The sequence below is a fragment of the Pseudomonas sp. GL-RE-29 genome, from assembly GCF_019947275.1.
GTDB lineage: Bacteria > Pseudomonadota > Gammaproteobacteria > Pseudomonadales > Pseudomonadaceae > Aquipseudomonas > Aquipseudomonas fluorescens_A.
In genome coordinates this window covers 1-57,671 of the sequence record NZ_JAGYGD010000034.1, presented here as the reverse complement: position 1 = coordinate 57,671, position 57,671 = coordinate 1, and the positions used below count along the sequence as shown (strand labels likewise).

Sequence of the window (57,671 nt, the reverse complement as noted above, 5' to 3'; positions counted from 1 at the left end):
TCAACAGGATCTGACCGTAAGTACCGGTGGCGCTGCCGATCAGGGTATAGGTGACGGCGCCGCTGGCACCGAAGACTGACCCGACCAGTGTGCCGCTGGCGGTTTCGCCGGTATGACCCGGCTCGCTGCCGGTGACGCTGCCGGCGGCCAGATCCTGGCCGTCCTTGCTCAGGTCGAGCGCTTTTTCGTAGACGGTCACGTCGGTGTCGCTGACCGCGCGGATGCAGTTGTTGTTCACGTCGATGGTGATGGTGGTGGTGCTTTCATCACCGTCGGCGTCGCGCAGGGTATAGGTGAATACGTCGCTCGCACCGGGGCCGCTCACGCCGTTCGGGTAGCTGTGGTACTCGGCGTTGCCGTGAGAATCAAGCGTCAGGTAACCGTAGGTGCCATTGATCGGGTTGTTGAGACCGCCAAGTGCCGGGGTCGAGGTATCGGAGCCGGCGCGCACGCCGACCACACCGCCGCCCGCCGCCGGGCCATCGGCGCCGCCGACGTCGTTCCACAACACGTTGCCGGTGACCACGCCACCCTCAGTGACCGGAATCGCGTCAGCGTGAGCTGTGGGCACGTCGTCGACAATGTTGATCACGATGGTACTGGTGACGCTGTTGCCCAGCGCGTCGGTGGCCTGGTAGGTGAAAGACTCGCTCAGGGTATTGGCGCCATCGTTCGCATGCGGCGTGGTGTTGACCGGGTTGGTCAGGGTGTAGGTGTAGGTGCCGTTGGGGTTGAGCAGGATCTGTCCGTAGTTGCCGAACGTGCCGCCGACCAGGGTGTAGGTGACGTTACCGCTGCCACCGAAGACCGAACCCACCAGCGTGCCGCTGGCGGTTTCGCCGGTATGCCCTGGTTCGCTACCGAGGGCGTAGCCAGCCGACAGATCCTGGCCGTCCTTGACGATGTCGAGGGCTTTTTCATAGACCGTCACGTCGCTGTCGCTGAACGCGCGGATGCAGCTGTTGTTCACGTCGATGGTGAGGGTGCTGGTGCTTTCGTCACCGTCGGCATCGCGCAAGGTGTAGGTGAACACGTCGCTCGCACCGGGGCCGCTAACGCCGTTCGGGTAGCTGTGGTACTCGGCGTTGCCTTGGGCATCCAGCGTCAGGTAACCGTAGGTGCCGTTGATTTGGCTGTTGAGGCCGCCAATGACCGGGGTCGAAGTGTCGGAGCCGACACGCACGCCGACCACGCCACCGCCCGCCGCCGGGCCATCGGCGCCGCCGACGTCGTTCCACAGCACGTTGCCGGTGACTACGCCGCCCTCTGCGACAGAGACTGCGTCGGGGTTGGCGGTCGGCAGGTCGTCAACGATGTTGACGTTGATCTGCCCGGTCGCGGTGCTGCCGTCGGTGTCGGTGGCAACGACGTTGAAGTTCTCGCTGACGCTGTTGGCGCCGTCGGCGTTGGGGTGCTCGCGGTCGGCGTAGTTCAAGGTGTAGCTGTAGCTCACCACGCCGGTGGCGGCGTTGTAATCGGTGATGGTGAAAGTGGCACCGTAATAGGTGTCAGTCGATTGCGGGAACCCCGCCGCCACGCCACCGCTGACCACGGTGATACCGCCCACGGTCAGGGTTTGCAGGCCATCCAGCGCGGTCACGGTGAAGGTGCCGCTCTGAGTCAGCGCCGGTGCATCCGGGTCGCTGCCGTAGGTGAGATTTTTTTCGTAGACCGTCAGCTCGCCGCCTGGCACTTCGAGGCCGTTGAGCGTCACGCCGTCATCGTTGTTGTGGATGTTCAGCACCAGGTTGGCGGTGCTGGTGTCGCCGTCGGCATCGGTCAGGGTGTAGGTGAAGGTTTCCGTGCCGTTGCCATTGCCGTGCAGGGCTTTGAAATCAGCATCACTGGTATTGAGGGTGTAGGTGTAGGTGCCGTTGGCGTTCAGCACCAGGTTGCCGTAGGTGCCGACAAAAGTCCCGGGAGTGATCGGGCCGCTGTTGGGACCGCTCGCTACGACATCGGCGCCTTGCACGTCATTGCTCAGCACGTTGCCGGTGAGGCTCAGCTGGGTTTCCGCCGCGGTCAATTCGTTGCTGTCGTGTACGGCTTTCGGCACGTCATCGACGATGTTGACCACGATGGTGCTGGTGACGCTGTTGCCCAGCGCATCGGTGGCCTGATAGGTGAAGGTTTCGCTCAGGGTGTTGGCGCCGTCGTCCGCGTGCGGCGTGGTGCTGGCCGGCGAAGTCAGGGTGTAGGTGTAGGTGCCGTTGGAGTTGAGCTGGAGCTGGCCGAAATTGCCGGTGGCGCTACCGACCAGGGTGTAGGTGACGGCGCCGTTGGCACCGAAGACCGAACCGACCAAGGTGCCGCTGGCGGTTTCGCCGGTATGGCCTGGGTCGCTGCCGGTGACGGTGCCGGGAGCCAGGTCCTGACCACCTTGGTTCAGGTCGAGGGCTTTTTCGTAAACAGTCACGTCGGTGTCGCTGACCGCGCGGATGCAACTGTTGTTCACGTCGATGGTGAGCGTGCTGGTGCTTTCGTCACCGTCGGCATCGCGCAAGGTGTAGGTGAACACGTCGGTGGCACCGGGGCCGCTCACCGCGTTCGGGTAACTGTGGTACTCAGCGTTGCCTTGGGCGTCCAGCGTCAGGTAGCCGTAGGTGCCGTTGATCTGATTATTGAGGTTGCCATAAGCCGGGTTCGACGTGTCGGAGCCGGCGCGCACGCCGACCACGCCACCGCCCGCCGCCGGGCCATCGGCGCCGCCGACGTCATTCCACAGCACGTTGCCGGTGACCACGCCACCTTCTGCGACCGAGACCGCGTCGGGGTTGGCGGTCGGCAGGTCGTCGACGATGTTGACGTTGATCTGCCCGCTCGCTGTGCTGCCGTCGGCGTCGGTGGCGACGACGTCAAAGTTCTCGCTGACGCTGTTGGCGCCGTCGGCGTTGGGGTGGTCACGGTCGGTGAAGTTCAGGGTGTAGCTGTAGCTCACCACGCCGGTGGTCGAATCAAAACCGGTGATGGTGAAGGTCGCGCCGGTGCCGGTAGTAGTGTGTTGCGGGAACCCCGCCGCCACGCCACCGCTGACCACCGCGATACCGCCCACGGTCAGGGTTTGCAGGCCATCCGGCGCATTGACGGTGAAGGTGCCGTTCTGGGTCAGCGCCGGAGCATCCGGGTCGCTGCCATAGGTGAGGTTTTTCTCGTAGACCGTCAGCTCGCCGCCGGACACCTCGAGGCCGTTGAGCGTCACGCCGTCATCGTTGTTGTGGATGTTCAGCACCAGGTTGGCGGTGCTGGTATCGCCGTCGGCATCGGTCAGGGTGTAGGTGAAGGTTTCGGTGCCGTTGCCATTGCCGTGCAGGGCCTTGAAGTCGGCGTCGCTGGTGTTGAGGGTGTAGGTGTAAGTGCCGTTGGCATTCAACACCAAGGTGCCGTAAGTACCGGTGAAGGTGCCGGGGGTGATCGGGCCGCTGTTCGGGCCGATGGCCACACGGTCGGCGCCTTGCACGTCGTTGGTCAGCACGTTGCCGTTCAGCGTCGCCAGGGTTTCCGACGCCGTCGAGGCGTTGTTGTCGTCGATCGCTTGAGGCACGTCGTCGGTGATGTTGACGTCCAGGCTGCCATTGGCGGTGGTGCCGTTGTCGTCAACCACGGTGACGGCGAACTGTTCAGGGAGCGTGTTGGTCCCGTCGGCGCCCGGATGAGTTTCGGGGTCTGCCAGGGTGTAGCTGTAACTGACCACGCCAGTCGTGGCGTCGTAGCCGGTGATGGTCAGCGTGCTGCCCAGCGGAGTCGTAACCGATTGCGGGAAGCCTGCGCTCACACCGCCAGTGACCACGGCGATACCGCCGACGGTCAGGGTCTGCACACCGTCGAGGGCGGTGATGGTGAAAGTGCCGCTCTGGGTCAGGGCCGGGGCATCCGGGGTGCTGCCGTCGCCGAGATTTTTCTCATAAATTGTGAGTTCGCCACCCTCGATGTTCAGCCCATCGATCGTGACCGGGTCGTCGTTGTTGTGGATCTGCAAAACCAGGTTCGCGGTGCTGGTGTCGCCGTCGGCATCGGTCAGGGTGTAGGTGAAGGTTTCCGTGCCATCGCCACCGCCGTGCAGGGCCTTGAAATCGGCATCGCTAGTGTTCAGGGTGTAGGTGTAAGTGCCATTGGCGTTCAGCACCAGAGTGCCGTAAGTACCGGTGAAGGTGCCGGGGGTGATCGGGCCGCTGTTCGGGCCAGTCGCCACACGGTCGGCGCCTTGCACGTCGTTGGTCAGCACGTTGCCGTTCAGCGTCGGCAGGGTTTCCGACGCCGTCGAGGCGTTGTTGTCGTCGATCGCTTGAGGCACGTCGTCGGTGATGTTGACGTCCAGGCTGCCATTGGCGGTGGTGCCGTTGTCGTCAACCACGGTGACGGCGAATTGTTCAGGGAGCGTGTTGGTCCCGTCGGCGCCCGGATGAGTTTCGGGGTCTGCCAGGGTGTAGCTGTAACTGACCACGCCAGTCGTGGCGTCGTAGCCGGTGATGGTCAGCGTGCTGCCCAGCGGGGTGGTAACCGATTGCGGGAAGCCTGCACTCACACCGCCAGTGACCACGGCGATACCGCCGACGGTCAGGGTTTGCACACCGTCGAGGGCGGTGATGGTGAAGGTACCGTTCTGGGTCAGGGCCGGGGCATCCGGGGTGCTGCCGTCGCCGAGGTTTTTCTCATAAATAGTGAGTTCGCCACCCTCGATGTTCAGCCCATCGATCGTGACCGGGTCGTCGTTGTTGTGGATCTGCAAAACCAGGTTCGCGGTGCTGGTATCGCCGTCGGCATCGGTCAGGGTGTAGGTGAAGGTTTCGGTGCCATCGCCACCGCCGTGCAGGGCCTTGAAGTCGGCGTCGCTGGTGTTGAGGGTGTAGGTGTAAGTGCCGTTGGCATTCAACACCAAGGTGCCGTAAGTACCGGTGAAGGTGCCGGGGGTGATCGGGCCGCTGTTCGGGCCGATGGCCACACGGTCGGCGCCTTGCACGTCGTTGGTCAGCACGTTGCCGTTCAGCGTCGCCAGGGTTTCCGACGCCGTCGAGGCGTTGTTGTCGTCGATCGCTTGAGGCACGTCGTCGGTGATGTTGACGTCCAGGCTGCCATTGGCGGTGGTGCCGTTGTCGTCAACCACGGTGACGGCGAACTGTTCAGGGAGCGTGTTGGTCCCGTCGGCGCCCGGATGAGTTTCGGGGTCTGCCAGGGTGTAGCTGTAACTGACCACGCCAGTCGTGGCGTCGTAGCCGGTGATGGTCAGCGTGCTGCCCAGCGGAGTCGTAACCGATTGCGGGAAGCCTGCGCTCACACCGCCAGTGACCACGGCGATACCGCCGACGGTCAGGGTCTGCACACCGTCGAGGGCGGTGATGGTGAAAGTGCCGCTCTGGGTCAGGGCCGGGGCATCCGGGGTGCTGCCGTCGCCGAGATTTTTCTCATAAATTGTGAGTTCGCCACCCTCGATGTTCAGCCCATCGATCGTGACCGGGTCGTCGTTGTTGTGGATCTGCAAAACCAGGTTCGCGGTGCTGGTGTCGCCGTCGGCATCGGTCAGGGTGTAGGTGAAGGTTTCCGTGCCATCGCCACCGCCGTGCAGGGCCTTGAAATCGGCATCGCTAGTGTTCAGGGTGTAGGTGTAAGTGCCATTGGCGTTCAGCACCAGAGTGCCGTAAGTACCGGTGAAGGTGCCGGGGGTGATCGGGCCGCTGTTCGGGCCGATGGCCACACGGTCGGCGCCTTGCACGTCGTTGGTCAGCACGTTGCCGTTCAGCGTCGGCAGGGTTTCCGACGACGTCGAGGCGTTGTTGTCGTCGATCGCTTGAGGCACGTCGTCGGTGATGTTGACGTCCAGGCTGCCATTGGCGGTGGTGCCGTTGCTGTCAATGACCACCACGGGGAATTGTTCACTGACACTGGTGCCATCACCGGCCGAATGCGTTTCGCTGCCGTTGAGCGTGTAGCTGTAACTCACCACGCCCGTGGCTGGGTTGTAACCGGTGATGGTCAGTGTGCTGCCCAGCGTAGTGGTGATCGATTGTGGGAAACCCGCGGCCACGCCACCACTGATCACGCTGATCCCGCCGATGCTCAGACTGGTCAGCCCGTCGGGTGCGTTGACGGTGAACGTACCGTTTTGGGTCAGTGCACCAGGATTGCTCGCTGAACCGTCGGCAAGGTTGGCTTCCTTGATCGTCAGTTCGCCGCCCTCGATCGACAGACCGTTGAGGGTGACCGGGTTGTTGACGGGAGGTGTAACGTCAGGAGGCGTGATGACCGGGGGCGTGACAACTGCCGCCGGGGTGCCGTCGCCGTTGTCATCGCCGTCGCGCCGTGCTTCGGGAAACTCGGGAATGCCGTTGAAACCGGCGGTTGGAAAACCGATGTTCGGATCGACCCGCCCGCCCACTTCTTCGAGCATGACAAAACTGTGGCCGCCACCGGCCGTCCCATCAGCGGGCCCGGTCGAACCCGGACCAGCCGCCGTGGCTTCAGCGGTCTGCGTCGGGTCATCGCCGGCCGCAATGGCTTTTTGCAGCTGCTCGACGTCAGTCAGTTGTTCCTGGCTTGGCGCGACTGTTTCTGCGGTGTCCACATGGGGCGATTGATTCGCCAGTAACTGCGGGGTCATTTGCAGGCTGCTGCCACGCCCCAGCGTCAGTTCCTGGCCATTTTGCAGATGCACCGCCACCGCGCCTTCGGCTCCGGTATTCAGTTGATCACCGGCAAACAACCGGTCCCCCTCGACCAGTGCGCGTCGGGTGCCATCGCTCCCCACCGCGAATACCTGACCGATGACCTTACTGACGATACCGATGAGCGTAGCCATGTGCATTTCCTCCGCTGCCAACCGCTGTCGGCACCTGTTTTGTTGCGGAGATCATGCTCATGGCTCAAGCGGGTTGCCTGGCGGATCGTCTAGGCCGGTCAGCGGGGTTATTTACATTAACCGCTTCCCTGGCGACGATCTCGCCTAGCGTATTGCTCACGGGCCTCATTTACGGTGCGAGATAAAAACCCTTTGCAATCAAAGACAACGGGTTAACGACCGAAATTACGAGCCCTGCGAGCGATGCGTAACGGTTCTGAACCATCCGGGTGACAAAAAACCGTCACCACAGACCGCTTCGCTTCCCTCCCCTCCAGCACTTCTCCGCTTTTTTTCGATGAATGAATTGGAACTTTTTCTCTGCCCCGATGAGCACCCTAAAGCTCATAATACAAGGGCTTCCGAGGAGAACAATGTGCCGGAATTAGAATACCGCATAAGTTTTTTTTGGCATAAGCTTTATGAGAAATAGTTCTTAGGTTTTCTGTAGAATGTTCTTAGCTCTGTTGTTAAAACCATGAAACGGAATACCTATAAAAGTCGTCAAATAATTGGCGACAAATAAAGCACCATTAGGAAATCAGGGAGATGCACCCATGCGCCTTTTAACCCCGCTCTGCAGCGCAATACTATTGGCCATGGCCTGCACTTCTCAGGCCCAAGCCATGTCGTTGACCGATGCGATCCAGAGCACCATCGCGACCCACCCGGAGCTGGCGTCGCGGGTGGACAGCCGTCTGTCGGCTGATGAAGACGTAAAGGTCGCCAAGGGCGGTTTTTATCCATCGGTTGACCTGAATGCCGCGTACGGGCGCGGGTACAGCGATAACACCAACACCCGTGCGTTGGGCAATCACCACACCGAAATTCTCAACTACACGCAATCGGAACTGCGTCTGCGGCAGATGCTGTTCGACGGCTTCAACACCGCCAACGAAGTCGAGCGCACCAAAGGCGTCGTCAACTCCCGCGCCTATTACGCTCAGGGCACCGCCCAGGACCTGGCCCTGCGCACCACCGAGGTTTACCTCGAAGTGCTCAAGCGTCGCGAACTGGTGACGCTGGCCAAGAACAACCTGCAAGCACACTTGCGAGTCAACGATCAGATCGGCCTGCGCACCGAGCGTGGGATCGGCAGCAACGCCGACGCCGACCAGTCCACCGCTCGTCGGGCACTGGCGGAAAACAACCTCGACACCGCTGAAGTCGATCTGGCCGACGCCGAGTCGAACTTCGCCGCTGTCGTCGGGCGCCTGCCTGATGAACTCGAAGCCCCACCGTCGATCCGTGGCGAACTGCCGGCCTCGCTGACAGAAGCCCAGCAAAGCATGGTCGACAACAACCCGTACCTGAAATCCGCCCAGGCCGACGTGCAATCGGCCGAGAGCCAGTACGAAGTCGCCAAATCGCCGTTCTACCCGCGCTTCGACGCCGAAGCCGCGGTGGGCGCGAACAACAACATTGCCGGCGAAGAAGGCCATGACAACGAGTGGCGCGTCGGCGTGGTGATGAACTACAACCTGTTCCGCGGCGGCAGCGACAAGGCGCGCCTGCAGTCCGATGCGCACAAGATCAATCAGGCAATGGACATCCGCAACAACGCCCTGCGTCAGCTCAACGAAAACATTCACCTGGCCTGGAACGCCATGGTCAACGCCAAGAAACAAACCCCCACCGCCCGTGAATACGCGGACACCAGCAAACGCGTACGCATCGCCTATCAGGATCAGTTCGGCCTCGGCCAACGCACCCTGCTCGACCTGCTGGACAGTGAAAACGAGCTCTACAACGCCAACCGCCGCTACACCGAAGTCCGATACACCGAGGAATATTCGATGTACCGTGTGCTGGCGAACATGGGCCAGTTGTTGAGCAAACAACGCGTGGTACTTCCCGCTGATGCCGTCGCCCAGACCGAAGTGAAAAACGAAGCCCGTTTGCCTGAACTGAAGTAGTGCCTGGAGCGTTCAATGTGACAAGCATGGAAACCGCCAACAGCGGTGTCGATCCACGCCTGAGCTTCGATGACCCGTTACTGGATGGTCTGTTGATTCTCTGCAAACTCCACGGCGCGTCCGTCAGTCGCGCCAGCCTGAGTGCCGGGCTACCGATGGCAAACCAACGCCTGAGCCTGGACCTGCTGCCCCGCGCAGCGGCCCGGGCCGGTTTGCAGGCGCGTTTGCTGCGCCGCGATCTCAAAGATATTTCTACGCTCAACCTGCCCGTGTTGTTGTTGCTCGACAACGGTCGCACCGCTGTTCTGCGCCGCTACGGTGACGACGGCCGGGTGCTGATCCTGCCGAGCGAAGCCGATGGCGGCGAACAATGGATCAGCCCGGAAGAGCTGGCCGAGCACTACACGGGCCAGGCGCTGTTCGCCCGGCCGCGGCATGAACTCGAAGACCTACGCTCGCCGCTGGTGCCGCGCGTCCAGGCGTGGTTTCGCGACACCCTGAAGCTGTCGAAGTGGCTGTACAGCGATGCGATTCTGGCGAGTTTCCTGATCAACCTGCTGGGTTTGATGGTGCCGCTGTTCGTGATGCAGACCTACGACCGCGTGGTGCCGAACCAGGCCACGTCGACCCTGTGGGTGTTGTCCATCGGACTGCTGATCGGCACCGGTTTCGAACTGGTGTTGCGAGTGGTGCGCGCGCACTTGCTGGACACGGCCGGGAAGAAAACCGACGTGATCCTGTCGGCAACTTTGTTCGAACGCATCACCGGCATGGCGATGAAAGCACGCCCGGCCACCATCGGCGGATTTGCCCAAAGCATTCACGACTTCCAGGGCCTGCGGGAATTCCTCACCGCCGTGACCCTCACCAGCCTGATCGACCTGCCCTTCGCGCTGCTGATGCTGGTGGTCATTGGTCTGCTTGGCGGCTGGCTGGTGGTGATTCCGGTGCTGGCGTTCCCGATCACGATCATCTTCGCCATGGTGATTCAGGCGCGCCTGCGCGACACCGTACAGAAGAGCCTCAGCCTCGGCGCCGAACGCCAGGCGCTGCTGATCGAAACCCTCGGAGGCCTGGAAACCCTCAAGGCTTGCAGCGCCGAAAGCGAGCGTCAGCACAAATGGGAAAGCACTCACGGCGCCCTCACCCGCCTCGACAGCCATGCCCGCAACCTCTCGGCAATGGCCACTAACGGCACGCTGTTCATCCAGCAGTTTTCCGGCATGGCGACCATCGTCGCCGGGGTGTACAGCATCATCGCCGGCAACCTCAGCGTTGGCGCCCTGGTGGCGACCTACATGCTCGGCAGCCGCGTGCTTGCGCCACTGGGACAGATTGCTGGATTGATCACCCGCTACCAGCAAGCACAACTGACCATGAAAAGCACCGATGCGTTGATGTCGCTGCCGCAAGAGCGCGATGCCAAACAACGGCCGCTGGAACGCACGCAGTTGCAAGGCGCGCTGGACGTTGTCGGCGTGACCTTCCATTACAACGGCCAAAGCACCCCGGCACTGGCCAATGTCAGTTTCACTGTGAAACCCGGCGAGCGGATCGGCATCATCGGTCGCAGCGGTTCCGGCAAAAGCACCCTGGGACGGCTGGTGATGGGTTTCTACGAACCGGAGGAAGGCCAGTTGTTGCTCGACGGCCTGGACCTGCGGCAACTGGACGTAGCCGACCTGCGCCATCAAATCGGCTACGTCGCCCATGACCTGCCGCTGCTGGCCGGCAGCCTGCGCGACAACCTGACCCTTGGCGCGCGCTACATCAGCGACGCACGCATGCTCGAAGTGGCGGAACTCACCGGCGTCACCGAACTGGCCCGACAACACCCGCAAGGCTTCGACCGGCCCGTGGGCGAGCGCGGGCAATTGCTGTCCGGCGGCCAACGCCAGGCTGTATTGCTGGCCCGCGCCTTGTTGCTCGACCCGCCGATCATGCTGCTCGACGAACCCACCAGCGCCATGGACAACAGCAGTGAAGACGTCCTGCGGCAAAAACTCCACGGCTGGGTCCAGGGCAAAACCGTGCTGCTGGTCACCCACCGTACGTCGATGCTGAGCCTGGTGGATCGGTTGGTGGTGCTGGACAACGGGAGGATCGTCGCCGACGGGCCGAAAGAAGCAGTCATCGATGCATTGCGCAAGGGCCGTGTCGGCTCTGCGGCTGTCTAGGAGTAGCCCACTCGATGCCAGTACACAACCTGTGGCGAGGGAGCTTGCTCCCGCTGGGTTGCGCAGCAGCCCCGAAACCAACCACCTCGATGTGCCGGCAGAACTGCATCGGTAGATTTTGCGACGGCTTCGCCGCCGAGCGGGAGCGAGCTCCCTCGCCACAGATTTGTTTTCGGCATTATTTCTCTTAACTGACGGGTATCGCCCATGTCTGCTCCAACGCCGGACTCCGCGTCCCGTGGCTACTTCAACAGCTTCGGTAAAAGCGCCGAAGTCGAATTCATGCCGGAAACCGCCGGCGCTTCATTGCAGGACTCGCCACGCCTGTCGCGCGTTACCGTGTGGCTGGCGGCAGCGCTGCTGATCAGCGCATTGGTCTGGGCCAAGTTCGCCGTGCTGCAGGAAGTCACCATGGGCGAAGGCAAGGCGATTCCGTCGAGCAAGGTTCAGGTCATCCAGAACCTTGAAGGTGGCATTGTCACCGAGATCTTCGTACGCGAAGGGCAAATGGTGAACAAGGGCGACACCTTGTTGCGTCTGGATGACACACGCTACCTGTCGAACAAGGGTGAAAGCGAGGCTGATCGATACGCGCTGACCGCGCAGGTCGAGCGCTTGTCCGCCGAGGCCGAGGGCCGGCCGTTCAAGCTGTCGGACGAGGTCATTGCCAAGGCACCGCAAGTGGCCGAAGACGAGCGTTCGCTGTACGAACAACGGCAACGTCGACTGGCCAGCGAGCAACGCACGCTGAGCGAACAACTTCGGCAAAAAACCCAGGAACTGGCGGAATTCCGCTCGAAACAGGGGCAATACAGTTCGAGCCTGGCGCTGGTCAACCAGGAGATGGGCATGTCCGAGCCGCTGGTCAAGACCGGTGCCGTGTCGCCGGTTGAGATCCTTCGGCTCAAGCGCAGCGCGGTGGAAATTCGTGGCTCGCTGAACGCCACCACTTTGGCTATTCCCCGGGCGGAATCGGCGATTGCCGAGATCCGGAGCAAGATCGACGAATCGGAACAATCCTTCCGCTCGGAGGCGGCCAAAGAGCTGAACGAGAAGCGCACCGACCTGTCGAAAATCACCGCATCAAGCATCGCTATCGACGACCGCGTGACCCGTACCACGGTGGTATCGCCCGTTCACGGGATCATCAAGGTGCTGAAGGTCAACACCATTGGTGGCGTGGTCCAGCCGGGCAGCGACATGGTGGAAATCGTGCCGCTTGAAGACAACCTGCTGATCGAAGCCAAGGTCCGGCCACAAGACGTGGCGTTCCTGCTTCCCGGCCAGAAAGCCATGGTCAAGTTCAGTGCCTACGACTACACGATCTACGGCGGCCTGAGCGCCAAACTGGAGCTGATCGGCGCCGACACGATCACCGATGACAAGGGCAACAGCTTCTACCTGATTCAGGTGCGCACCGATAAAAACCATTTGGGTGGGGATGTGAAACCGCTGCTGATCATTCCGGGGATGGTGGCGACGGTGGATATCATTACCGGTGAAAAGAGCGTGTTGGATTACTTGCTCAAGCCGGTGCTGAAAGCTCGGACTGAGGCGATGCGCGAAAGGTAGGCCTGACTCTTTCCTTTGTGGCGAGGGAGCTTGCTCCCGCTGGGCTGCGAAGCAGCCCCTAAACATACACCCCGGTGGGTCAGGGACATTGAGTTGACCGGTTTTGGGAGCGCTTCGCACTCCAGCGGGAGCAAGCTCCCTCGCCACAAGTGATCATCCACCGTGGTTTTTCAGGTAAGTTTCCTCCCCCATCGCCGCAATCTGCCCCTCGATCAACGCTTCAAACGGTTTCAGCAACGGTGCAAACGTTGCCGGCGCTTCAAGCGCTTCCAACGCCTGCACAATCGCCTCCACCGTCGACAACGCCCCGGGCGCTGGTGCCTTGCGCAATCGATAACGGGACACGCCGCCTTCGGCCAGCGTCACCCTCGGCAATGCCGCCAGCAACGGATTGAGGTGCAGCATCTTGCGCGCCTTGCGCCAGGTGCCATCCGGGACGACCAGCAACAGCGGTTCATCGCTATCGGCATAGGCTTGCATCGGTTGCGCGTCGTCACCGGGAAACAACAACCGCGCGCGAAACCCTGGCCGATCCAACAGCGCCGGCAAATCCTCGAACACCTCACCGACAATCAGCTCAGCGTTGTTTAGCCCCAATGCGGCCAGTCGCGCAGTGTTCAGCGCATGACTCACTTCACTCGGATGCTGCAACAGCAACACCCGCGTGCGGCTGTCGAGGCTGGGGATCAGCGCACACAAGCAATGGCTTTGCGGGCGCAGGCAACGTGGACATTGAATTCTGGACATCGTCTTTAGGCCTGATTCAGTTGTGCTTTGAGCAGATCGCGGAAGGTCTGGATCAACGGTTCGCGGCTGCGGCCACGGCGCACGATCATCGAGAATGGCGCCTGATAGCCGAAAGTCGCCGGTAGCAGCACACGCAAGTCGCCCTTGTCGGCCCAGGCCTGGGCGTAATGCTCCGGCAGGTAACCGATGTAGGCGCCGGACAGCACCAGAATCAGCTGTGCCTCCATACTCTCCACGGTAGCGGCGCTGTGCTTGAAGCCGTGCCGCGCCAGTTCGGCCTGGCTCCAGTAGCCGCGCCCCACCATGCGTTGCTGGGTAATGACCTGCTCGGGAATGCGCCGTTCGTTGAACAATGGATGCCGCGTGCTGCAATACAACCAGTGTTGTTCGCGGTAGAGCGGCATGTACACGAGACCACTCATGCGCGTGGAAAACGCGCCGATGGCCAGGTCGAGACGGTTGTCCTGCACGCCCAGTTGCAGCTCGTACGGGCTCATGACCGACAAATGCAAATGCACCGCCGGGTGTTCCTGGCTGTAGGCACCGATGGCTTCGGCGAACGGCAAAGCCTTGTCGCTGACGGTGGAATCGATCACCCCAAGATTCAACGTGCCGCGCAACTCGCCCTTGAGTGCGGCGGCGTATTGTTCGAAACCTTCCAGCTCACCCAACAAACGCAGGGTTTCCTGATGGAACAACTCGCCTTTGCTGGTCAGGCTGAAACCGCCCCGACCACGATGACACAGCACCAGGCCTAGCGCCGCTTCGAGCTGGCTCATATAAGTGCTGATGGCCGACGTCGAGAGATTGAGCTCTTGCTGGGCATTGGCGAATCCCTGATGGCGCACCACGCTGACGAAGATGCGCAATAGTTTCAGGTCGGGTAAAGCGTTGGCCATGGGGGCTCCGAATACAAGCTAATACATGCTGCTCTGTGGCGAGGGAGCTTGCTCCCGCTCGGCTGCGCAGCAGTCGTCAACCCGTCTCATGTGGTCTGCCTGATGTAACCGGATTGAATGGTTTTGGGGCCGCTTCGCAGCCCAGTGGGAGCAAGCTCCCTCGCCAGGGGTTCTGTGCAGAGACAGAAGTTTATCTGCCCATCCGACATTAGTTTAGAAAAATCTGAACTAAGTATTTGCCCGTAGCGATTCTTCCCGGTCACTACATTTCGCAGAATCGGCCCTCAGTGGTGCCCGTCTCTTCCGTGAACGGCGTAACCAAAATAAATAAAACAACGACGATGAGGCCCTACCCGTGGACAAGATTCTTCACCAACCACTGGGCGGCAACGAAATGCCGCGCTTCGGCGGCATCGCCACCATGCTCCGACTCCCCCACGTACCTACCGCTGCCGGCCTCGACGCTGCTTTCGTCGGCGTGCCTTTGGACATCGGTACTTCGCTGCGCCCCGGCACCCGCTTCGGACCGCGTGACATCCGCGCCGAATCGGTGATGATCCGCCCGTACAACATGGCCACCGGCGCAGCACCGTTCGACTCGCTGTCGGTTGCCGACATCGGCGACGTGGCGATCAACACCTTCAACCTGCTGGATGCCGTGCGGATCATCGAAGAATCCTACGACAACATCCTCGAACACGATGTGATCCCGCTGACCCTGGGTGGCGACCACACCATCACCCTGCCGATCCTGCGTGCCATCCATAAAAAGCACGGCAAGGTCGGCCTGGTGCACATCGACGCCCACGCCGATGTGAACGATCACATGTTCGGCGAGAAAATCGCCCACGGCACCACTTTCCGTCGCGCCGTCGAAGAAGGCCTGATTGACCCGGACCGCGTTGTGCAAATCGGTCTGCGCGCCCAGGGCTACACCGCTGACGACTTCAACTGGAGCCGCAACCAGGGTTTCCGTGTGGTCCAGGCCGAAGAGTGCTGGCACAAATCCCTGACGCCGCTGATGGCCGAAGTTCGCGAGAAAGTCGGCGGTGGTCCGGTGTACCTGAGCTTCGACATCGACGGCATCGACCCGGCTTGGGCTCCAGGCACCGGCACCCCGGAAATCGGTGGTCTGACGACCATTCAGGCAATCGAGATCGTTCGTGGCTGCCAAGGCCTCGACCTGATCGGTTGCGATCTGGTAGAAGTCTCGCCCGCTTACGACACCACCGGCAACACCTCGCTGCTGGCCGCCAACCTGCTGTACGAAATGCTCTGCGTACTGCCTGGCGTGGTCCATCGCTGAGGATCGGTCATGAACGAACGTGATCAGGTTTTGAAAGCGGCTGCCGACCTGGTATCCGCCTTCGCCCGTAACGATCGCGAAGCCTACTTCGGCGCGTTCAGCGCCGATGCCAGCTTCGTCTTCCACACCCTCGAACAGCCGCTGCTGTCGCGCGATGCCTATCAGGCGTTGTGGGACAACTGGCGCGACGAGGATGGCTTCGAGGTGCTTGCGTGCACGTCGAGCAACGCTTTCGTCAGCCTGCAGGGTGACGTGGCGATTTTCATTCATGACGTGGCCACCGAGCTGCGCATGCAAGGGGAGCAACACTTCAGCCAGGAGCGCGAGACGATTGTTTTCAAGAAACAAGCGTCTGGCCAAGAACAACAAGGCCTATGGCTGGCCTGCCACGAACATTTATCCGCAATGCCGGAAGGGCTGCCACCCCCTTAGCCAAACAGGTGACGCTCACACACGATGAGCGCGCCTTTATGATCGGAGCAGATCATGAATAACAACAACAACGAAAAAAGCCTTAGCAGCATCGAAACAAACGGGGTCGAACAGATCCCGGACAATGAGCGCACCGCCCGGCCCAGCGACCTGTTTCGCTTGATCTTCGGCGGCGCCAATACCTTTGCCACCGCTGTGCTCGGCAGCTTCCCGGTACTGTTCGGCCTGTCCTTTCAGGCAGGCGTCTGGGCGATCGTGCTGGGCGTGGTGCTCGGTGCGCTGATCCTCGCGCCGATGGGCCTGTTCGGCCCGATCAACGGCACCAACAATGCCGTGTCTTCCGGCGCACACTTCGGCGTGCACGGGCGGATCGTCGGTTCCTTCCTGTCGTTGTTGACCGCTATCGCGTTCTTCTCGCTCTCCGTCTGGAGTTCGGGCGACGCACTGGTGGGCGGCGCCAAACGCCTGATCGACCTGCCGGAAACCGACCTGACCCTGGGCCTGGCCTACGGTCTGTTCGCGCTGTTGGTTCTGACGGTGTGCATCTACGGCTTCCGTTTCATGTTGTGGGTCAACCGTATCGCCGTGTGGGCGGCCAGCCTGTTGTTCCTGCTGGGCATCTTTGCTTTCGCCCCGGCCTTCGACAGCCAGTACGCCGGCACCGTGGTGATGGGTCAGGCCGGCTTCTGGGCGGCGTTCATCGGCGCAGCATTGGTAGCCATGAGCAACCCGATTTCCTTCGGCGCGTTCCTTGGTGACTGGTCGCGCTACATCCCGCGTGAAACGCCGAAGGGCCGGATCATGGTCTCGGTGATCGCCGCGCAACTGGCGACGCTGATTCCGTTCCTGTTCGGCCTCGCCACCGCGACCATCGTGGCGATCAAGGCTCCGGATTACATCGCGGCCAACAACTATGTCGGCGGCTTGCTGGCGGTTTCGCCCACCTGGTTCTTCCTGCCGGTATGCCTGATTGCGGTGATCGGCGGCATGTCCACCGGCACCACCTCGCTGTATGGCACCGGGCTGGACATGTCCAGCGTGTTTCCTCGGGTGCTGTCGCGGGTCAAGGCCACGCTGCTGATCGGTGTGATGTCGATTGCCTTCATCTTCATCGGTCGCTTCGCGGCGAACCTGGTGCAGAGCGTGTCGACCTTCGCCGTGCTGATCATCACCTGCACTACGCCATGGATGGTGATCATGATCATCGGCCTGCTGGTGCGTCGCGGCTTCTACTGCCCGGATGACCTGCAAGTGTTCACCCGTGGCGAGAAAGGTGGCCGCTACTGGTTCACCCACGGCTGGAACTGGCGTGGCATGGGCGCCTGGATCCCGAGCGCGGCTGTCGGCCTGTGCTTCGTCAACTTGCCGGGGCAGTTCGTTGGCCCACTGGGCAACCTGGCCGATGGCATCGACATCAGTTTGCCGGTCACCCTGAGCCTGGCCTCGGTGGTGTACCTGGTGTTGCTCAAGTTGTTCCCGGAAGCGAACGCGGTGTTCGGCCCGAAAGATTCACGCAGCAAGAGCACGGACCCGCTCGTTAAACCGGCGATGCAACAGGTCGCCTGATAAACAAAGTGCTGAGGTAATCACTGTGGCGAGGGAGCTTGCTCCCGCTCGACTGCGCAGCAGTCGCACAACAGGCAATTGAGTTTCTCCTGAAGAAATCCGGTTGCAGGATCTGGGTCTGCTTCGCAGCCTAGCGGGACGGTGCGGCGATCCGACAAGCTCCCTCGCCACAAAAGCCTCCTCACAGCAATGCAATTCAGCCTCACATAAAAAAGACAATCGGAGACACGCCATCATGGCTTTGGATTTATTCGTCGTACTCATCTACGCCGCCGCGATGCTGATACTCGGCTACTACGGCATGCGCAAGGCCAAGACCAACGAAGACTTTTTGGTCGCCGGTCGTAACCTCGGTCCGAGCCTGTACATGGGCACCATGGCCGCCACCGTCCTCGGCGGCGCGTCCACCGTGGGCACTGTGCGTCTGGGTTACGTGCATGGCATCTCCGGTTTCTGGCTGTGCGCAGCCCTCGGTTGCGGCATCGTGGCACTGAACCTGTTCCTCGCCAAACCGCTGCTCAAATTGAAGATCTACACCGTTACCCAGGTGCTGGAAAAACGCTACAACCCGATGGCCCGCTCCGCGAGCGCGGTGATCATGCTGGCCTATGCGCTGATGATCGGTGTGACCTCTATCCTGGCGATCGGCACCGTGCTGCAAGTGCTGTTCGGCATGCCGTTCTGGATTTCGGTAGTGCTCGGCGGTGGCGTGGTCGTGGTCTATTCGGCGATCGGCGGCATGTGGTCGCTGACCCTGACCGACATCGTCCAGTTCGTGATCAAGACCGTCGGCCTGATGTTCATCCTGTTGCCGATCTGCCTGTACCGCGTCGGCGGTTGGGATGAGTTGGTGTTGAAACTGCCGGCGGCGAGCTTCAGCTTCACCACCATCGGTTGGGACACCATCATCACCTACTTCATGATCTACTTCTTCGGCATCCTGATTGGCCAGGACATCTGGCAACGAGTGTTTACCGTCAAGACTGCCAAAGTGGCTCAGGTCGCTGGCACCGCCGCGGGCATCTACTGCATCCTCTACGGCCTGGCCTGCGCACTGATCGGCATGGCTGCCCACGTGCTGATCCCGGACCTGGACAACGTCAACAACGCTTTCGCCGCCATCGTCAAACTGTCCCTGCCGGACGGTATCCGTGGCCTGGTGATCGCTGCCGCTCTGGCCGCCATGATGTCCACCGCCAGCGCCGGCCTGCTCGCCGCTGCCACCACCCTGACCGAAGACCTGCTGCCGAAACTGCGTGGCGGTAAACAGTCGAGCCTGGGGCTGAACCGCCTGGTCACCATGCTGACCGGAATCGTGGTACTGGGTATCGCCCTGGTGGTGAACGACGTCATCAGCGCCCTGACCCTGGCTTATAACCTGCTGGTCGGCGGCATGTTGATCCCACTGATCGGCGCGATCTTCTGGAAACGCGCCACCACCGCCGGCGCCATCGCCAGCATGGGCCTGGGCTTCGCCACCGCCCTGCTGTTCATGTTCAAGGACGGTCTGGACGCCAACACCCCGATCTACTACAGCCTCGGCGTAGGCCTGGTGAGCTTCGTGTTGGTCAGCCTGATGTCCCGTCGCCCGGCAACGCTGGCCAGCGCCGCCTAAGCTGAACATAACGACTTGATGCTTTCTTCGACGGGTGTGGCGTCGGTTGCCACACCCGTTTTTTTTCGTCTGGAGAAAACTGCGTATGAAGATCGTCAGCCGCGATCAGTGGTTCGAGGTCAAGCACCTCAGCGACGGCATTCGCCTGATTCACGAGCCGTACATCCGTCCTTTTTATCGCTGCAACCTTTGGCACATTCAGGGGCGCGACAAGGATCTGCTGCTGGACAGCGGCTCGGGGCTGGTCAGTCTGCGCGAGCAACTCCCCTGGATCACCGAGCGGCCATTGGTGGCGGTGGCCAGCCACTGCCATTTCGACCATATTGCCGGGCATCATGAGTTTGCCGAGCGCCTGGTGCATCCGGCCGAAGCGCAGATACTTGCCGCCCCGGACGGCGAGAACGATTTGAGTCGGGCGTTTGTCGGTGACGATATGTTCGAAGCGCACCCCGACTGTCCGTTGTGCTACGCCGAATACCGGGTCAAAGCCGCCCCTGCCACCGGTTTTATCGAAGAAGGCGACGTGCTGGATCTGGGCGATCGGGTGCTGCAAGTGCTGCATACACCGGGCCATTCGCCGGGCTGCATCAGCCTGTTCGAGGCGGCGACCGAGACGCTTTTCAGCGGTGACATCATCTATGACGGGCCGTTGATCGAAGACGCCTACCACTCCAACCTCGACGACTACGCACACAGCCTGCGACGCTTGCGCAACTTGCCGATCCGCACGGTGCATGGCGGGCATTTCGGCAGCTTTTCCGGGGAGCATTTGCGCATCATGATTGACGAGTGGCAGCGCTCTCACGGCTGAAGCCTGCTGTACTCATCCCAGGGCCAACAACAATAATGCCCTCTCGAAGAACGATCATGAAAAAAGCTGCCGCTCGTGCCGCCGTGCATCGCTTCATCAGCCGCCTGCTGGAGGGTCAGGATGACTTCGACGACAACGCCAGCCTGGCGCAGTTGGGATTGGATAAAGCGGATATCGAGGATCTGATCTTCCATCTGGAAGATGAGTTCGGCTTGACGGCATTCACCGCCGAGGAAGACCGAATGCTCAAGACAGCCAGGACGGCGAGTGACTTGAGCCGGTTTTTGCTGGAAATTAGTCGGCACTGAAATTGATCGCAATCACCCACTTTGTGGCGAGGGAGCTTGCTCCCGCTCGACTGCGAAGCAGTCGCAAAAACTGCAATCGAATTACGTCTGACACACACTCAATCGTGGCTGTTTGGGGCCGCTTCGCGGCTCAGCGGGAGCAAGCTCCCTCGCCACAGCAAGCTCCCTAGCCACAGCAAGTCCGCTTGCCAACTCCCTACATCAGCCGTTATCGGCGACGCTGCTGGCGTCGGCGTTGTTCGTCGTCAGTGCGAATTGGCACGGGTTGCAGAGGCGGTTCGATCAAACCGAGTGCGACACCCAGGTCGTGCAGCCAGTTTTGAATTTTCTCTTTCATGGTGCCCCCTTCAGGGTAGTGCCGAGCGGCCGGAATTCTGTAGCCCCTTCGCACTGATAATAGTCTGAAGTCATGCGCAATGCTCGTCCAAAGTGGCAATGATCTGTTACTGAATCGATCACAATTGACCGGCATCAAATCATGCAATCGCTCAAGCCAGCGTCTGCTCCGACGGATAGCCCGTTTGGCCGGGTCCTGTCACTGTTGACCAAGGGCCCTGCGCAACCGCCGCCGCACCCACTGCTCCGCGCTGACAAACGTTATGCCCAACAGCACCAGCACCGCACCAATGACAAAATTGAGGCTTAGCTCTTCACCCAGCAAGACCACGCCAAATGTCACGCCAAACAACGGCGTCATGAATGAAAAAACCGCCAGATTCGCCGCCAGATAACGGCGCAACAACCAGAACCACACCAGATAACTGAAGAACGACACCACCACGCCTTGAAACAGCACACTGGCCACCGCCACAGTCGTCAGGCTGACGTGGGTGATCTGACCACTCAGCAACGCGATCAGCAGCAGGCCGACGAAGCCGACGATCAATTGATAGAACAAGGTCAGGGTCACCGGCGCTTCCGACAGTCGCGAGGCACGCACCACCACCGTGGTCGCGCCCCAGCACGCGCCGGCCAGCACGCCCAGTGCATCGCCGATCAACATGCGGTGGTCGAGGTTGTCCCAGGACATTCCACCGGCAAACGCGATGGCGATACCGACAAAGGCGAGGAAAATCCCCAGCCATTGCAGCGGCCGCAAACGCTCGCTCGGCAACAACCAATGCACGCCCAGGGCGGTGAAAATCGGCGCGGTATAGAGAAACACCGACATATGCGCCGCGGTGGTCAGTTGCAGGCCTTCGGAAATGAAGAAGAATTCCAGTCCAAACAAGGCGCCGGCCAATAAACCGCCGCGCCAGGTATGACCGACCTGTTCCCAACCGCCCTTCCAGCAGATTAACAATCCTACAAGCAACGCGGACATGCCTGACCGTGCAGCGGCCTGCATGACCGGCGCAATATCAGGCGCCGCCCATTTGATCATCACCTGCTGGACGCCCCAGATGAGGCATAAGCCCAGCATGACTTGCAGGGCAAATCCGTCGGCGCTGCGCCGGGTGGCGTTCACCGTAAAACCTCGACAACATGGAACATGGCAGTGACTCGACAGTAAAAAACAAAGCCCCGGCCAGTTTGTTGAACAAACCGCGCCGGGGCGAAAATTATGCTGTCGATTATTAACCAGATGGACAGAAATTGCCGTCTGTCCGAGACATTTACGTCTCCAGGCGCGTCATTCTTAAGGAGCTGCCGAAAGCTGCGATCTTTGCTTTTAAAAGATTGCGGCCTGCGGCAGCTCCTACAAGGTCGGTCAGCTCAACTCAATGCGATCGGCATGAATGACGATCTGACCGTTCTTGTACAGCGCACCAATGGCCTTTTTGAAGTTGCCTTTGCTGACACCGAACATGCTGCTGATCAACGTCGGATCGCTCTTGTCACTGACCGGCAGGCTGCCATTGTTCTCGCGCAACTTGGCGAGGATCTTCGAATTCAGGCTGCTGGCTGCTTCTACGCCCACCGGTTGCAGGCTCAAACTGATCTTGCCGTCGGCGCGAACTTCCTTGATGAAGCCCTTCTCTTCTTTCCCGGCGCGCATGAACTTGAAAATTTCGTTCTTGTGAATCAGGCCCCAGTGCTTGTTGTTGATGATCGCCTTGAAACCCATGTCAGTGGCTTCGGCAACCAGCAAGTCAACTTCCTGGCCTGGCGTGTAACTCGCCGGGGTCTTGTCCAGATAACGATCCAGACGCGCCGTCGCGGTGATGCGGCGGGTGTGCTTGTCGAGATAGACATGCACCACGGCGTATTCGCCGGCCGTCATCTGACGTTTTTCTTCGGAATAGGGCAGCAACAAGTCCTTCGGCAATCCCCAGTCCAGGAACACGCCGATACTGTTGACTTCAACAACTTTCAAACTGGCGAATTCACCCACTTGAACTTTCGGTTTCTCTGTCGTGGCAATGAGTTTGTCATCGCTATCCAGATAAACAAAAACATTGAGCCAGTCTTCATCTTCGCTTGGAATATCTTTTGGAATATAACGATTAGGCAGAAGTATTTCGCCATCCGCGCCACCGTCCAGATATAAACCGAAGTTAGTGTGTTTAACCACTTGCAAACTGTTGTAACGCCCGACTAAAGCCATGTCCAATACCCTCATTGCGTGGGCGGCATTCTACCCGGTTTTACCGGCCGCGTTCGGCGCTCGGCTCGGTGGCTGCAGAAATTCCTTTGAAGACCTTAATTTTCCTGGTTTTTGCCCTTCATGCCTGGCCGCTCGTCAGGTCGACCTGGCACGCCGCATCGCAGCCAGGCGAGCGTAAAGCGTTACTTTCCACACCGATGTTCTTATCTAAAACAGCGGGTTAGGGGCTTATTTCAAATAATAACCTGCTATTAATTGCGCCGCCTCTTGCTGCCCTTCATGGGATATTTGCCAAGCAAATATCTGGTTAATCCTGTACGATGCCTGGCCAAGTTAATTTTCTACAGGTTAATGGCCGCCATGCGCGTAAAAGCATCCAACAGCAAAGCAAAGCCAGCTCCAGCCGTCGAAACCAGCGAATCGATCAACAGCCAGATCGCTGCGTTCCTTAAATCCGGCGGTGAAATCCAGCAAATTGCCAAAGGCGTCAGCGGCCAGACGTTCGGCCCGTCCAAGCAGATTACGCTCGGCAAAAAGTAAGACCCTCCGCGTCATCTGGTCCACAAGCGCTTTGAGCATCGAAGCGCTTGGACTGGAACCTCCGAACACCCTCCTCGCCAATCAATCAATCTTGTACAAATCGACGAACGGCCCTCGCTGCCGATCATTCGCCGGTATCCTTGCACGCGTCTAGATCAAGCATTCCAGGTCATTCAGCCTGCCCTCGCTGTCAAGGAGTGACGCATGCTCAAGCCTTCCGTTTTATTACTCGTATTCAGCAGCCTCCTGGCGTGTTCGCTGGCGCAGGCTCAAATCTTCCAGCGCGAACTGGGTGATTTCGATCTCAAACTCGGCACCAGCCCCAGTCGCAGCATGGCCCAAGGCTTGGTCAAGCCATCGGCGGTTGGCTCGTTTCATGGTGGCCTGGACCTGACTCACGACAGCGGCTTCTATTTTGGCCAATGGTCGCCGAGCATGGGTATTACGCCGGGGAAGAATCTCGAGATCGATTCCTACGTGGGTTTTAAACAACCCTTCGACCAAACCCTTGGCTACGAAGTGGGCATGATTCATTACAGCTATCCCGAAGTCGACACCCTCGACAGCCAGGAGTTGTTCGGTGGTCTAACCTTGCTGGGCAGCCGTTTCGGCGCAGCCTTGAGCCACGATCCGGACAAACAGAACAGCACGCTGTTCGCCGACCTGGGTGGCAATCAGCCGTTCGGCATCGGGATCAGCATGAAATACACCACGCACCAACTGAACACGCCGGTCGCGGTGGACGGCGGCTATGTAGGCAGTTTTACCGATTGGTCGGTGAAATTGTCCCGACCGTTCATGGGCGTCGATCTCGATCTGATCTACAGCGATTCCAGCCTCAGCGGCAGCTATTGCTCGGCCTATTCCGGTCACAACAGCCAGTGTGACGGGCTCGTCACCCTCAAGGCCGAACGCGCGTTCTATTGATCGGCTGAACTGCCGGGTTCATCCTGCGATCAGATAGTCATCAGCTCCCGAAGCCAGGCTTTCGCAAGGACTCGCCCATGTCTCGCTGGTTAAAACACATCGCCTTTGTACTCGCCGTTTCTCTTGCCCTCAGTGCGTGCAGCCGCATGGGGCTGGCTTACCGCAACCTCGACGTGATCATTCCCTGGACGCTCAGCGATTACCTGGACATGAACGGTGAGCAAAAAAGTTGGCTCGACGAACGGCTGAAGGAACACCTGACGTGGCATTGCACGACACAAATGCCGGGGTATCTCGACTGGCTGGATCGCTTGCAGACAATGGTCGCGACCAACCAAGTGACCGACGCTGCGCTGCAGGCTCGTACGGCGGAAGCCGAAAAAGCGATTGCCGAGACCGCCCGGGAAATCACGCCGTCAGCCGTCGAATTGCTGCAAGGCCTGGATGACAAACAGGTCGCCGAAATGAACGAGGCGTTCGTCAAGGACCAGCGCAAGCGACAGGAACAATACCTGAAACCGTCGCTGGACCAGCAGATCAAGCAACGCGCCGAGCGCATGGAGAAACGCCTGAATGAATGGCTTGGGCCACTCAGCGCCTCACAGCAACAACGAGTGATGGCATGGTCGACTGCCTTGGGCGACCAGAATACGCAGTGGATCGCTAACCGCGTGCACTGGCAGAAACAGTTCAGTGCCGCCGTGGCACAGCGCCAGTCGCCACAATTCCCCCAACGAATCGAGACGCTTCTGGTCAATCGCGAGAGCTTATGGACACCGGAATACCGCCAGGCTTTCGCCAAGACGGAAGCTCAGGCGCGGGCATTGTTTGTGGACTTGATGGCGGAAAGTACGCCGGTTCAGCGTGAACGGTTGCTGAAGAAGATTGAGGGCGTCAGGAAGGATTTCAGTGATTTGAAGTGTCTGAAAGCGGCGAAGCAGGGTTAAAAGATCAAAAGATCGCAGCCTTCGGCAGCATCCAGTAGGAGCTGCCGAAGGCTGCGATCTTTTGATTCAGGCGATCTGCGCCTTCGAAGCCACTTCATCGAACGTCAGTTCATCCAGTGCGTCTTCCTGTTCATCCAGCACCTGCCGCGGGTGGTCATTGCCCGGAATGCTACTGTCGATCAGGCTCAACAAACTTGAACCACGCGGCGTCAAAATATAATTCGAACCGGTGCCACCCTGCTCCTCGGGTCGAGGTTCGATATATCCGCGCTCCAGCAATAACTTTTCATACTCGCCGGCCACCGCTTTCAAGTGGTCGAGGTTTTCCGTCTGCTCACCTTCCGATGCTTTCTCAGCAGCGTACTGCTCGGCGTAGGGCCGCGGCGTGAAGCTGGGCTCACCGTTCTGCACTTCGTGCAGCAAGCGTTCAATCAAATCCCAGTTATAAGTCGTCATCCTGATTCAACCTCCGGTACCCATGAGTGAGAGGGCCTTCATAGGTTGTGACCGACGCGGTCGATAGCCGTTCAGCAGAGATTTTTACTGCGACCGACCGGCGGTCTGTCGAATTGCTGGCACGTCAAACGACTAGGCTGTGTAAGCCACCTCCCAGCATCCCGCAGGAGAAATCTCAATGAACATTCAGAATCATTCCGTCGTGTCGCGAGAAGAATGGCTCGCCGCCCGCAAGCAACACCTTGCCCACGAAAAAGCCTTCACCAAGGAGCGGGACAAACTCAGCGCCGAACGCCGCGCCTTGCCTTGGGTGAAGATAGACAAGGACTATCACTTTCAGGGCCCCAATGGAGAACTGAAACTGGCAGACCTGTTTGGCGGCCGCAGTCAGTTGGTCATTTATCACTTCATGTTTGCCGACGGTTGGGACGAAGGCTGTCCAGGGTGCTCATTCCTATCCGATCACATTGATGGCGCCAATCAGCACCTGGCCCACCATGACGTGGCCGTGGTGGCGGTTTCCCACGCGCCGTTTGCCGAATTCCAGGCGTTCAAGCGCCGTATGGGCTGGAAATTCGACTGGGTGTCGTCAGAAGGCTGCGATTTCAACTATGACTTCGGTGTATCGGCCCGAGCCGAAGACGTCGCCGCCGGCAAGGCCACCTACAACTACGAAAAAACGGATGGTTCGGAAGAAGAACTCCCCGGTCTGAGCGTGTTTTATCGCAACGAGGCTGGGGAGATTTTCCACACTTACTCGACTTATGCCCGCGGGCTGGATCTGTTGGTAGGGACTTATAACTACCTCGACCTGATGCCTAAGGGCCGCAACGAAGACGAAATCATGGACTGGGTGCGGCATCATGATCGCTATGAGGGTAAGGCGCCGGCTAGCTGCTGCCATGGGGGGTGAGTCTTCTGGAACGAGTCGCGAACATCGCCAGCAAGCCGGCTCCTACAGGGGTTTGTGGTGGTTGGTGAGTGAACTTTTTCCATCCAAGTGCCCTCAACCGGTTAACTCGCCTTAACCGGAACAGAGGCTCGACTTATGAAAACCCTGCTCAAACTCACCCTCGCCGCCACCCTCGCCTGCGCGCTGCCTGTCTGGGCTTGCACGCCGGAAGAGGCCACCCTCAAGCGTGAGCAGTTAGCCAAGGAAGTCACCCGACTCACCGAACAGAATCCGGCCAAGGCCAAGGAAATCAATGACGAGCTACAGAAAATGGATCTGGGGACCGCGGCCAAGGATTTGCCGGATAAGTGCCAGTTGATTGATCAGCGGTTGAAGGAGTTGGGGACAGCGGAGAAAAAAGCCGAGAGCTAGAAGCAAGATCAAAAGATCGCAGCCTTCGGCAGCTCCTACAGGTTGTTACGTGTGGGCGTCCGAAGGTTGCGATCTTTTGATGGAAAAAAACCCGGACAATGTCCGGGTTTTTCTTGAAAGCGACGCTGCTTTACTCGGCAGCTGGCGCTTCCGGCTTGCGGCGTTTGAGCGGGGCCATGCCGTCCTTGCTCACCAGCGAATCGCTTTTCGGGCGATTGGCGCTCTTGCGCTTGGTCGGAGTCTTGGCGGCGACTTTTTTCTTGTCGCCCTTGGCGTCGGTCTTTTTCTTCTTCACGCCGACGGCTTTGCCCGAGGCCTTGACCTTTTTCGGTCCGCCGTAGGTGCCTTTGACTTCCTTGATGGTACGGCGCTCGAAGCTCTGCTTGAGGTAGCGCTCGATGCTCGACATCAGGTTCCAGTCGCCGTGGCAGATCAGCGAGATCGCCAGGCCATCGTTGCCGGCGCGGCCGGTACGACCGATGCGGTGCACGTATTCGTCGCCGCTGCGTGGCATGTCGAAGTTGATCACCAGGTCCAGGCCGTCCACGTCCAGGCCGCGAGCGGCGACGTCGGTGGCAACCAGAATTTTCACACCGCCCTGTTTCAGACGGTCGATCGCCAGTTTGCGATCCTTCTGGTCTTTCTCGCCGTGCAGCACGAACGCTTTGTATTCCTGCGCCACCAGACGACCGTAGATGCGGTCGGCCATGGCCCGGGTGTTGGTGAACACGATGGCCTTCTGATAGGTCTCGTTGGCCAGCAGCCAGTTAACGATTTGCTCTTTGTGCTGGTTGTGGTCAGCGGTGATGATTTGCTGACGGGTGGTTTCGTTCAGCTGGCTGACCGCGTTCAGCTGCAAGTGCTCCGGGTTGTTCAGGACCTTGGCGATCATCTCGCGCAGGCCGGAACCACCGGTGGTGGCGGAGAACAGCATGGTCTGCTGACGGTTGGTGCACTCGTCGACCAGACGCTGTACGTCGTCGGCAAAACCCATATCGAGCATGCGGTCAGCTTCGTCGAGCACCAGCACTTCGACTTCTTTCAAGTCGAGGTTGCCCGCGTTCAGTTGCTCGATCATCCGGCCCGGTGTACCGATCAGGATGTCCGGCACCTTGCGCAGCATGGCGGCCTGGACCTTGAAGTCTTCGCCGCCGGTGATCAGGCCGGACTTGATGAAGGTGAACTGCGAGAAGCGTTCAACTTCTTTCAAGGTCTGCTGGGCCAACTCGCGGGTCGGCAGCAAGATCAGGGTCTTGATGCTGACGCGGATCTTGGCCGGGCCGATCAGGCGGTTGAGGATCGGCAGAACGAATGCAGCGGTTTTGCCGCTGCCGGTTTGCGCTGTCACCCGCAGGTCACGCCCTTGGAGCGCCAGCGGAATGGCCGCTGCTTGCACAGGCGTTGGCTCGACAAATTTAAGCTCGGCCACGGCTTTGAGCAGGCGTTCGTGCAAGGCGAATTCGGAAAACACGGGTGCTACCTCGAAGAAATGCAAAAAAACAGCTGCATAGGGTACCGGTTTCGAGCGCGTAGGCCGAGTTTCTTTATGCAATCGACCGTAAACAGTGGCTTTTTTGTTGCCTGATTTGTCCCCGAACGTAATACAAAGCGTCTTAAATGCTCTAATCGCCCCTCGCGTCTTACAGAAGAATCGGTTTTGCCCATGGATATCAAACAGCTCTGGCTCAATGCCCAAGACCTTTGGGGTGCCCTTGATCAGCACCCGCTCGTGCATGCCAGCCTGGCACTGTTGGTTTTGTTGTTCATTGCACTGGCCCTCGGACGAGTGGCGCGCTACTTGATCCTGCACGCCAGCAGAATGCTCGGTCGCCAGCCCGCGCTGCACTGGGTCAACGATTTGCGCCAGAACAAGGTGTTTCAACGTCTGGCGCAAATGACACCGTCACTGGTGATCCAGTTTGGCCTGCACCTGGTGCCGGAGCTGAGTAAAACCGCGATGGTGTTCCTCGGCAATGTCGCGCTGGCGTTCACCATCCTGTTCCTGCTGCTGTCCGTCACCGCCCTGCTCAATGCCCTCCTGGACATCTACGCCCGCACCGAACACGCACGCACCCGCTCGATCAAAGGCTACGTGCAACTGGCGAAAATGGTGTTGTACGTGTTTGGCGCGATCATCATCGTCGCCACGCTGATCGACCGTTCGCCGCTGTTGCTGCTCTCGGGTCTGGGTGCGATGTCGGCGGTGATTCTGTTGGTCTACAAGGACACCTTGCTGTCGTTCGTCGCCAGCGTGCAATTGACCAGCAACGACATGCTGCGGGTCGGCGACTGGATCGAGATGCCGCAAGTCGGCGCCGATGGCGATGTGGTGGACATCACGCTGCACACGGTCAAGGTGCAGAATTTCGACAAGACCATTGTGTCGATCCCGACCTGGCGCCTGATGTCCGAGTCCTTCAAGAACTGGCGCGGCATGCAGCAGTCCGGTGGACGGCGGATCAAGCGCAGCCTGTTCATCGATGCCAGCGGGGTGCGGTTCGTCCGCGACGATGAGGAGTCGAGACTGTCGCAGGTTCATCTGCTGACCGATTACATCAGTCGCAAACAAGCCGAACTCAAGGCCTGGAACGAAGCCCAGGGCAATGTCGCGGCGATGTCGGCCAATCGCCGGCGCATGACCAATATCGGGACTTTCCGTGCCTACGCACTGGCTTACCTGAAGAGCCACCCGGAGATCCAGCCGAACATGACGTGCATGGTCCGGCAGATGCAGACCACCGCTCAGGGCATTCCGCTGGAAATCTACTGCTTCACCCGCACCACCGCGTGGGCCGATTACGAGCGGATTCAGGGAGACATTTTCGATTTTCTGCTGGCGGTCCTGCCGGAGTTTGGTTTGAGCCTGTATCAGCAGCCGAGCGGGACGGATCTACGTGCCGGGCTGTTGCCGGCAGTGCTGGGTGCGAGCCACATTCCCGAAGCTGAAAAACGCAGGGTGTAACACCCAAAAACCTGTGGGGTTTGTGTGGCGAGGGAGCTTGCTCCCGCTGGACAGCGAAGCTGTCCCAATGATTGCAGTCCGGTTCCTTCAGGCAACCACAGTCGGCTGGTACTACGACTGCTGCGCAGCCGAGCGGGAGCAAGCTCCCTCGCCACAAGAGCTTGCTCCCACAAGGATTACGTCGTTTCAGAATTTGCGGGTTACTTGACCTGCCGCTGCGGTGCCTTGTGCACCATGGTGTAAGCGTAATCCACGCCCATGCCGTACGCGCCGCTGTGCTCCAGCACCAGTTCCATCACCGCTTCGTAAGTATCCTTGTGCGCCCAGTCACGCTGGTATTCGAGCAACACTTGCTGCCAGGTCACCGGCACCGCGCCGGCCTGAATCATCCGTTGCACCGACATGTCGTGGGCTTCCTTGGTAGTGCCGCCGGAAGCGTCGGTGACGATGTACACCTCGTACCCTTCAGCCAGCGCTTCCAGTGCCGGGAACGTCAGGCAGACCTCGGTCCACAGCGCGGCAATGATCAGCTTCTTGCGACCGGTGGCTTTCACCGCGTCTACCAATGCCTTGTCTTCCCAGGAGTTCATCGAGGTGCGCTCGATCGGCTTTTGATCCGGGTGCACTGCCAGCAATTCCGGCCAGATGTAACCGCTGAAGCTTTCGGTTTCGACCGAGGTGTAGATGGTCGGTACGTTGAAGATCTTCGCCGCCTTGGCCAAGCCAACGGTGTTGTTCTTCAGGGTCTGACGATCGATGGACTGAACGCCGAATGCCATTTGCGGCTGGTGGTCGATCAGGATCAGGGCGGAATTGGTTGGGTTGAGCAGTTCACGAATAGACATGGCGCGTTCCTTTTGATGTCGATACTTCGAATGGGTAAAGGGTTAGTCGACGTTGCCATCAGCGGCGTTGTTGTCGGCTTGGATGTCACTTTAGGGGCTAGCGATAAAGGGGACAATTACCTAAAATCGAGAATCATTGATTCTAAAAAAGGGACAATATGGATCGCATCGAATGCATGCGCGCCTTCGTCGTCACGGTGGGCGAGAACGGTTTCGCCGCAGCCGCCCGGGCCATGGACGTGCCGCGCTCGAAAGTCAGTAAACAGATTCAGGCACTGGAAGAAGCCATCGGTGTGCAATTGCTGCAACGCACCACCCGCAGCCTGCACCTGACCGAGGCCGGAGCCGAGTATTTCGATGCAGCACGGGAGGTGTTGGCGGCACTGGACGAGGCCGAGCAACGCGCCCGTGACGGCATCGGCGAGTTACGCGGTGTGCTGCGGGTCAATGCGCCGATGTCGTTTGGTCTTCGGCGATTGGGGCCGTTGATTCCGCTGTTTCATGAACAGCACCCGAACATCGAGCTGCAACTGGTGCTCAGCGACCAACAGGTCGATCCCGTGAGGGGTGGGTTTGATGTGACCATCCGCATCGCCAGCATGCCCGATTCGACGATGATCGCCCGGCAACTGGCGCCCGCACCGCGCATCATGGTGGCGTCCCCGGCTTATCTCGAGCGCGCGGGTACTCCGCAGACTCCGCAAGACCTGCGCGCCCATCAATGCCTGAACTACGGGTATCTGCAGAGCGGCGTCAGCCTGCAACTGTGCAATGGCAAGGAAACCCAGCGGGTGAATGTCACCGGCCCACTGCACGCCAACAACGGCGACCTGCTCGCCCAGGCCGCCGAAGCCGGCATGGGCATCGCCCTGCTGCCCGACTTCATCGTCGAGGATGCGCTGGCGGCCGGGCGACTGGTGCCGGTGCTGTGCGAATGGCAGGCTCCGGCGATCACCATCAATGCGGTGTATTCGTCGGCGCGGCGGGTGCCGCAGAAGACCCGGGCGTTTATCGAGTTTCTGCTGGGACAACTGGCGCCAAAGTGATTTTTTGAAATCACATGATTTCCTGTGGGAGCGAGCCTGCTCGCGATGAGGGCGTGTCAGTCGATGTAGATGTCGCCTGACATTCAGTCATCGCGAGCAGGCTCGCTCCTGCAAGGGTTAGTGAACGGCCAAAGGCTTGCGTATACCCAACCGGCTGATCCACACCGCCATCAGAATCACGCTGCCGCCGAGCATCAAACGTCCCAGTTCCTCATGCTGATTCCAGATCAGCAGGTTGATCAGCAATCCTACCGGCACATGCAGGTTGTTCATCACCGCCAGCGTCCCGCCGTTGACCAGGCACGCGCCTTTGTTCCACCAGTACAGACCGAGCGCGGTCGAGACCAGGCCGAGGAACAGCAGCACGCCCCATTGCAGCGGTGCTTCGGGCAGGAAGTTCGATTTGCCGAACAACAGGAACGCCGGCAGCGCCACCGCCAATGCGCCCAGGTAGAAATACCCGAAGCGTCGGTAATGCGGCAGATCGCTCGGATGACGAGCCACCAGGTGTTTGTAGAGCACCTGCCCGGCGGCGTACGTGAAGTTGGCCAGTTGCAGCAGCAGGAAACCCATGAAGAAGTCCGGGTTGATCCGGTCAAAACGAATCACCGCGGCCCCCGCTACCGCCACCAATGCCGCGATCAATGCCCAGGGATTGAAGCGGCGGTTCAGCGCGTCTTCGATCAAGGTCACGTGCAGCGGCGTAAGGATGGTGAACAGGAGGACTTCCGGTACCGTCAACACGCGGAAGCTCAGGTACAGGCAGACGTAGGTCACGCCGAACTGCAACGCCCCGATCAGCAACATGCCGCGCATGAACGCAGGTTCCACCGAGCGCCAGCGGGTCAGCGGAATGAACACCAGACCGGCCAGCAACACGCGCACCAGCACAGCGAAGTAACTGTCGACATGACCGGCCAGGTATTCACCGATCAGACTGAAGGAAAACGCCTGAATCAGCGTGACAAAAAGTAGATAGCCCATGCTCGCCTCGTTTTGAATGGCGGCGAAGATAGCGGGTTTTGCCGGTGATCGCACCTTGTAGGAGCCGGCTTGCTGGCGATGGCGTTGTCTCATTCAACAATGATGTTTGCTGATGAACCGCTATCGCCAGCAAGCCGGCTCCTACAGAGGTATGCGCGAACCAACCAAAACGCAGGCAAAAAAAAGCCCGATCTCGCTAAAGCGTTCAATCGGGCGGCAGCACTCAGGAGCAACAAGTGCAAAGGGAGGTCGATGCGCGTACAGGCTTTAAGGGTTGCGCCAGGTCACTAGACCATCGAGCGATTATCTGGCGATTAACGGGTCAGGCCACTTGGGCCAGCTTGGCGTTCGCCTGGTTCAGGCCTTTCTCCTGGAAGTCGCCACCCAGGTTCATGCCTTCGGCGTGAATGAACGTCACGTCGTGGATGCCAATGAAACCCATGACCTGACGCAGGTAGGGTTCCTGGTGATCCGCAGTGCTACCGGCGTAGATTCCGCCGCGAGCCGTCAACACGTAAGCACGCTTGCCGCTGAGCAAACCTTGCGGACCGGTTTCGGTGTACTTGAAGGTCACGCCGGCACGCAGCACGTGGTCGAGCCAGGCTTTGAGGGTGCTCGGGATGGCGAAGTTGTACATCGGTGCAGCCATGACCAACACGTCGGCGGCGAGCAATTCGTCAGTCAGTTGGTTAGAGCGCTCCAGGGAAATCTGTTCGATGTCGCTGCGCTGTTCAGCAGGCTTCATCCAGCCACCCAGCAGGTTGATGTCCAGATGCGGCACCGGGTTGACGGCCAGGTCACGAACGGTGATCTGGTCGTTCGGGTGTGCAGCTTGCCATTGGCTGATGAAGGTCTGGGTCAGTTGACGGGAAACCGAGTCTTGCTGACGGGCACTGCTTTCGATGATCAGAACGCGGGACATGGGATGTAGCCTCCATCTGAGAATGCTGTAAGTCGATGGAGTGAAGGTTAAACAGAGCTGTATCGATGAAAAAGCGCAAATAACTGCTATAACCGATCAATTAATTCGTTTATAAGCGGAGCATGGCCGTCAGGTTTGCTCCGTTTGATTTTATTTCGGGGTGCAGCTCAGCTCGATACGCAGCTTGATGATGTTGCGGCTGAATTTGGCGGTGGCGTTTTTGTATTTGCCGGCCGGTACATCGATCTTTCGGGTTCGTGGTGCTTCGGGGCCATTGCTGAAAACCGCCTTGCAGCTCGCATCGACATCGCCATAGTTGGCCACTCGAATGGAGCCGATATCGTTATCGGTGTCGAAGGTTTCGTAATCGATCTTCAGGCCGTTGAGGTCTTTTTTTACATCGATCGGGTACGCCATCGCCGTCAGAGGCAGCAGCGCCAGTAACACAAAATAGAATTTTTTCATTCAGCAGTCTCCAAAAAGGACTGCGCAGCTTAGGACAAGAGGAGCTCAACATGAAAGCGCCCCGCGTGACCCTTGATCAATGGCGAACGTTGCAGGCCGTGGTCGATCACGGTGGTTTCGCCCAGGCCGCCGAAGCGCTGCACCGCTCGCAATCGTCCGTCAGCTACACCGTGGCGCGCATGCAGGACCAACTCGGCGTGCCATTGCTGCGCATCGATGGCCGCAAAGCGGTGCTCACTGAAGCCGGTGGCGTGCTGTTGCGCCGTTCCCGGCAACTGGTGAAACAGGCCAGTCAGCTGGAAGACCTGGCCCACCACATGGAACAAGGTTGGGAAGCCGAAGTGCGATTGGTGGTCGATGCCGCTTACCCGAGCGCCCGCCTCGTCCGCGCCTTGACCGCGTTCATGCCACAAAGCCGTGGCTGCCGGGTGCGGTTGCGCGAAGAGGTGTTGTCGGGGGTAGAGGAAGTGCTGCTCGAAGGCGTGGCCGACCTGGCGATTACCGGATTCAGCATTCCCGGTTACCTGGGCGCAGAACTGAGCGACGTTGAATTCGTTGCGGTCGCCCACCCCGATCATCCGTTGCATCGACTGAACCGCGAGCTTAACTTTCAGGATCTGGAAAGCCAGATGCAAGTGGTGATCCGCGACTCTGGTCGCCAGCAACCACGGGACGTCGGCTGGCTCGGCGCCGAACAACGCTGGACCGTCGGTAGCCTGGCCACCGCCGCGACTTTCGTCAGCAGCGGCCTGGGGTTTGCCTGGCTGCCAAGGCACATGATCGAGCGAGAACTCAAGGAAGGCACGCTCAAGCTGCTACCGTTGGACCAGGGCGGCAGTCGTAATCCGAGCTTTTACCTGTATTCGAACAAGGACAAACCGCTCGGCCCGGCAACGCAGATTCTGATCGAGCTACTGCGCACGTTCGACACCGCTCCACTGGACGCACCGTTCGCCGCCCCTGAACAAGCCTGACATGGAGGTAACGCATGGCCTATTTCGAACACGATGGTTGCAACCTGCACTATGAGGAATACGGCCACGGCACGCCGTTGCTGCTGGTCCACGGACTAGGGTCCAGCACCCTGGACTGGGAAAAACAGATCCCCGCACTCGCCGCCCGCTACCGGGTGATCGTCCCGGACGTGCGCGGCCATGGTCGCTCCGACAAACCCCGCGAGCGCTACAGCATCGCGGGATTCAGCGCCGACCTGGTGGCGCTGATCGAGCATTTGAACCTCGGCCCGACACATTATGTCGGGCTTTCCATGGGCGGCATGATCGGTTTTCAACTGGCTGTAGATCAGCCGCATTTGCTTAAAAGCCTGTGCATCGTCAACAGCGCGCCCGAGGTCAAACTGCGCAGCCGCGACGACTATTGGCAGTGGTTCAAACGCTGGAGCCTGATGCGAGTCTTGAGTCTACGGACCATCGGCAAGGCCTTGGGCGGCAAGTTGTTCCCCAAGCCCGAGCAGGCAGATTTGCGACAAAAGATGGCCGAACGCTGGGCAAAAAACGACAAACATGCTTATCTCGCCAGCTTCGATGCCATTGTGGGTTGGGGTGTTCAGGAACGACTGTCGAAGGTGTCCTGTCCAACCCTCATCGTCAGCGCCGACCGTGACTACACGCCGGTCGCGCTGAAGGAGAACTACGTAAAACTGCTGCCCGACGCGCGGCTGGTAGTGATCGCCGATTCGCGTCACGCCACCCCGCTGGATCAGCCCGAACACTTCAACCAGACGCTGCTCGAATTTCTCACCGCAGTCGACACCACCACACTCAGGATCACTGACCCATGCTGAAAAAAATCGCCCTCGCTGCTGGCTCCGTTCTGTTTGCCGCCAACCTGATGGCGGCAACGCCTGCCAAGGCGCCGCATGTTCTGCTGGAAACCACCAACGGCCAGATCGAAATCGAGCTGGACCCGGTCAAGGCGCCGATCAGTACCAAGAACTTCCTTGAGTACGTCGACAGCGGCTTCTACAACAACACGATTTTCCACCGCGTGATTCCGGGCTTCATGGTCCAGGGCGGCGGTTTCACCCAACAAATGTCGCAGAAAGAAACCAAGTCGCCGATCAAGAACGAACACAAGAATGGCTTGGTCAACGTTCGTGGCACCCTGTCCATGGCCCGTACCTCTGACCCTGACTCGGCCACCAGCCAGTTTTTCATCAACGTCAAGGACAACGATTTCCTCGACAGCGGTGACGGTTATGCGGTGTTCGGCAAAGTGGTCAAAGGCATGGACGTAGTCGACATCATCGTCAATTCGCCAACCACCGTGCGCAGCGGCATGAAAGACGTGCCGGCCGACCCGGTGTTCATCAAGTCGGCCAAGCGCATCGACTGAGACTAAGCTGGACAAGGACGTCCGAGCGGTTGCCGGTACTGCCGGCGACGCTCAAACCGTTAAAAGGAGAGCCCGTACGCGGGCAAAAAACCGATGCTTTATCGCCGTTTTGAAAAACTGATCGACATATTTCGCGACGCCCCGACAGCCGCTCCGCCGGATCGGGTTCTGCCCTTCTATACCTATTACCTCAAGCAGGTCTGGCCGAGCTTTGCGGCCCTGCTGATTGTCGGCCTGTTCGGCGCCTTGATCGAAGTGGCGTTGTTCAGTTACCTGAGCCGCATCATCGACTTGGCCCAAGGCACGCCCAATGCCGATTTCTTCAAGGAACACGGCCTCGAACTGACCTGGATGGTGGTGGTTGCGCTGGTCCTGCGTCCGGTGTTCGTTGGCTTGCATGACCTGCTGGTACACCAGACCCTGAGCCCGAGCATGACCAGCCTGATCCGCTGGCAAAACCACAGTTACGTGCTCAAGCAGAGCCTTAATTTTTTCCAGAACGACTTTGCCGGGCGCATCGCCCAACGCATCATGCAAACCGGCAACTCGTTGCGCGATTCAGCGGTGCAAGCGGTCGACGCTTTGTGGCACGTGCTGATCTACGCCATCAGTGCGCTGGTGCTGTTCGCCGAAGCCGACTGGCGCCTGATGATTCCGTTGCTGACCTGGATAGTGGCATTCATCAGCGCCCTGTATTTCTTCGTGCCAAGGGTCAAGGAGCGTTCGGTCGTGTCTTCCGATGCGCGCTCGAAACTTATGGGACGGATCGTCGATGGCTACACCAACATCACCACCCTGAAACTGTTCGCCCATACCAATTTCGAGCAGCAATACGCCCGCGAAGCGATCAAGGAACAGACCGAAAAAGCCCAACTGGCCGGCCGCGTGGTCACCAGCATGGACGTGGTCATCACCAGCATGAACGGTTTGCTGATTGTCGGCACCACAGGCCTGGCCTTGTGGCTGTGGACGCAGTCGCTGATCTCCGTGGGCGCCATCGCCCTGGCCACCGGGCTGGTGATCCGCATCGTCAACATGTCCGGCTGGATCATGTGGGTGGTCACCGGCATCTTCGAAAACATCGGCATGGTTCAGGACGGTTTGCAGAGCATTTCGCAGCCAGTCAGCGTAACCGACCGCGACCAGGCCAAACCATTGGCCGTTGCCCGTGGCGAGGTGCGTTTCGACAACGTGGACTTCCACTACGGCAAGCAGAGCGGGATCATCGGCGGCCTCAACCTGACCATCAAACCCGGTGAAAAAATCGGCCTGATCGGTCCGTCCGGTGCCGGCAAGTCGACTCTGGTCAATCTGCTGTTGCGCCTCTACGACGTGGAGGGCGGGAAGATTCTCATCGATGGCCAGAACATCGCCGACGTCAGTCAGGAAAGCCTGCGCGAACGCATCGGCATGATCACCCAGGACACGTCCCTGCTGCACCGTTCGATCCGCGACAATCTGCTTTACGGTAAACCCGATGCCACCGATGCCGAGCTCTGGGAGGCTGTTCACAAGGCGAAGGCCGACGGTTTCATTCCCTCGTTGTCGGACGCCGAAGGCCGCATTGGTTTCGATGCCCACGTCGGTGAACGCGGCGTGAAGCTCTCCGGCGGTCAACGCCAGCGCATCGCCATCGCCCGCGTGCTGCTCAAGGACGCGCCGATCCTGATCATGGACGAGGCCACGTCGGCACTGGATTCGGAGGTCGAAGCGGCCATCCAGGAAAGCCTCGAAACCCTGATGCAGGGCAAAACCGTGATCGCCATCGCCCACCGGCTCTCGACCATCGCCCGGATGGACCGCTTGGTGGTGCTGGAGAACGGCAAGATCGCCGAGACCGGCAGCCACGCAGAATTGTTGGCCCACGGCGGTTTGTACGCGCGGTTATGGGCGCACCAGACGGGTGGGTTTGTCGGAATCGATTAAGCCTTCAACCCGGTAAAAAACCGCCACGCCCACTACCACGGGCGCTGGCGGTTTTTTTATGTCCACTGGAACTTTAGAAAAACAGTGCTGTACTCACCCAAGGTTCTGGAGGTGGTTCTGCAGTCCATCTGCTGGATGCACAAGGCAGCAAAATCTCGAAAGGACACTCTCTCATGTCTCTGTTCAAACGTTCGGCTACTGAGTTGGTAGGCACCTTCTGGCTGGTGTTGGGTGGTTGCGGCAGTGCGGTGCTGGCCGCTGCGTTTCCGGATGTCGGAATCGGTTTGCTGGGGGTATCCCTGGCGTTTGGCTTGACGGTGCTGACCATGGCGTTCGCCATTGGCCACATATCCGGTTGTCACCTCAATCCGGCGGTATCGCTGGGGCTGGTGGTCGGCGGACGGTTTCCGGCCAGCGAACTGCCGGCCTACATCATCGCCCAGGTCATTGGCGGGGTGATTGCAGCCGGTCTGCTGTACTTCATTGCCAGTGGCAAACCTGGTTTTGAACTGGCGTCGGGCCTGGCGTCCAACGGCTACGGCGAACACTCGCCTGGCGGCTATTCGATGGCGGCGGGGTTTGTTTGTGAGCTGGTGATGACCGCCATGTTCATCCTGATCATCCTCGGCGCCACCGACAAACGTGCACCAGCAGGGCTTGCGCCAATCGCCATCGGCCTGGCATTGACCCTGATCCACCTGATCTCGATTCCGGTCACCAATACCTCGGTCAACCCGGCACGCAGCACCGGCCCGGCGCTGATCGTGGGTGGTTGGGCGATCCAGCAATTGTGGATGTTCTGGGTCGCGCCGCTAATCGGCGCGGTAGTCGGAGGTGTGCTGTATCGCTGGCTGGGCAAAGAAGAGATCTGACCCCCTGAGGATTAGCCTTGCCGATAAGGCAAGGCAGTCTTCGCCTCGTCTGCGTAGGCCAATACGCCGATCCGCTCTTGTTGCAAAAAATCCTTCACGGCCGCTTTCAAACCCGGATGGCGCAAGTAGTGCCAGGAATGCGTGATGACTGGCTCGAACCCGCGAATCAGCTTGTGCTCACCCTGGGCGCCAGCATCAAAACGCTGAAAGCCATTGGCAATGGCGTAGTCCATGCCTTGATAGAAACACGTCTCGAAGTGCAGGCGATCGAACTCCGCCAGACAACCCCAGTAACGCCCGTAAAAACTGTCGCCCCCAACCAGGCTGAACGCCATTGCCACCGGTCGTGAACCTTGCTTGGCCAGCACCACGCGAATGGACTGCGGCATGCGCTCGGCCAACAGGCTGAAAAATGCTCGCGTCAGATAGGGTCGTTGCCGACGCACCGCGTAGGTGTTGGCGTAGCAGGCGTAGACAAAATCCCACAGCGACTCGGTTAATTCCCGGCCTTCAAGCCATTCAAAATCGATCCCCTGCCCCGCCACCTGTTCGCGCTCCTTGCGCATCTGCTTGCGTTTGCGCGAGCTCAGGGCATCGAGAAAGTCTTGAAAGTCACGATAGCCGCGGTTCTGCCAGTGGTACTGACAGCCGATGCGTTGCAACCAGCCGGGCTGCTCGGCCAACGCGGCGTCGGTGAATGGATCAGTGAAATTGATGTGGGCGCTGGAGAGTTGTTCGATCTCGAGATAGCCCGGCAGGCTGTTCAACAACTCGAATCCGTCCTCCACGTTCGCCGCCAACAAACGCGGTCCGCTGACCGGGCTGAACGGTACCGCGGTCAATAACTTGGGGTAGTAATCAATGCCGGCTCGTTCGCAGGCGTCAGCCCAGGCGTGATCGAACACGTACTCGCCGTAGGAATGCCATTTGCGGTAACTGGGCAATGCGGCGATCAGCCGGTCGCCTTCAACGTGCAGCAAATGCTCGGGTTGCCAGCCGGAATGGGGGCCGACGCTGCCGCTGTCTTCCAGCGCCCCCAGAAACCCGTGACTCAGAAATGGCTGAGTCTCGGGCACCAGGGCGTCCCACGCTTGCGGGGAGATTTCCGACAGACTTTGCAGACGTTGCAACGGCATCACCATCCTCACTCATTCATGGCGTGAAAGCCCCGCGAGTATCGCCTATCGCCATGCATTGCACATGAAAAATCCGATGACAGCGCTCTAGATCAACCGTTCGCGACGAATATGTATCGTCATCGACATGCCATCACATTGCCACTGCACTGTAATAAACCATCGCGATACTGGCGCCTGTTTTTAGAGCGCCGGGCTATAAGGCCGGCCACTGTTTTCCGTCCTTTCAACGGTCGGTTGTGTCCTGGATGGCTCAGTCATCCACTCTCATCTTCGGAGATTGATATGCGTCTTGCTTCCACGAAAACTGCGGCAGCCCTTTGCGGTGGCTTGCTGCTGGCCATGAGTGTTCCTGCCAGCGCCGCAGTCGACGCCAAACTGCTCGACATGCTTAAAGCTAACGGCTCGATTACCAATGGGCAGTACGCCGAACTGCAAGCCGAGCTGGCTAGGGATCAGAAAGACCAGCAAATCGCCCGTCAGGCTCAACAAGAGACCAACGAGCAGATCGCAGCCACTGCGAAGAAAACCAATGAACTGAGCACCTTCGACCAGAAACTGGCGTGGGCTGCCAAGACCCAATTCAAGGGTGATGTGCGTTTCCGTCAGGAAACCGTTCACAACGATGGCGTTTCCAACAATAAAGACCAGGATCGTCAGCGCATTCGTGCCCGCCTGGGTGCCTACAGCGAAATCAACCCGCAAGTCGACACCGGCATCCGTATCGCCACCGGCAACAACGACGACCCTCGCTCCACCAACCAGAGTCTGGACAACTACTTCGACAAGAAGCAGATCTGGCTGGACCAGGGTTACGTCGACTACCACCCCGATGCCATCAAGAACCTGCACATCGTTGGCGGCAAGATGCCACAGCAATGGGTAAGCATGGGCGACGTCATCTGGGATAGCGACATCAGCCCGGAAGGTCTGTCGCTGTCTTACAAATACCCACTGGGTGCCAGCACCGAACTGTTCGGTAGCGCCGGCCACTACACCCTCAAGGACAACGTCGACGGCGACGGTGTGCAGTTCAAGCACGATCTGCGCCTGTACGCTGGCCAGTTGGGCGCGCGCTTCGCCCTCACCGACAACCTGAAACTGACCCTGGGTGGCAGCGTCTACGGCTACGACAATGATGACGACATCACCCCGGTTGCCGGCGTTATCCCAGGACAGCTGGCGATCAACGGCAACAGCCCGGGCGAACAGTTCAAGCTGTACGAAGGCTTTGGTCAACTCGACATCGGCGGCCTGCCAATGCCGCTCTCGCTGTACGGTCAGTACGTCAACAACCAGGATGCCAGTAACGATCAGGACACTGCCTGGCTGGCCGGCGTGAAGACCAAGTTCTATGGCATCGCCGTGGACTACAACTACCGCGATGTGCAGCGTAACTCCGTAGTGGGCGCCTTCACCGACTCCGACTTCGCCAACGGTTTCACCGGCTCACGCGGCAGCAAGTTGAAAGTGAGTTACGAGCTGGACAAGAACTTCGCCCTTGGCGCGACGTACTTCATGGCCAACTCGGACTACACCAACGCCACCCTCAAGGATTCGGACATCAACACCCTGCAACTGGATGCTGAAGCGAAGTTCTGATTCCCGCTACACGACTCGGGCAAGGAAGCCCGAGCCGCCTTTACAGCCTGGCGTTGGTCTGACGGTCCCCATCATCCGTCCGCCAGATCGACGCGAGTCTGTGCTCCCCTCGCCCGAGTAACCTCTCCTGAAATCAGCGGCGATCTTATGCGCGCGCGTGGCTCTTGCTCCAGTCGGTCAGCAAGCTGTAGGCCACCGCCAGTAACGTCGGACCGATGAACAGGCCGATGAAGCCGAACGCGATCAATCCGCCAAACACACCCAGCAACACGATCACCAGCGGCAGGTTGCCGCCGCGACTGATCAGGTACGGCTTGAGCACGTTGTCCACGCCACTGATGATGAAGGTGCCCCAGATCCCGAGGAATACCGCCATTCCGTAATCACCTTTCCATATCAGCCACGCGGTGGCCGGAATCCATACCAGCGGCGGGCCCATGGGGATCAGGCTGAGCAGGAAGGTCACGATGCCGAGTACCAAGGCCCCCGGTACCCCGGCAATCAGGAATCCGATCAGTGCCAGCACCGCTTGGGCTGCCGCCGTGCCGATCACCCCGTTCACCACCCGCTGCACCGTGCCCGCCACCAGTTCGATGTAATACCCGGCCCGCTTGCCGATCAGGCGCTCCAGCAAGCCATGGACAAATGCCGCCAGGCGAGGCCCGTCGCGGTAGAAAAAGAACACGAAGACAATGCTCAGGGTCAGTTCGAGAATGCCGCCGCCGATCTGCGCACTGCGCGCCAGCAACCAGTTACCCACCTGCCCCAGGTAAGGTTTGAGCGACACCATCATCGCCGCGCCCTGCTGGTCGATGCTGTCCCAGATGCCCACCAGACGCCCGCCCACGAAGGGAATATTGCCCAGCCAGGTCGGCGCTTCCGGCAAGCCATCGACCTGCACATCCTTGATGAATGCCACGGCATCCCGCACATGGTCCGCCAGGTTGAATCCCAGCCACACTAACGGCACCGCCACCAGCAACATCCAGCCCACGGTCAGCAACGCTGCCGCCAGCGACTCGCGGCCATTGAGCCAACGGGTCAGCAGACGCATCAACGGCCAACTGGCAAACGCCAGTACCGCCCCCCAGAACAATGCAGACCAGAACGGCGCCATCACCCAGAAGCTCGCGCCAAACAGCACCAGGAGCAGGACCTGCACCAACAGCCGATCGTTATTGATCATCCCAGTCTCAAAAATAGTCAGTTCGCAAAAGAATAGGCGAACGCGCAGAACGCGTTCACCTGATACAGCTTATCGCAGCAGCTGGAAATGCAGGCCAGAGCCTTCGGCGCTGCCGGCTTCCATGCGCGCGGCGCGCACGCCCTGCCCGATCAAAGCCTGGCGCCAGGCTTCGGCATTGGCTCCGGAAATACTGACCCGCAAGGTTGCGTCCAGGTTCAGGCCACGGGAGATCAAGCGCAGCCAGGTGTCATCCGGTGCATCGGTCAGTTTGGGGAAATCGAGTTCGCCGGTGCTTTTGAGCTCGCGCAGCAAGGTTGCGGAGGTCGGCAACAAATCGCCCAGCGGTGCGCTGGCTTCGAACTGTTCGACGTGCAGATAGGCTTTGCGATTGCCGCGCGTGATGCTGTACAGCGCTACCAACGTGTTGTCGCGGGGTGCAGCGAGGCGCAATAGCAAATACGCCTGCTCATTGTCGGAGCCATACAACTTGGCGTTACCGAACACCTCGTTGGCCCACAGGCTGCTTTCACCGCAATCACGGGCCTGGCACCAGAACAGCAGCTGCGCGTCCTGCTTCTGCAGGGCTTCGCGGGCGGCGGTGAATGCATCGGTTGCAGAATGCTCCGGGGGCAATTCGTAGGTCACCGAGGTGGCGTTGCCGCGGGCGCTGACCTGACCGTCGAAGCGCAACTGGCCGCTGATCTTGCGGATCGAACCGAGCGGGTAGATCCGCTCAAGCTCAACCGGCGGGCGATAGTCGACGATCTGCGCATCGGCCATGCGCGGCACGATCGGCAAGTCCTGACTGCCCGGAACATCGGCGGCAAATAAAAGAGGACTGAAAGTACACAGCGCCAGCAGAGTGAGGGAACGCATCGATACACTCATCGGATCAGCATGGCCTGGGCACCCTTGAGGACATCGGTGCGTTTGAAAACCAGCAACCCGGGGTAGATTTTGAGGAAGTCCGCGGACCTGTGTTCCTTTCGGTCGTAACTTGCAGCGGTGTAGAGATCTATCATGGTTGTCTCCCATTTCAACCCGCCCAGCCTCGACAGTTGCCCGGCGCAAGTCAAGGAACGGCGAAGAACCGATTGAAACAGTCTGCGACAAGATCGGCACCGGCCTCGTCATTCAGGTGTAAATGATGGCCACCCGGCAGCTGTTCACGGCTAAAGGGTAGACGCTCCAGCAGCTCGGGATGCTTGGCAAGCATGCCGTCGGCAGCCACCACCAGTTTTGCAGGACAACTGATGCGCTGGACGAAGGCCATGGCCTGTTCGGTGGTAAGACGCAGCGGCGACGGCAGCGTGAGGCGGCTGTCGGTGCGCCAGGTGTAGCCGCCCGGCACCGGCATCAAGCCACGCTGAGCCAGCAGTTCGGCCGCTTCGCGACTGACCGCCACCAGACCTTTCATGCGCGCTTCGATGGCGCGATCGAGGGTGTGGTAGACCGGTTTGCGTTTTTCCCGCAGATCCAGCTGCGCTTGCAGGGCCATGCCCATGCGCTCGGCAGCATTTTCGCCTTTGTCTGTAGGAGGAATGACGCCGTCGATCAACGCCAGATGGGTCACCCGCTCCGGCAGCGACCCGGCGATGATCAACGAAGCAATTGCGCCCATCGAGTGCCCCAACAGGGCAAAGCGCTTCAACCCAAGCTGCTCGGCGACTTGCAGCACATCGTGGGCGTAGTCCCACATGGCGTAACCGGCACCGGCCGGGCGATGCCCGGAGTGACCGTGGCCGGCCATGTCCAGGGCGATGATGCGCAGGCCTTTGAGCTTCGGCGCGAGTCGGGCAAAGCTGTTGGCGTTGTCCAGCCAGCCATGCAGGGCGATCACCGGTAAACCGTCTTCGGGGCCGAACAGGTGCGCCGCCAACTCAATGTGCGGCAGGCTCAGGCGGACCTCTTCGACGACGTTGCTCATGCGCAATCCTGTTGGCCGCGACCGTCCCAGCGGCTGAAAAGGTTCTTCAGCAGCGTGGCGGTGTCCTGCGGACGTTCGAGGGGAAACATGTGGCCACCGGGCATGCTCAGGGACTCGCCTTGCGGCATGCGCCCGACCGAACTGGCGTGATGCCGCATCACCACCTTGCTCTTGTGCCCGCGAACCACCGCCAGTGGCACCTTCAATTGCCGCGTACGGCCCGGGCTGGTGTGCGGCACCCCACGGTAGATGCTGATTTCCGTGGCCGGATCGAAACGCAGGCGCAGCTTGTCGCCGACCTTGTGCAATCCATGTTGCAGGTAGGCATCGAAACATTCTGGATCGAAACTGCGAAACAGGGTTTTTCCGGCGAAATAGCGGCGGGCGCTGTCGAGGTCGGCGAATTCTTCCCGTCGCCCCAATGTGCGACCAGCCGGGGTCAGGCGATCAATGAAACCGAAGCGCTTGGCCGCACGGATGACCCACTGATCGGTCCGGGTCAGCACCGGCGAATCGAGCATTACCACCCCGCGATACAGCTCGGGGCATCGCAACGCCGCGTGCAGGTGCAATACGCCGCCGAACGAATGGCCGACGCCCCACACCGGTTCCGGCTGTTGTTCGAGGTGATGGATCAGCTCATCCACCAGGTTGTACCAGTTGTCGTCCGCCGGGAAACGCGGGTCATGGGCGTGCTGCTCAAGATGCGTCACCTGATACTCGGGCGCCAGCGCCGCGAACAACTTGCCGTAGGTGCCCGAAGGAAACCCGTTGGCGTGGGCGAAAAATATCTGTTGCGACATACCGGTGATCCATCAACGAAAACAAAGCCCGATTGTCCGCAAGACCGCGTTCTTGAGCAATGACCGTAACTGACAGGAATGATGACAGTCCGGCCATGTCCATGGACCACTGCACCTGTGGCGAGCGAGCTTGCTCGCGTCCGACTGCGCAGCAGTCGTCAATCCGTCGGTTCTGGTTGGGGGCCGCTTCGCGACCCAGCGGGAGCAAGCTCCCTCGCCACGGGGGAATTCATTTGCCGTTAAACTTCATTCAACGCGCTGGCGGGTTCTCACCCAGCGGCACCACTGCCATGGTCAACCGCGACACGCAACTGGCCTTGCCTTCATCGCTGGTCAAGCGAATGTCCCAGACGTGAGTCGTGCGGCCGATGTGAATCGGTCTGGCCACCGCCGTCACCCGCCCGCTGCGCAGGCCGCGCAAATGGTTGGCGTTGATTTCCAGGCCCACGCAGTAAAATTTGCTGGCGTCGATGCACAGGTAACTGGCCATGGAGCCGACGCTTTCCGCCAGCACCACCGAGGCACCGCCGTGCAGCAAACCGTACGGCTGATGGGTGCGATGGTCGATGACCATGCTCGCGGTCAGGGACTCTTCATCAAACGCTTCGAAGCGAATATCCAGCACTTCGCCGATGGTGTTTTTCTGGATCGCGTTCAACTGTTCAATGTTGGGAGTGGTGCGCCACAGACTCATCGCAAATGTTCCTTGTTGGTTTTATTCGTGACTCAATCCTGCCACAGCACCGCCTCGCTGCGCTCGCTCCATTCTTCGAAGCGGGCACCGTAGGCGGCTTCGATCACGTTGCGCTTGATCTTCAGGGTCGGCGTGAGGAAACCGTTTTCCACCGCCCAGCTGTCCTTGACCACCACCAGACGGCGCAAGCGTTCGTGTTTATCGAGGGCGCCGTTGACCTCTTCGAGCAGTTTTTCCAGGCTCGAATGCAATCCTGCACGCGCCTCCTGTTGCCCGACCGCCGAGAGTACGCACAGGCCCAGCGGCGCAAGCAAACCATCGCCGACCACGCACACCTGTTCGATGCGCGAATGCACCGCCAGGCGATTTTCGATGGGTGCCGGGGCGACGTATTTGCCCTTGCTGGTCTTGAAGATTTCCTTCAGCCGCCCGGTCAGGCGCAGGTTGCCCTCGGCGTCTTCCTCGCCCTTGTCGCCGGTGCGCAGGAAGCCGTCCTCGGTGATGGTGTCGGCGGTTTTCTGCGGTTCCTTGAAATACCCGAGCATGGTCGCGCCACTGCGCACCAACACCTCGCCCGACTCGTCAATCCGTACTTCGACCTCCGGGCAAGGCTTGCCGATCCAGCCCGGTTTGTTCTGGCCCGGCAGGCAAATGTGCGAGTAGCCGCAGCTCTCGGTCATGCCGTAGACCTCCAGCACATCCAGACCGAGCTTGCGATACCACAGCAGCAACGTCTGCGGCACCGGTGCGGCGCCGGACAGCGCCACGCGCAAAGCGTCGAGCCCCAGCCCGGCAAGGACTTTGTGCCCTACCCGCTTGCCGATGATGGGCAGCCCGAGCAGGAAGTCGAGGCGCTTTGCCGGGATCTTGCTGTAGACGCCCATCTGGAATTTGGTCCAGATCCGCGGTACGCCAAACAAAGCAGTCGGTCGCGCGCGTTTCAAGTCGGTCAAAAAAGTATCGAGGCTCTCGGCAAAGAACACGGTTTGCCCGGTGTAGATCGACGCCAGTTCGACGAACATCCGCTCGGCAACATGACACAGCGGCAGGTACGACAGCAGTCGGTCCGACTCATTGAGGCCAAACAATTGCGTGCCGCGGGTGGTGGCAAACCCCAGGTTGCCGAAGCTGTGCATCACGCCTTTGGGCATGCCGGTGGTGCCGGAGGTGTAGATGATGGTCGCCAGTTGATCGGCGCCGGGTTTCGGATCGTCCTGGATCGGCGAACTCGTTTGCAGGTCGGCCCAGCTGTAATCAAAAGTACCCGGCGGATGCAGCGGCAGGCTGATGGTCGGCAACTCCGCGCTAACCCCAAGGGACATGCTCGGCCAGTCGTCGAGTTTGCCGATGAACACCAGGGCCGCTTCCGAATGCCCAAGCACTTGGGCCACCGATTCGGCGGTGAGATTGGGATAGAGCGGCACGGAGACATGCCCGGCCATCCAGATCGCCAGATCGGCAATGATCCAGTGGGCACAGTTTTTGGAAATGAGGGCGATGTGGCTGCCTTGGGGCAATTCCCGCGCACGCAGCCAATGCGCAGCGCAGCGGGCTTGATGGCCGACGTCGGCCCAAGTCAGGGTCTCGACTTCCCCGCCGCCGATGGGCTGGACCAGAAAGCGCTGACGGGGATGACGGGCTTCCCGCTCGTAGAAGACGTCCAGCGGCAACCGAAAAGCAGCAGACATGCGACTCGCTCCTTATTTTTGTTCTGGAGCAAGCGTAGTCAACCAAGCAAGTGCTTGGTTATTTATTTGTAAGTAAAAATAAGATCAACAGATCGCAGCCTTTGGCAGCTCCTACAGGTGGATGCGAACCCTGTAGGAGCTGCCGAAGGCTGCGATCTTTGCTTTTATGGATGCTTGATGCTGTCGAGCTTCATTGACCCGACCAGCAGTTCATCACCTTTGAGCTCCGCCAGTCCGGCGGTACTGACCCGCTCCGGCGGATGGCCGGCGCCATGTTGCAGGTAGCTCAGAAGATTCCCCACCAGCGGGTTGTGACTGACCAGCAGCACATCGCTCACCGCGACCATCTGCTCGGCCACCTTGTCCGGATCGGTGTCCGGAGTGAGCCATTCGACGGTGCGGATTTCCGGCTCGAAACCCAACGCTTCGCGCACCAGCTGCGCCGTTTGCTGTGCCCGCAGGTACGGGCTGGCATAGATGGCCGTCAGCGGTTGTCCGATCAACTTTGCGGCGCTGCTCAGCACTTCTTTTCGACCGTGCTCCGTCAGCTCCCGCTCGGAATCGTGGGGACGGGAGCCGTGTGGTACGGCTTCACCATGACGCAATACCCAGAGTTTCATAGCTTGGGTTCCTCATCTCGGGCCGGATGCGGGGCTGGCGGCACGGTGTGCGGCGCTTCACCTTCCGGCGTACGCGGCGTTGGCCAATCGGCGAACGGCCAGGGTTTCTGGTCGCTGTGAAAACTGCCGAAACGACCGATCTGCGCCAGAAACTGGCTGAGACTGTCGCCGAAATTCATCAGGCTGGCGCTCGGCGCGCCATAAATCAAACGATAGATCAACTGCAACAGCACCACAGCGCCAAGGATGAACTGCGCCACTTGCCAGACCAGCACGAACACGATCATCCACAGCACCCGCAGCAGGATGGATTCGTATTTGGCTTCTACTTTTTGATCGCTCATGTCTTGCTCCGTTCCAGATAAGTAGAGGGCTCAGTTGAAACCGCTGGTGGAAATGAAATCGACATCGGTTTTCGGCTCGCCCCGCATCAGCAGGCCGATCACCTGCTCCAGCGTGCGCCCTTCGAACAGAATCGCGTGAAGCCCGGCGACCAGCGGCATATACACGCCGACTTCCTGAGACTTGGCCTTGAGCACCTTGAGGGTGTTCACGCCTTCGGCGACTTCACCCAGGCGATTGACCGCCTCGTCCAGGCTCAGGCCTTGGCCGAGGGCGAACCCGACCTGATAGTTGCGGCTTTTCGGCGAGGAGCAGGTGACGATCAAATCACCCACGCCCGCCAGGCCGAGGAACGTCATCGGGTTGGCACCCTGATTGACCGCAAAGCGGGTCATTTCCGCCAGCGCCCGAGTGATCAACATGCTCTTGGTGTTTTCGCCCATCTCCAGCGCCACGGCCATGCCGGCGATGATCGCGTAGACGTTTTTCAGCGCACCGCCCAACTCCACGCCGAAACGGTCGGCGCTGGCGTACACGCGAAAGGTGCGACCGTGCAGCACTGCCTGGACCTGCTCACAGAGCTCTTCGTCTTCACTGGCGACCACCGTCGCCGTCAGCGCATGCTCGGCGATCTCACGCGCCAGGTTTGGCCCGGACAACACGCCGATGCGCGCCTGCGGGGCGATCTCTTCGAGGATCTGGCTCATCAGTTTGAAGGTATGGGCTTCAATGCCTTTGGTCAGGCTCACCAACATTTTGCCGCTCAGAAGTTCGGCATGCGGGGCCAGCACCGAGCGCAACGCGCTGGAGGGCAGCGCGACGAAACTCAGGTCGCAGGTTTCCAGGGTCGCTTGCAGATCGGTGACCGGCGTCACATCCGGCAGAATTTTGATGCCTTTGAGGTAGCGCGGGTTCTCGCGATTGACCCGAATGGCCTCGGCCTGTTCGGGATCACGCATCCACTGCAGGACCTGATGCCCGTTTTCGGCCAGCAGGTTTGCCACGGCGGTACCAAAACTTCCGCCTCCCAGGACCGCAATCGGGCGCTGTTCAGTCATATGTAATCCGTTAATCCATAGCAATGGCGATGTCGGCATTATACGGAGCGGCCCAGTGGCGGCCAGCCCCCGCGTCAATTAGCGGCGTATTAGTAAACAAGCACCATAAAACCTGGGAAAACGCAGAGATCGTGACTGGAAAAGTCACCGCGCTCGGTTAACATGCGCGCCACCAATCGTTAACAAGGATGTGTTGTGTCTCTGGCTGCTCCGTCACCCCGATCGCCTTTGGTACTGGCGCTGGTCTTCAGTTCGCCGTTGCTGGCCGATGACTTGTTCCTCGACAGCGAACCGCTGCCGCAGGTGCTGACGGCCACGCGCCTGAAGCAGTCGCCGGCCGCCGTGCCGGGAAGCATGACGGTGATCGACAGCGCCCTGATCAACGCCAGCGGTGCGCGGGACATCAGCGAAGTGTTGCGACTGGTGCCGGGCATGATGGTTGGCAACATTACCGGCAATCAGGCGGCGGTGAACTATCACGGCACCGATGCCACACAAGCGCGGCGCATGCAGGTGTTGATCGATGGCCGCTCGGTGTACCGCGCCGGCCTGGCCACGGTGGACTGGAGCGACATTCCGGTGGCCATGGAAGACATCGAGCGCATCGAAGTTTTCCGTGGCCCGAATACCGTCAGCTACGGCGCCAATGCGCTGATGGCGGTGGTCAATGTCATCACCCGCCACCCGGCCGAAACCCACGGCACGCGGATGAAAGTCACCCGCGGCCAGCGTGGCATCAACGACTTCTACGCCAGCCAGGGTGTCGGCTGGGATGACGGCGACTTGCGCCTGTCGCTATCCGGCCAGCAAGACGACGGCTTCGACACCGACCGAACAGGCGCTGATTACCATGACAGTCGTCGCCTCAAGCGCTTCAATCTCGCCGTCAGCCAGAGCCTCGACGAACGGCAAAGCCTCGATTGGCAATTGAATGCCAAGGACGGCACCAACCAGCGGCCCTATACCTACCGGCCGGTGTTCCCGGGGATTACCCGCGCGGGCAACGACGCCGACGTCATTGCCAAGGATTACGCCGGATCATTGCGCTGGAATCTGGACATCAATCCTGACCACCGCCTTTATATCCAGGGTTCGGCCCAACACTGGGATCGCCAGCAAACATGGCGCGCCTGCGACGCCGAAGTTTCGTTCAGCCCGCAACTGACCGAACTCTGGCAAATGAACCCGAACTACACCGAACGTCTGGCCCGCAACATCACGCGTTTCACCGGTCCTGGTGCACCGGCCGGCACCCCCGCCGAGCAGTCGCTGGCCAATCAGGTGCTCGATCAATGGCGTGACGGCGCAAGTCAGACCGTGTGCGGCGACATCGACCAGAGCACCCGGGAAACGCGCTACGATCTTGAAGTGCAGGACACCCTGAGCCTGTCCGATAGCCTGCGGCTGGTCAGCGGCATGAACTATCGTTACGACCGGGCAGATTCCGAGACTTACTTCAATGGCACGCTTGATGACACCACCTGGCGGACCTTCGGCCAACTCGAGTGGCGCGCCACCGAACACTGGCTGCTGCAGGGCGGAGCCATGTATGAAGACACGCAGTTGATCGGCAGCTCGCTGACCCCGCGGGTCGCGATCAATTACCTGATCAACCCGCGCCACGGGTTGCGGGCGGTGTACTCGGAAGCCATCCGTTCGCCGGACATGTTCGAGAACAGCGTCAACTGGAGTTACCGGGTCACCAAGTTGCAGCCCGCCGCCTATGGTCAGTCCAGTGCCCGCTATTTCGTCAGGACCCGTGGCCCCGGCGATCTCGATCAAGAACACATGCGTTCCCGGGAACTGGGCTACAACGGCTACTTTGCCGAGGTGGGACTGGCGGTCGATGTGAAGCTGTTCTACGACGAAATCACCGGCATGGTCAGCGAGCCGCTACGCAACAATCAGTTCATCGCCAGTAACAGCAACACCGCACGCTTTTCCGGCGCGGAAACCCAACTTGACTGGCGAATCGGCAGTACAGACCGGTTGCGCCTGACCTATGCCTACGTCGATGCCGACGCGAGCAATCCGCAGGATGCGCAACAGACTGCGCGCAACAGCGGCTCCGCCGGTTGGATGCGCGACTGGGGTCAGGGCTGGAACAGCGCACTCTTCTATTATGGGGACGACGCGCTCAACGGTTACCGTTTCGAACGGGTCGACACTCGCATCGCCAAACGCATTCGCTTGGGCAAGGCCAACCTGGAACTGGCTGGCGTGCTCCAGCAACGCCTGGACAATCAGCCCACCACCTTCGTCGACAACAACTACGACGAGCGTCGAGTGATGTATTTCAGCGCGGAGCTGGCGTTTTAAGATGCGACACAGTCCGCCACGCAAGCCGCCAACCTTTGGCCATCTGCTGGCCATGCTGTGCCTGTTGGTCAGCGGATGGCTGGCGAGCGTGACCACCAACGCCGCGGACATTCTGCTGACCGGCGTCGAAGACAGCGCCGGCGTGCAATCTTTCACCGAGGCGCTGCGCGAGTTGCGACCCGCTGATCGCGTGCGCTTCCGGCCACTGGCCGATATGCCGCTGCCAGGCAAACTGCCCGGCGATACCCGTTTGATTTTGCTCGACCTGCCGAGCCTCGACTGGCGCCTGCAAGACGCCCAGGGCCCGGCGACGCTGGTATTGCGCATCAGCCGCCTGCAAGCACGAGAACACCTGGGCGAAGCACTGCCCCCGCACCTCAGCTTGCTCTGGAGCGATCCACCTCTGGACCGCCAATTGCGTCTGATCCGAATCCTCCTGCCCCAGGCCAGACGGATCGGCGTGCTGTACGACCGCCACAGCGAGTTCCTCTTGAAGGATTTACGCCTGGCCGCCCGGCCGCTGGGTCTTGAGTTGGTCACCGAGCGCTGGGACAACACCCACGACAGCCGTCCATTACAGACGTTGCTGAAAAACAGCGATGTGCTGCTGGGCCTCGATGACCCCGATCTGTACAACTCGAAAACCGCGAAGAATTTGCTACTGAGCAGCTATTCCCGACAACTGGCGCTGATCGGCCCCAATGCCGGGTTCGTCAGGGCTGGAAGCTTGGCCAGCACCTACAGCGATCAGAGCGATTGGCTGGCGATTCTCGACAAGCTGCTCGACCAGCCACCGGCCTCTTGGCCACGGGCGCATTACCCGCCGCTCTTCAAAGTCTCAAGCAACCCGCAAGTGGCTCGTTCATTAGGTATGGAACAGATAGACGAAGCGTCTGTCGCAACCCTGTTGGCTGAAGGAGAACGCCGCCCATGACCTTCCGTCGCCGTTGGGATATCAACACCCGGACCCAGCTCATCAGTCTGGGCCCGGCCTTGCTGTTGACGTTGTTGCTGATCAGCTTCTTCACCTTCGTGCGGATCCAGGATCTGCGCCAGGAGCTCAACCACACCGGCCAGTTGATCGCCAACCAACTGGCTCCGGCCACCGAGTACGGGGTGATTTCGGGCAATAACGAGGTGCTTGAAAGTCTGCTCAAGGCCACGCTGGCCACCCCCAACGTGCGGTTTCTGGAGATTCAGGACAGCGCCAACCGGATTCTCGTGTACGTCGAGCAACCGTCGACAAACCACAATCGTCCCCATCAGGTGGAAGTGTTCCAGGCGCCCGTGCGCTTGCAACGGATCCCGTTGCACAATGACTTTTTTCAGGACAGCAAGACCGCCACCACTGCCCTCGCCGAAGATTACCTGGGCCGGGTGATCGTCGGCCTGTCCAACGATGCATTCAGCCAGCGCCAGCAGGAGATCCTGCTCAAGGCCGGCATTCTGGCGCTATTCGCCCTGCTGTTTACCTTCCTGCTCGCACGACGCCTGGCGGGAAGCCTGTCGCAGCCGATCCGCGACATCGGCAACGCGGTCAAGGCGATCCAGGAAGGCGACTACAAAACACCTTTGCCCATCGTCGACGACACCGAATTGGGCGCGCTGTCACAACACATCAACAACCTCGCCAGCGGACTCGAACAGGCCAGCCGTGAGCAGCATCAGGCCATGGCGCAACTGATCCAGACCCGCGAAGAAGCGGAAAAAGCCAACAACGCCAAGTCCGACTTCCTCGCCATGATGAGCCACGAACTGCGCACGCCAATGAACGGCGTGCTGGGCATGCTGCAGTTGCTGGAAACCACTGACATGACCGAGGAACAAGTGGAGTACGCGGCGCTGGCCTCGGAGTCCACTGAACACCTGCTTAAAGTCATCAACGACATTCTGGATTTCTCGCGTATCGAACGTTCGGAACTGGAGCTGGAACACATTCCGTTCAACCTCGCGGACCTGATTGGCAGTTGCGCCCAGTCATTCCAGCACAGCGCCGCACAGCGCGGACTGGATCTGCAATTGCTGATCCCCGAGGACATGCGTGCGTTGCAGGTTCAGGGCGATCCGACGAGGATCCGGCAGATTCTGGTCAACCTGGTCGGCAATGCACTGAAGTTCACCGAGCAGGGTCGCGTTTCCATCGAACCGCAGTGGCAATCGCTGGATCACGAATTGTTGTGGTTCACTTGCACCGTGCGCGACAGCGGGATCGGGATTCCGGCCGAAAGCCTGGAACTGATGTTCAACGCGTTCCAGCAGGCCGATAGCTCCATTTCAAGGCGTTACGGTGGCACCGGCCTGGGCCTGCCGATTGCCCGCACACTTGCCGAACGCATGGGCGGCACCTTGCGCGCCCAGAGCGAAGAAGGTCGAGGCTCGGTGTTCACTCTGGAAATCCCGCTGGCGCTCCATCAGCAGCCGTTGCCGGTGCTGACACCCCGCGCGCATAGCGGCAACGGTGATGGTGAAGGGCGCAATGTGTTGCTGGTCGAGGACAACCCGGTCAACCAGACCGTCATTGAGGCAATGTTGCGCAGTCTGGGCTTTACTGTCAGCGTCGCTGTTGATGGCGCGCAGGCCGTGCGCAGCGCCGAGAGTCTGATTTTCGAAGCGATCCTGATGGACTGCCGACTGCCAATCATCGACGGCTACGAGGCCACTCGACTGATCCGCCAACTGCCCGGCTGCACCGACTTGCCGATCATCGCCCTGACCGCCAATGCCTTGCAGGGCGATCGCGAAGCCTGCTTGTCGGCGGGAATGAACGATTACCTGGCCAAGCCTTTCAAACGCAATGATCTGCAGCAAATTCTGCAACGCTGGGTGCAGTAGTACAGGCCTTTCGAGCATCTGCGACTGGCGTGAAAGGCGAAAGTGCGGCAGTCTTAGGCACCCGAACAGGCCCGAAAAGGGGCTTGAATAAAAATTTCAGTGCACAAGTGTACATTCATGTCCTTGGTGCTGTGACTTTCACCACAACGCAATAGTCTATGAGTAGGCTGCCGGTTCGAGGCATGAACGCTTCGATCGGCCGGGAAGATTTGCCCCACCTGCCGCATGGGACTATTGAGGAGCTCGCATGACCAAACAAAACGCCTTTACCCGGGAAGACCTGCTGCGCTGCAGTCGCGGTGAGCTGTTCGGCCCAGGTAACGCGCAACTGCCCGCCCCGAACATGCTGATGGTTGATCGCATCACCCTGATCAGCGAAGAAGGTGGCAAGTACGGCAAAGGTGAATTGGTCGCCGAGCTGGATATCACTCCGGACCTGTGGTTCTTCGCCTGCCACTTCGAAGGCGATCCGGTGATGCCGGGCTGCCTGGGCCTCGACGCCATGTGGCAACTGGTCGGCTTCTTCCTGGGCTGGCAAGGCCTGCCGGGCCGCGGCCGTGCGCTGGGTTCGGGCGAAGTGAAATTCTTCGGCCAGGTTCTGCCGACCGCCAAGAAAGTCACCTATAACATCCATATCAAGCGCGTCCTGAAAGGCAAGCTGAACCTGGCCATCGCCGACGGTTCGGTCACTGTCGACGGTCGCGAAATCTACACCGCCGAAGGCCTCCGGGTCGGCGTTTTCACCTCCACTGACAACTTCTAAGGGTTATTCGCATGCGCCGCGTCGTTATCACTGGTCTGGGCATTGTTTCGTGCCTGGGCAATGACAAAGAGACCGTCTCCGCTAACCTGCGTGCAAGCCGCCCTGGCATCCGGTTCAACCCGGAATATGCCGAAATGGGTCTGCGTAGCCAGGTTTCCGGCTCCATTGACCTCAACCTTGAAGAACTGATCGATCGCAAGATCTATCGCTTCGTCGGCCACGCGGCGGCTTACGCCTACCTGGCCATGAAAGACGCTATTGCTGACTCCGGCCTGACCGAAGAGCAAGTGTCCAACCCGCGTACCGGCCTGATCGCCGGTTCCGGTGGCGCCTCCACGCTGAACCAGATGGAAGCGCTGGACATCCTGCGCGAGAAAGGCGTCAAGCGCGTCGGCCCATACCGCGTAACGCGGACCATGAGCAGCACCGTTTCCGCTTGCCTGGCCACTCCGTTCAAGATCAAGGGCCTGAACTACTCCATCGCGTCTGCCTGCGCCACCAGTGCTCACTGCATCGGTACCGCAATGGAACAGATCCAGATGGGCAAGCAGGACATCGTGTTCGCCGGCGGCGGTGAAGAAGAGCATTGGAGCCAGTCGTTCCTGTTCGACGCCATGGGCGCACTGTCCAGCAAGCGCAACGACACCCCGGAGCAAGCCTCCCGTGCCTACGACGCTGACCGTGACGGTTTCGTCATCGCCGGCGGTGGCGGCATGGTCGTGGTTGAAGAGCTGGAACACGCTCTCGCTCGTGGCGCGAAGATCTACGCGGAAATCGTTGGCTACGGCGCGACTTCCGACGGCTACGACATGGTCGCCCCAAGCGGCGAAGGCGCGATCCGCTGCATGCAGCAGGCGCTGTCCACCGTCGACACTCCGATCGACTACCTGAACACCCACGGCACTTCGACTCCGGTCGGCGACGTCGCGGAAATGAAGGGTGTGCGTGAAGTGTTCGGCGACAAGGCTCCGGCCATCAGCTCCACCAAGAGCCTGTCAGGTCACTCCCTGGGCGCCGCCGGCGTTCACGAAGCGATCTACTGCATGCTGATGATGGAAGGCAACTTCATTGCCGGTTCCGCCAACATCGACGAGCTGGACCCAGAAGTGGCTGACTTGCCGGTGCTGACCAAGACCCGCGAAAACGCCACCATCAACACCGTGATGAGCAACAGCTTCGGCTTCGGTGGCACCAACGCCACGCTGGTACTGAAGCGCTGGGAAGGTAAGTAATTCCCCGCAGCTGAGCCGCACATGAAAACGCCCCGACTGGTTCGGGGCGTTTTTTTTTGCCCAGAAAATCGCTGACGGATTTGATAGGCCGCCCTGATTCCACGGATGTACCCCATCCCACGGTAGGAGCCGGCTTGCTGGCGATGGTGTCCTCGAGATCGCCATCGCCAGC

The 57,671-nt window shown here is 60.0% G+C and carries 49 protein-coding genes and 1 pseudogene (1 of these 50 running past the window's edge); 27 read left to right on the top strand and 23 right to left on the bottom strand.

Annotated elements, in window-relative coordinates; translation table 11 throughout:
- Positions 1-6,790 carry the 5' portion of a retention module-containing protein gene (locus KGB21_RS23730; RefSeq protein WP_223506900.1) on the bottom strand. It extends 2,639 nt beyond the left edge of the window, so 6,790 of the gene's 9,429 nt are visible here — the first part of the coding sequence; it begins with the start codon at positions 6,788-6,790; its stop codon lies off the left edge, out of view.
- A gap of 596 nt (positions 6,791-7,386) precedes the next feature.
- On the opposite strand from KGB21_RS23730, the gene KGB21_RS23725 reads away from it, so the two are divergent.
- The 3 genes from KGB21_RS23725 (at position 7,387) to KGB21_RS23715 (ending at position 12,494) form a co-directional block, all read left to right on the top strand.
- Positions 7,387-8,745 (top strand): TolC family outer membrane protein, encoded by a 1,359-nt coding sequence (locus tag KGB21_RS23725; protein ID WP_223506899.1) that lies wholly within the window; start codon positions 7,387-7,389, stop codon positions 8,743-8,745.
- 17 nt (positions 8,746-8,762) lie between these two features.
- Positions 8,763-10,922 (top strand): type I secretion system permease/ATPase, encoded by a 2,160-nt coding sequence (locus KGB21_RS23720; protein ID WP_223506898.1) that lies wholly within the window; start codon positions 8,763-8,765, stop codon positions 10,920-10,922.
- A 207-nt stretch (positions 10,923-11,129) separates the two neighbouring features.
- Positions 11,130-12,494: an HlyD family type I secretion periplasmic adaptor subunit gene (locus KGB21_RS23715; RefSeq protein ID WP_223506897.1), complete on the top strand. Its 1,365-nt coding sequence runs from the start codon at positions 11,130-11,132 to the stop codon at positions 12,492-12,494.
- Positions 12,495-12,647: 153 nt separating this feature from the next.
- On the opposite strand, the gene KGB21_RS23710 is transcribed toward KGB21_RS23715, so the two are convergent.
- Together KGB21_RS23710 and KGB21_RS23705 are read right to left on the bottom strand one after the other, a co-directional pair.
- A complete protein-coding gene (locus KGB21_RS23710; protein WP_223506896.1) occupies positions 12,648-13,241 on the bottom strand; it encodes a tRNA-uridine aminocarboxypropyltransferase in 594 nt (197 codons plus the stop codon).
- A gap of 5 nt (positions 13,242-13,246) precedes the next feature.
- Positions 13,247-14,140, bottom strand: a complete 894-nt coding sequence (locus KGB21_RS23705) for a LysR family transcriptional regulator (RefSeq protein WP_007972518.1) — start codon at positions 14,138-14,140, stop codon at positions 13,247-13,249.
- A gap of 355 nt (positions 14,141-14,495) precedes the next feature.
- Between KGB21_RS23705 and speB the strand changes: the two genes are divergently transcribed.
- The 6 genes from speB (at position 14,496) to KGB21_RS23675 (ending at position 20,178) form a co-directional block, all read left to right on the top strand.
- Positions 14,496-15,446 carry an agmatinase gene (gene speB / locus KGB21_RS23700; RefSeq protein ID WP_034146203.1) on the top strand — a complete coding sequence of 317 codons (951 nt, stop codon included), beginning with the start codon at positions 14,496-14,498 and terminating at the stop codon, positions 15,444-15,446.
- 9 nt (positions 15,447-15,455) lie between these two features.
- Positions 15,456-15,878: a YybH family protein gene (locus KGB21_RS23695; RefSeq protein ID WP_034146202.1), complete on the top strand. Its 423-nt coding sequence runs from the start codon at positions 15,456-15,458 to the stop codon at positions 15,876-15,878.
- Positions 15,879-15,932: 54 nt separating this feature from the next.
- The gene (locus tag KGB21_RS23690; RefSeq protein ID WP_223506895.1) at positions 15,933-17,444 is read left to right on the top strand and encodes a purine-cytosine permease family protein; all 1,512 of its coding nucleotides are present in this window, start codon (positions 15,933-15,935) and stop codon (positions 17,442-17,444) included.
- A 235-nt stretch (positions 17,445-17,679) separates the two neighbouring features.
- A complete protein-coding gene (locus KGB21_RS23685) occupies positions 17,680-19,059 on the top strand; it encodes a sodium:solute symporter (RefSeq protein ID WP_223506894.1) in 1,380 nt (459 codons plus the stop codon).
- A gap of 85 nt (positions 19,060-19,144) precedes the next feature.
- A complete protein-coding gene (locus KGB21_RS23680; protein WP_223506893.1) occupies positions 19,145-19,870 on the top strand; it encodes an MBL fold metallo-hydrolase in 726 nt (241 codons plus the stop codon).
- Between the two features lie 56 nt (positions 19,871-19,926).
- A complete protein-coding gene (locus KGB21_RS23675) occupies positions 19,927-20,178 on the top strand; it encodes a phosphopantetheine-containing protein (protein WP_034146198.1) in 252 nt (83 codons plus the stop codon).
- 208 nt (positions 20,179-20,386) lie between these two features.
- Here the strand turns inward: KGB21_RS23675 and KGB21_RS29410 are convergent, their stop codons facing one another.
- The 3 genes from KGB21_RS29410 to KGB21_RS23665 form a co-directional block, all read right to left on the bottom strand.
- Positions 20,387-20,515: a PA1414 family protein gene (locus tag KGB21_RS29410; protein ID WP_007914492.1), complete on the bottom strand. Its 129-nt coding sequence runs from the start codon at positions 20,513-20,515 to the stop codon at positions 20,387-20,389.
- 198 nt (positions 20,516-20,713) lie between these two features.
- Positions 20,714-21,646: a DMT family transporter gene (locus tag KGB21_RS23670; RefSeq protein WP_034146197.1), complete on the bottom strand. Its 933-nt coding sequence runs from the start codon at positions 21,644-21,646 to the stop codon at positions 20,714-20,716.
- Positions 21,647-21,889: 243 nt separating this feature from the next.
- Positions 21,890-22,726 carry a S1 RNA-binding domain-containing protein gene (locus KGB21_RS23665; RefSeq protein WP_034146196.1) on the bottom strand — a complete coding sequence of 279 codons (837 nt, stop codon included), beginning with the start codon at positions 22,724-22,726 and terminating at the stop codon, positions 21,890-21,892.
- A 351-nt stretch (positions 22,727-23,077) separates the two neighbouring features.
- Here KGB21_RS23665 and KGB21_RS23660 point away from each other — a divergent pair, with 351 nt between their 5' ends.
- The 3 genes from KGB21_RS23660 (at position 23,078) to KGB21_RS23650 (ending at position 25,140) form a co-directional block, all read left to right on the top strand.
- Positions 23,078-23,266, top strand: coding sequence for a hypothetical protein (locus tag KGB21_RS23660; protein WP_172668627.1), 189 nt, complete (start codon positions 23,078-23,080; stop codon positions 23,264-23,266).
- Between the two features lie 204 nt (positions 23,267-23,470).
- Positions 23,471-24,193, top strand: coding sequence for a TorF family putative porin (locus KGB21_RS23655; protein ID WP_223506892.1), 723 nt, complete (start codon positions 23,471-23,473; stop codon positions 24,191-24,193).
- A gap of 77 nt (positions 24,194-24,270) precedes the next feature.
- Positions 24,271-25,140, top strand: a complete 870-nt coding sequence (locus KGB21_RS23650) for a DUF6279 family lipoprotein (RefSeq protein ID WP_034146194.1) — start codon at positions 24,271-24,273, stop codon at positions 25,138-25,140.
- Positions 25,141-25,206: 66 nt separating this feature from the next.
- Here KGB21_RS23650 and KGB21_RS23645 read toward each other — a convergent pair whose 3' ends face one another.
- Complete coding sequence (locus tag KGB21_RS23645; protein WP_223506891.1) at positions 25,207-25,596, bottom strand: transcriptional regulator; 390 nt, start codon at positions 25,594-25,596, stop codon at positions 25,207-25,209.
- A 178-nt stretch (positions 25,597-25,774) separates the two neighbouring features.
- Between KGB21_RS23645 and KGB21_RS23640 the strand changes: the two genes are divergently transcribed.
- Together KGB21_RS23640 and KGB21_RS23635 are read left to right on the top strand one after the other, a co-directional pair.
- Positions 25,775-26,509 (top strand): DUF899 domain-containing protein, encoded by a 735-nt coding sequence (locus KGB21_RS23640; protein ID WP_223506890.1) that lies wholly within the window; start codon positions 25,775-25,777, stop codon positions 26,507-26,509.
- A 135-nt stretch (positions 26,510-26,644) separates the two neighbouring features.
- A complete protein-coding gene (locus KGB21_RS23635; protein ID WP_034146191.1) occupies positions 26,645-26,920 on the top strand; it encodes a hypothetical protein in 276 nt (91 codons plus the stop codon).
- Positions 26,921-27,050: 130 nt separating this feature from the next.
- Here KGB21_RS23635 and KGB21_RS23630 read toward each other — a convergent pair whose 3' ends face one another.
- On the bottom strand, positions 27,051-28,391 hold the full coding sequence (locus KGB21_RS23630; protein WP_034146190.1) for a DEAD/DEAH box helicase: 1,341 nt from the start codon (positions 28,389-28,391) through the stop codon (positions 27,051-27,053).
- 192 nt (positions 28,392-28,583) lie between these two features.
- On the opposite strand from KGB21_RS23630, the gene KGB21_RS23625 reads away from it, so the two are divergent.
- Positions 28,584-29,882 carry a mechanosensitive ion channel family protein gene (locus KGB21_RS23625; RefSeq protein ID WP_223506889.1) on the top strand — a complete coding sequence of 433 codons (1,299 nt, stop codon included), beginning with the start codon at positions 28,584-28,586 and terminating at the stop codon, positions 29,880-29,882.
- Positions 29,883-30,082: 200 nt separating this feature from the next.
- On the opposite strand, the gene KGB21_RS23620 is transcribed toward KGB21_RS23625, so the two are convergent.
- On the bottom strand, positions 30,083-30,727 hold the full coding sequence (locus KGB21_RS23620; RefSeq protein WP_034146189.1) for a hydrolase: 645 nt from the start codon (positions 30,725-30,727) through the stop codon (positions 30,083-30,085).
- A gap of 158 nt (positions 30,728-30,885) precedes the next feature.
- Here KGB21_RS23620 and KGB21_RS23615 point away from each other — a divergent pair, with 158 nt between their 5' ends.
- Positions 30,886-31,773: a LysR family transcriptional regulator gene (locus tag KGB21_RS23615; RefSeq protein WP_223506888.1), complete on the top strand. Its 888-nt coding sequence runs from the start codon at positions 30,886-30,888 to the stop codon at positions 31,771-31,773.
- Between the two features lie 117 nt (positions 31,774-31,890).
- Here KGB21_RS23615 and KGB21_RS23610 read toward each other — a convergent pair whose 3' ends face one another.
- The 3 genes from KGB21_RS23610 to KGB21_RS23600 all read right to left on the bottom strand — a co-directional run bounded on the left by KGB21_RS23610 (position 31,891) and on the right by KGB21_RS23600 (position 34,144).
- Entirely contained in the window at positions 31,891-32,757 is an 867-nt protein-coding gene (locus KGB21_RS23610) for a carboxylate/amino acid/amine transporter (protein ID WP_223506887.1), read from the bottom strand.
- 322 nt (positions 32,758-33,079) lie between these two features.
- Positions 33,080-33,679 carry an FMN-dependent NADH-azoreductase gene (locus KGB21_RS23605; protein ID WP_034146186.1) on the bottom strand — a complete coding sequence of 200 codons (600 nt, stop codon included), beginning with the start codon at positions 33,677-33,679 and terminating at the stop codon, positions 33,080-33,082.
- Between the two features lie 150 nt (positions 33,680-33,829).
- Entirely contained in the window at positions 33,830-34,144 is a 315-nt protein-coding gene (locus KGB21_RS23600; protein ID WP_034146185.1) for a hypothetical protein, read from the bottom strand.
- Positions 34,145-34,194: 50 nt separating this feature from the next.
- On the opposite strand from KGB21_RS23600, the gene KGB21_RS23595 reads away from it, so the two are divergent.
- From KGB21_RS23595 to aqpZ, 5 genes and pseudogenes are all read left to right on the top strand, one after another.
- Positions 34,195-35,118 carry a LysR family transcriptional regulator gene (locus KGB21_RS23595; RefSeq protein WP_034146184.1) on the top strand — a complete coding sequence of 308 codons (924 nt, stop codon included), beginning with the start codon at positions 34,195-34,197 and terminating at the stop codon, positions 35,116-35,118.
- Between the two features lie 14 nt (positions 35,119-35,132).
- Positions 35,133-35,938 (top strand): annotated as a pseudogene (locus tag KGB21_RS23590) (alpha/beta fold hydrolase).
- A 3-nt stretch (positions 35,939-35,941) separates the two neighbouring features.
- A complete protein-coding gene (locus tag KGB21_RS23585; protein ID WP_223506885.1) occupies positions 35,942-36,499 on the top strand; it encodes a peptidylprolyl isomerase in 558 nt (185 codons plus the stop codon).
- Positions 36,500-36,592: 93 nt separating this feature from the next.
- A complete protein-coding gene (locus tag KGB21_RS23580; protein ID WP_223506884.1) occupies positions 36,593-38,425 on the top strand; it encodes an ABC transporter ATP-binding protein in 1,833 nt (610 codons plus the stop codon).
- Between the two features lie 173 nt (positions 38,426-38,598).
- Complete coding sequence (gene aqpZ / locus KGB21_RS23575; RefSeq protein ID WP_034146180.1) at positions 38,599-39,297, top strand: aquaporin Z; 699 nt, start codon at positions 38,599-38,601, stop codon at positions 39,295-39,297.
- Positions 39,298-39,308: 11 nt separating this feature from the next.
- Here the strand turns inward: aqpZ and KGB21_RS23570 are convergent, their stop codons facing one another.
- Positions 39,309-40,433, bottom strand: coding sequence for a GNAT family N-acetyltransferase (locus KGB21_RS23570; protein ID WP_223506883.1), 1,125 nt, complete (start codon positions 40,431-40,433; stop codon positions 39,309-39,311).
- A 285-nt stretch (positions 40,434-40,718) separates the two neighbouring features.
- Here KGB21_RS23570 and KGB21_RS23565 point away from each other — a divergent pair, with 285 nt between their 5' ends.
- The gene (locus tag KGB21_RS23565) at positions 40,719-42,035 is read left to right on the top strand and encodes a putative porin (protein ID WP_223506882.1); all 1,317 of its coding nucleotides are present in this window, start codon (positions 40,719-40,721) and stop codon (positions 42,033-42,035) included.
- A gap of 145 nt (positions 42,036-42,180) precedes the next feature.
- On the opposite strand, the gene KGB21_RS23560 is transcribed toward KGB21_RS23565, so the two are convergent.
- The 10 genes from KGB21_RS23560 to KGB21_RS23515 all read right to left on the bottom strand — a co-directional run bounded on the left by KGB21_RS23560 (position 42,181) and on the right by KGB21_RS23515 (position 50,353).
- Positions 42,181-43,221, bottom strand: coding sequence for an AI-2E family transporter (locus tag KGB21_RS23560; RefSeq protein WP_223506881.1), 1,041 nt, complete (start codon positions 43,219-43,221; stop codon positions 42,181-42,183).
- Between the two features lie 69 nt (positions 43,222-43,290).
- Complete coding sequence (locus KGB21_RS23555; protein ID WP_034146177.1) at positions 43,291-44,097, bottom strand: DUF4892 domain-containing protein; 807 nt, start codon at positions 44,095-44,097, stop codon at positions 43,291-43,293.
- Between the two features lie 8 nt (positions 44,098-44,105).
- The gene (locus tag KGB21_RS23550) at positions 44,106-44,243 is read right to left on the bottom strand and encodes a hypothetical protein (protein WP_155292697.1); all 138 of its coding nucleotides are present in this window, start codon (positions 44,241-44,243) and stop codon (positions 44,106-44,108) included.
- Between the two features lie 50 nt (positions 44,244-44,293).
- Entirely contained in the window at positions 44,294-45,148 is an 855-nt protein-coding gene (locus tag KGB21_RS23545) for an alpha/beta hydrolase (protein ID WP_223506880.1), read from the bottom strand.
- Positions 45,145-45,951: an alpha/beta fold hydrolase gene (locus tag KGB21_RS23540; RefSeq protein ID WP_034146175.1), complete on the bottom strand. Its 807-nt coding sequence runs from the start codon at positions 45,949-45,951 to the stop codon at positions 45,145-45,147. Before KGB21_RS23540 ends, KGB21_RS23545 begins: the two co-directional genes overlap by 4 nt.
- Positions 45,952-46,201: 250 nt before the next feature.
- A complete protein-coding gene (locus KGB21_RS23535; protein WP_034146174.1) occupies positions 46,202-46,645 on the bottom strand; it encodes a hotdog fold thioesterase in 444 nt (147 codons plus the stop codon).
- 32 nt (positions 46,646-46,677) lie between these two features.
- On the bottom strand, positions 46,678-48,333 hold the full coding sequence (locus tag KGB21_RS23530) for an AMP-binding protein (protein WP_034146173.1): 1,656 nt from the start codon (positions 48,331-48,333) through the stop codon (positions 46,678-46,680).
- Between the two features lie 164 nt (positions 48,334-48,497).
- A complete protein-coding gene (gene sixA / locus KGB21_RS23525; protein ID WP_034146172.1) occupies positions 48,498-48,953 on the bottom strand; it encodes a phosphohistidine phosphatase SixA in 456 nt (151 codons plus the stop codon).
- Entirely contained in the window at positions 48,950-49,297 is a 348-nt protein-coding gene (locus KGB21_RS23520) for a DUF4389 domain-containing protein (protein ID WP_034146171.1), read from the bottom strand. The genes sixA and KGB21_RS23520 overlap by 4 nt, the downstream gene beginning before the upstream one ends.
- A gap of 30 nt (positions 49,298-49,327) precedes the next feature.
- Entirely contained in the window at positions 49,328-50,353 is a 1,026-nt protein-coding gene (locus KGB21_RS23515) for an NAD(P)H-dependent glycerol-3-phosphate dehydrogenase (protein ID WP_223506879.1), read from the bottom strand.
- Between the two features lie 195 nt (positions 50,354-50,548).
- Between KGB21_RS23515 and KGB21_RS23510 the strand changes: the two genes are divergently transcribed.
- The 5 genes from KGB21_RS23510 to fabB all read left to right on the top strand — a co-directional run bounded on the left by KGB21_RS23510 (position 50,549) and on the right by fabB (position 57,499).
- Positions 50,549-52,672: a TonB-dependent receptor plug domain-containing protein gene (locus KGB21_RS23510; RefSeq protein ID WP_223506878.1), complete on the top strand. Its 2,124-nt coding sequence runs from the start codon at positions 50,549-50,551 to the stop codon at positions 52,670-52,672.
- Between the two features lies 1 nt (position 52,673).
- Positions 52,674-53,606, top strand: coding sequence for an ABC transporter substrate-binding protein (locus KGB21_RS23505; protein WP_223506877.1), 933 nt, complete (start codon positions 52,674-52,676; stop codon positions 53,604-53,606).
- On the top strand, positions 53,603-55,504 hold the full coding sequence (locus KGB21_RS23500) for an ATP-binding protein (RefSeq protein WP_034146167.1): 1,902 nt from the start codon (positions 53,603-53,605) through the stop codon (positions 55,502-55,504). The genes KGB21_RS23505 and KGB21_RS23500 overlap by 4 nt, the downstream gene beginning before the upstream one ends.
- A gap of 247 nt (positions 55,505-55,751) precedes the next feature.
- A complete protein-coding gene (gene fabA, locus KGB21_RS23495) occupies positions 55,752-56,267 on the top strand; it encodes a 3-hydroxyacyl-[acyl-carrier-protein] dehydratase FabA (protein WP_003179264.1) in 516 nt (171 codons plus the stop codon).
- An 11-nt stretch (positions 56,268-56,278) separates the two neighbouring features.
- Complete coding sequence (fabB, locus tag KGB21_RS23490) at positions 56,279-57,499, top strand: beta-ketoacyl-ACP synthase I (RefSeq protein WP_007957797.1); 1,221 nt, start codon at positions 56,279-56,281, stop codon at positions 57,497-57,499.
- Positions 57,500-57,671 lie beyond the last annotated feature (172 nt).

What these genes read in the sequence shown, in the direction of transcription:
- KGB21_RS23725 (WP_223506899.1), top strand. Translation starts at nt 7,387, where the DNA reads ATGCGCCTTTTAACCCCGCTCTGCAGCGCAATACTATTGGCCATGGCC.
- KGB21_RS23715 (WP_223506897.1), top strand. Translation starts at nt 11,130, where the DNA reads ATGTCTGCTCCAACGCCGGACTCCGCGTCCCGTGGCTACTTCAACAGC.
- KGB21_RS23710 (WP_223506896.1), bottom strand. Translation starts at nt 13,241, where the DNA reads ATGTCCAGAATTCAATGTCCACGTTGCCTGCGCCCGCAAAGCCATTGC.
- KGB21_RS23705 (WP_007972518.1), bottom strand. Translation starts at nt 14,140, where the DNA reads ATGGCCAACGCTTTACCCGACCTGAAACTATTGCGCATCTTCGTCAGC.
- KGB21_RS23695 (WP_034146202.1), top strand. Translation starts at nt 15,456, where the DNA reads ATGAACGAACGTGATCAGGTTTTGAAAGCGGCTGCCGACCTGGTATCC.
- KGB21_RS23690 (WP_223506895.1), top strand. Translation starts at nt 15,933, where the DNA reads ATGAATAACAACAACAACGAAAAAAGCCTTAGCAGCATCGAAACAAAC.
- KGB21_RS23685 (WP_223506894.1), top strand. Translation starts at nt 17,680, where the DNA reads ATGGCTTTGGATTTATTCGTCGTACTCATCTACGCCGCCGCGATGCTG.
- KGB21_RS23680 (WP_223506893.1), top strand. Translation starts at nt 19,145, where the DNA reads ATGAAGATCGTCAGCCGCGATCAGTGGTTCGAGGTCAAGCACCTCAGC.
- KGB21_RS23675 (WP_034146198.1), top strand. Translation starts at nt 19,927, where the DNA reads ATGAAAAAAGCTGCCGCTCGTGCCGCCGTGCATCGCTTCATCAGCCGC.
- KGB21_RS29410 (WP_007914492.1), bottom strand. Translation starts at nt 20,515, where the DNA reads ATGAAAGAGAAAATTCAAAACTGGCTGCACGACCTGGGTGTCGCACTC.
- KGB21_RS23665 (WP_034146196.1), bottom strand. Translation starts at nt 22,726, where the DNA reads ATGGCTTTAGTCGGGCGTTACAACAGTTTGCAAGTGGTTAAACACACT.
- KGB21_RS23660 (WP_172668627.1), top strand. Translation starts at nt 23,078, where the DNA reads ATGGCCGCCATGCGCGTAAAAGCATCCAACAGCAAAGCAAAGCCAGCT.
- KGB21_RS23655 (WP_223506892.1), top strand. Translation starts at nt 23,471, where the DNA reads ATGCTCAAGCCTTCCGTTTTATTACTCGTATTCAGCAGCCTCCTGGCG.
- KGB21_RS23650 (WP_034146194.1), top strand. Translation starts at nt 24,271, where the DNA reads ATGTCTCGCTGGTTAAAACACATCGCCTTTGTACTCGCCGTTTCTCTT.
- KGB21_RS23645 (WP_223506891.1), bottom strand. Translation starts at nt 25,596, where the DNA reads ATGACGACTTATAACTGGGATTTGATTGAACGCTTGCTGCACGAAGTG.
- KGB21_RS23640 (WP_223506890.1), top strand. Translation starts at nt 25,775, where the DNA reads ATGAACATTCAGAATCATTCCGTCGTGTCGCGAGAAGAATGGCTCGCC.
- KGB21_RS23635 (WP_034146191.1), top strand. Translation starts at nt 26,645, where the DNA reads ATGAAAACCCTGCTCAAACTCACCCTCGCCGCCACCCTCGCCTGCGCG.
- KGB21_RS23625 (WP_223506889.1), top strand. Translation starts at nt 28,584, where the DNA reads ATGGATATCAAACAGCTCTGGCTCAATGCCCAAGACCTTTGGGGTGCC.
- KGB21_RS23620 (WP_034146189.1), bottom strand. Translation starts at nt 30,727, where the DNA reads ATGTCTATTCGTGAACTGCTCAACCCAACCAATTCCGCCCTGATCCTG.
- KGB21_RS23615 (WP_223506888.1), top strand. Translation starts at nt 30,886, where the DNA reads ATGGATCGCATCGAATGCATGCGCGCCTTCGTCGTCACGGTGGGCGAG.
- KGB21_RS23610 (WP_223506887.1), bottom strand. Translation starts at nt 32,757, where the DNA reads ATGGGCTATCTACTTTTTGTCACGCTGATTCAGGCGTTTTCCTTCAGT.
- KGB21_RS23605 (WP_034146186.1), bottom strand. Translation starts at nt 33,679, where the DNA reads ATGTCCCGCGTTCTGATCATCGAAAGCAGTGCCCGTCAGCAAGACTCG.
- KGB21_RS23600 (WP_034146185.1), bottom strand. Translation starts at nt 34,144, where the DNA reads ATGAAAAAATTCTATTTTGTGTTACTGGCGCTGCTGCCTCTGACGGCG.
- KGB21_RS23595 (WP_034146184.1), top strand. Translation starts at nt 34,195, where the DNA reads ATGAAAGCGCCCCGCGTGACCCTTGATCAATGGCGAACGTTGCAGGCC.
- KGB21_RS23585 (WP_223506885.1), top strand. Translation starts at nt 35,942, where the DNA reads ATGCTGAAAAAAATCGCCCTCGCTGCTGGCTCCGTTCTGTTTGCCGCC.
- KGB21_RS23580 (WP_223506884.1), top strand. Translation starts at nt 36,593, where the DNA reads ATGCTTTATCGCCGTTTTGAAAAACTGATCGACATATTTCGCGACGCC.
- aqpZ (WP_034146180.1), top strand. Translation starts at nt 38,599, where the DNA reads ATGTCTCTGTTCAAACGTTCGGCTACTGAGTTGGTAGGCACCTTCTGG.
- KGB21_RS23570 (WP_223506883.1), bottom strand. Translation starts at nt 40,433, where the DNA reads ATGCCGTTGCAACGTCTGCAAAGTCTGTCGGAAATCTCCCCGCAAGCG.
- KGB21_RS23565 (WP_223506882.1), top strand. Translation starts at nt 40,719, where the DNA reads ATGCGTCTTGCTTCCACGAAAACTGCGGCAGCCCTTTGCGGTGGCTTG.
- KGB21_RS23560 (WP_223506881.1), bottom strand. Translation starts at nt 43,221, where the DNA reads ATGATCAATAACGATCGGCTGTTGGTGCAGGTCCTGCTCCTGGTGCTG.
- KGB21_RS23555 (WP_034146177.1), bottom strand. Translation starts at nt 44,097, where the DNA reads ATGCGTTCCCTCACTCTGCTGGCGCTGTGTACTTTCAGTCCTCTTTTA.
- KGB21_RS23550 (WP_155292697.1), bottom strand. Translation starts at nt 44,243, where the DNA reads ATGATAGATCTCTACACCGCTGCAAGTTACGACCGAAAGGAACACAGG.
- KGB21_RS23545 (WP_223506880.1), bottom strand. Translation starts at nt 45,148, where the DNA reads ATGAGCAACGTCGTCGAAGAGGTCCGCCTGAGCCTGCCGCACATTGAG.
- KGB21_RS23540 (WP_034146175.1), bottom strand. Translation starts at nt 45,951, where the DNA reads ATGTCGCAACAGATATTTTTCGCCCACGCCAACGGGTTTCCTTCGGGC.
- KGB21_RS23535 (WP_034146174.1), bottom strand. Translation starts at nt 46,645, where the DNA reads ATGAGTCTGTGGCGCACCACTCCCAACATTGAACAGTTGAACGCGATC.
- KGB21_RS23530 (WP_034146173.1), bottom strand. Translation starts at nt 48,333, where the DNA reads ATGTCTGCTGCTTTTCGGTTGCCGCTGGACGTCTTCTACGAGCGGGAA.
- sixA (WP_034146172.1), bottom strand. Translation starts at nt 48,953, where the DNA reads ATGAAACTCTGGGTATTGCGTCATGGTGAAGCCGTACCACACGGCTCC.
- KGB21_RS23520 (WP_034146171.1), bottom strand. Translation starts at nt 49,297, where the DNA reads ATGAGCGATCAAAAAGTAGAAGCCAAATACGAATCCATCCTGCTGCGG.
- KGB21_RS23515 (WP_223506879.1), bottom strand. Translation starts at nt 50,353, where the DNA reads ATGACTGAACAGCGCCCGATTGCGGTCCTGGGAGGCGGAAGTTTTGGT.
- KGB21_RS23505 (WP_223506877.1), top strand. Translation starts at nt 52,674, where the DNA reads ATGCGACACAGTCCGCCACGCAAGCCGCCAACCTTTGGCCATCTGCTG.
- KGB21_RS23500 (WP_034146167.1), top strand. Translation starts at nt 53,603, where the DNA reads ATGACCTTCCGTCGCCGTTGGGATATCAACACCCGGACCCAGCTCATC.
- fabA (WP_003179264.1), top strand. Translation starts at nt 55,752, where the DNA reads ATGACCAAACAAAACGCCTTTACCCGGGAAGACCTGCTGCGCTGCAGT.
- fabB (WP_007957797.1), top strand. Translation starts at nt 56,279, where the DNA reads ATGCGCCGCGTCGTTATCACTGGTCTGGGCATTGTTTCGTGCCTGGGC.